This is a genomic window from Massilimicrobiota sp. An134, from assembly GCF_002160815.1.
GTDB classification, from domain to species: Bacteria; Bacillota_I; Bacilli_A; order Erysipelotrichales; family Coprobacillaceae; genus Allocoprobacillus; species Allocoprobacillus merdigallinarum.
The window spans coordinates 1-57,671 of record NZ_NFLH01000011.1; the positions used below are offsets into that span (position 1 = coordinate 1).

Sequence of the window (57,671 nt, forward strand, 5' to 3'; positions counted from 1 at the left end):
TACAAGTCAGTTGCTCTACCAATTGAGCTAAGCCGGCATAAATGGTGGAGGTTAACGGGCTCGAACCGCTGACCCTCTGCTTGTAAGGCAGATGCTCTCCCAACTGAGCTAAACCTCCACATGGCTGGGATAGCTGGATTCGAACCAGCGCAATGACAGAGTCAAAGTCTGTTGCCTTACCGCTTGGCTATATCCCAACAGTGCTTATTTAATATAACAATTTTTTAGAATATAGTCAATATTTTTTAGTGGAAAAGTTGAATTTTTTTCAAATTCAACTTGAAAAAAGATGAATCCATGGATTCATCTATAATTTTAATAATTTTTCTACACTAACAAGCTTTACACATAACACAAAAAGTTCTGTTGCTTGCTTCAATTCATTTAAAGGAGGATATGATGGGGCAATACGAATCACTGAATCATGAGGATCTTTTCCATAAGGGAAAGTTGCACCCGCATCAGTTAAAATAACACCTGCTTCTTTACATTTTTGAACAATATCTTGTGCACAATTGTCCATAGCTTCAAAAGTAATAAAATATCCACCTAATGGATGAGACCATGTTCCAATATGAAGAGGTTTTAATTCTTTATCAAAAATATCTAATACCATTTCAAATTTAGGTCTTAATAATTCAGCCTGTTGACTCATATGATGTTTTAAATCTTCGATGCTTTTAAAATATTCAGCATGTCTTAATTGATTTAACTTATCATGACCAATAGATTGAACTGTTAAATGTTTTAAAATATCTTTTTTATTATTAATTGATGTAGCCATAGCCGCTACCCCAGCTCCTGGGAAAGTAACTTTTGATGTTGAACAGAATTCAAACACAAGATCAGGATTTCCTGCTTCTTGACAAGCTTCAAGAATATTTTTGACATGATCTTGATGATGATCATAAAGGTGATGAATAATATAGGCATTATCCCAGAAAATTCTAAAATCTGGAGCGGCAGGTTTGAGATGTGCAAATCTTTCTACAACTTCATCAGAATATGTTATTCCTGATGGATTAGAATATTGAGGCACACACCATATACCTTTCACCGATTCATCATTATTCACATATTTTTCTACCAGATCCATATCAGGACCATTTTCATCCATAGGAATAGATATCATTTCAATGCCAAAACGTTCTGTAATAGCAAAATGACGATCATATCCAGGCACAGGACATAAAAATTTGACTTTATCTAAATGACACCAAGGTGTATGTCCTAAATATCCATGTGTAAAACCACGACTGATCTGATCAAACATGATTGTTAAACTTGAATTTCCATAAACAATAATATGTTCAGGTGTTGTTTCTAAAATAACTGCAAATAACTGTTTGGCTTCATCAATTCCATCTAATATACCATAATTACAATAATCTTTTTTATCTGTAAAATCATAATGACTATTAATAACATCTAATAAAGGCATAGAAAGTTGAACTTGACTAAAATCAGGTTTACCGCGAGCCATATTTAGCTGTAAATGTAAATCTTTCATGTCTTGGTATTGTTTGCTTAATTGTTGATGTAAAGTTTTTAATTCATCTTGATTCATATCTTGATATGCTTTCATTTTTAATCCCCCACTTTGAAGTCATTGTACCTTTTCATTCAATAAATTGCAATCTTTATTCGACAAGAAAAAATATTTATTCATTTGTATGTAATCTATGTAAAATCACAATAAATGTTGTTTTATCCTGGTGACTCGTAGCTAAGATTTCTCCATTATGAATTTGAATAATATTTTTAGCAATCGCTAAGCCTAAACCAGTTCCACCAGTTGAGGAAGAACGAGATGCATCACTGCGATAAAATTTATCAAAAATATATGGCAAATCAGCACTATCAATAGGATTTCCATAATTCATAATTTTGATAGTGACAGTTTCTTCATCGTTGATAACTTCAATTTTAATTTTCTTTCCATCCTGTCCATATTTTACTGCATTAGATAAAAGATTATCGAAAACTCTTGCGATTAATTGTCCATCCCCATTAATAAATAAATTATTTTGACTGATTTTCACTTCAGGCGTGATATGATGTTCCTGAAATGTTGGGTAAAACTCATCAACAATCTGTAAGATTAACTCAGTAATATTAATAGTGGCCATATGAATCTTGACATTGGCCTGATCCAAGCTTGTAAACTCAAATAAATCATCCATCATGCTTTGAAGTCTTTTTGATTTTTCATAAGCCACACTTGAATATTTTTGTATTTCCTCTTTCGTTAATTGCTGGTTATTCTTAATCAACTCTAAATAACCCACAATAGTTGTCAGAGGTGTTCTTAAATCATGAGCAACATTTGTAATTAAATCATTTTTTTGTTTTTCAGCATTTCTTTCAGCATCATAGGCCAAACGTTCATTTTCTTTAAGAATTTCACTTTCTTTTTCCTTATCTCTTAATGTTTTCGCAAGAGCATTAATATTGGCTGCTAATAACCCCAGTTCATCATCATATTTGATAGGGGCTTCGACCTCATAATCACCAGCAGTGACACGTTGAATAGTTCCACTTAAAACATCAATATATTTTAAAGTGATATTCATTAAATCAAAAAAAGTAACTAAAAAAATTAATAAGGAAATAAGAAAAGCAATGATGTATAACCATTCATAAGGTAAATGAAAAATATTGGTATGTTGTAAAATGATCATTAAAGCAACATCACATAAAAATGCAATCAGATAAGCAACAATGATATTAATAAATAAACGCCATCGAAAACTACTGATCAATAATCTTTGTATTTTCTTTATCATAATTCAAATTTATAACCAACACCCCAGACAGTTTTAATGTGTCGAGGATTTCTTGGCTGCCTTTCTATTTTTTCTCTTAATTTTCTAATATGAACCATTATTGTATTATTAGAATTATGTGATTTAACATGCCATATCTTTTCAAATATATCTTCAATAGAAAAGACAGTTCCAGGTTGACTTGCTAATAAGACGAGAATTTCATACTCAATGCGTGTTAAAGCTAAGGGCTTTCCATCTAATGTCACCAGTTTTTTTTGTGTATCAATCATTAAATCGGTTGCTTCAATAATATAAGAAGAATGATGAACCGGTTTATTTAAGACATGATAACGTCTAAGTTGTGATTTGACTCTGGCAACAAGTTCCATTGCATTAAATGGTTTACTCACATAGTCATCAGCACCAGTTAATAATCCTTCAATTTTATCATTATCAGCTGTTTTTGCAGAAACAATAATGACAGGAATATTGTATTTTTCTCGAATCATTTTCAATGCTTGAATACCATCTATTTCAGGCATCATGATATCTAAGATGACAAGATCAATATGATATCGAGGAATATCATCTATAAGGGAAGATGCGTTATATCTTTTTTCAACAGTATATCCTTCTTGGGTTAAATAAATTTCAATTAAATCAGTAATTTCTTTTTCATCATCAACAACAAGAATATGTGGATTTTCCATATAGATCGCCTCCTATGCTTATTATATAGAAAATAATCAAAACGACAATCATTTTTATAAAATAATAAGCTAAAATATATGTTATAATGATGTATAAAAATAGAAAAGGGAGTTTATCATATGAATATCATATTTGAAAAAGCAAGTAGAAAAGATGTGCCAATCATACTACAGTTTATCAAAGATCTGGCACGTTATGAAAAATTAGAAAATGAAGTCATAGCGACAGAAGAATTAATTGAAGAATGGTTATTTGATAAAGAAAAAGCAGAAGTTATTTTTGCGGTTGTCGATCATAAAAAGATAGGTTTTGCTTTATTTTTTCATAATTTTTCAACATTTTTAGGACGTGCAGATCTCTATTTAGAAGATTTATATATTATGCCAGAATATCGTGGACATGGTTATGGTAAAGCCATGATTAAAGAACTTGCAAGAATTGCAGTTGAACGAGGATGTGGAAGGCTAGAATGGTGGTGTTTGGATTGGAATCAGTCAAGCATTGATTTTTACCTTTCATTAGGTGCAAAAGCCATGGATGAGTGGACTGTTTATCGTATAACAGGTGAATCTTTAAGAAAATTATCAGAATAATAAGAAAAAATAATTGCTTTGATAAATATTTTTTGCTAGAATAAGAAAGGGCACTCTGGCTTTCCGCTAGGGTGCATTTTTATTTGTGAAAGGAGAGAATAAAATGGCTAAATTTATATTTGTAACTGGTGGAGTTGTATCAGGACTAGGAAAAGGATTGACAGCTGCATCATTAGGAAGATTATTAAAACAAAGAGGATTGAAAGTCTTTATGCAAAAACTTGATCCTTATATTAATGTGGATCCAGGAACAATGTCACCTTTTCAACATGGTGAAGTGTTTGTCACTGCTGATGGGGCGGAAACTGATTTGGATTTAGGACACTACGAACGTTTTATTGATGAAGAATTGAATCGTAGCTCATCTATTACAACAGGAAGAATATATAGTGATGTCATTTCTAAAGAACGTCGTGGAGATTATTTAGGGGCAACAGTTCAGGTTGTTCCTCATATTACCAATGAAATCAAAGCAAAAATTTATGCAGCTGCTAAAAGCAGTCAAGCAGATATTGTGATTACTGAAATAGGTGGAACTGTTGGAGATATTGAAAGTTTGCCTTTTATTGAAGCCATTAGACAAGTCCGTTTAGATATTGGATATAAAAATACTCTTTATATACATACAACATTACTACCTTATATTGGAGCAAGCCATGAGGTCAAAACCAAACCAACACAACATAGTGTTAAAGAACTAAGAGGATATGGTATTCAGCCAGATATTATTGTTTGTCGTAGTGAAAAACATATTGATCAGGAATTAAAAGAAAAAATTTCTTTATTCTGTAATGTCCCAGTAGAAGCTGTTATTTCTAATTATGATGTTGATGTTTTATATGAACTGCCAATGATGTTATTGGATCAACATATGGATGATTTGGTATTGGATCATTTAAGAATAGAAGCTCCAAAAGCTGATATGACTGAATGGCAACAGCTTATTCAACGTGTTAAAGGTCTTAATAAAGAATTAACAATCAAGATGGTTGGAAAATATGTACAATTACCAGATGCTTATTTATCAGTCAATGAAGCTTTACGCCATGCAGGTTATTATGAAAATAGTACCGTACATATTGATTGGATTAATGCTGAAGACATTAATGATGAAAATGTAGGAGACATGTTAAAGGGAGCAGATGGTATCTTGGTTCCTGGTGGCTTTGGACAACGTGGTATTGAAGGAATGATTAAGGCTATTCGCTTTGCAAGAGAAGAAAAGATTCCATTTTTAGGTATTTGTTTAGGAATGCAATTGGCTTCTATTGAGTTTGCAAGACATGTCTGTGGACTTCAAGATGTCAATTCTATTGAATTTGATGAGATGTGTGCAACACCATTAATTCACTTAATGAGTGATCAGACATTGAACGATATGGGTGGTACACAAAGACTAGGAAATTATGATTGTGAGTTATTAAAAGGAAGTCATGTTCATGAATTATATGGCAAAGACTTGATTCAACAAAGACATAGACATCGTTATGAATTCAATAATAAATATAAAGAAATTCTTGAAGAACATGGATTAATTGTATCTGGGAAAAATCCAGAAAGAGATCTTGTGGAAATTATTGAATTAGAAAATCATCCATATTTTGTAGCTTGTCAATTCCATCCAGAATTTGCTTCACGTCCAAATCGTAGTGAACCTATCTTCCAAGGATTTATCACAGCTGCATGTCATAAGAAATATCAAGAAGAGAGCACTCAAAACTGAGTGCTTTTTATGTGGGTTTCAAAGGAGAATTTATGATTGGTATTGTCAGAATAAAAGGAATAATGTTGCATTTTTATATGAAGAATATAATCTTTTTTGATTATTTATTTCTTTATATAATAAACATAGAGGGGAGGTAGAGAAAATGCGATTATATTCTATAATGAAAGATTTTTTTGAACAAGCAACCTACCTCTCAGTTGAATACTTTACAACAAAATATGGTGTATCTAAAAGAACTATTCAAAAAGATATTTCTTATTTAATGCGTATTTCTCCTCGCAAAGGTTTTAGATTACATATGAAAAGAGGAGAAGGATACTTATTAGAAGTCACGAATAAAGTGCTATTAGATGATTTTTTAGATACTTTAAATGAAGGTTTTTTTGTTCCAACAAAAGAAAGACCAGCACAGATTTTATCTTTTCTTTCTATTCAAGATGGATTTGTTTCAATGGATAAGATAGCTGAGTTTCTTCAGGTATCAAAAACAGTTATCAAAAATGATATGGAAGATGTAGAGAAACTGGCACAACGTTATCATATTCTCATTGAACGTAAACATCATTATGGAGTAAGAATTCATGGGCTTGAAAAAGATATCAAAGCTTATTTAACAGATGAATATTTGAATCAGGATTTAGTTGTTCAAACAGCTGTTAATGATGTTGTGAAAGACTTTAAGCTCGTAGAAGATGCCTTTATAGATTTATTGATACATGAGAATTTAAATGTGAATTATAATGAATTGTTAAATATTACCGAGTATTTAAAGGTGATGATTTATCGTGCAATCCTGAATCATGAAAGAAAAGAAGGAGAAATTCAGGGAAATGATACATTTCATCGTATTGTTAAAGAGATTACTCAATTACTTCAGAACATATATCAGGTTGAGTTTAGTCGAGCAAGTATTGATGACTTCATAGTCATTTTGAATAAAAATGTTAGAAAACGCATAGAAAATGTTGGTTTTAGTGATACTTTGGAAAATGACATTAATGAATTTCTAAGCAAGATAGATAAGATTTATCAGACAAATTTTTTACAAGATGCAGACTTTAAAAAGTTTTTGTTATCGCACGTGACTTTGCTAATTGACCGATTGCGAGATAAGATTTCTTATAAAAATGAATTAGCAAATAAATTAAGCATCACAAATCCTATGATTTTTAATATTGCGATTCAATTCTGTGATATGTTATCAGAAAAATATAATGTTCAATCAACTTTTGATGAGATTGGTTTTGTAGCAATGCATTTTGCTGGACATATGGAAAAAGAAAAACAATTAAAATTACAATCATATAATCGCATTGGTGTTGTCTGCTCTTCTGGTGGTGGGAGTGCCTACATGATTAAATTACAGATTGAATCTTTATTCCCTAACGCAACAGTGCAGACATTCTCTTTTTTGCAGAAAAATGATTTATTGGCTTATAAACCTGATTTGGTTTTTACCGTTTTGCCTTTGTCATTTGATGTCCAAGTTCCGGTGATTTATATTAAAGAGTTGTTAGATGATAAAGATTTGATTCGTATTAAACAGATTCTGCAAACAGATGAATATGATCCGTATACATTGATTCATGATGAACCACCTTATGCAGCTTTCTTTTCTAAAGATTTTTTCAAAATTGTGAAGGAAGATAACTATGAGCGATTAATTTATACTATGGCACAAGAACTGGAAGAGAAAAAATATGGAAAAGAAGGATTTACAGATATGGTTATGCAACGTGAATCTTTTGTGAGTACGATATATTTTAATGGTATTTGTATACCCCATCCAATTGAAACAGATGCTTTAAAAAACATGATTTCAGTCTGTGTTCTAGAAAATCCTTTTTTCTGGAATGAAAAAGAAGTTAAGATTGTTTTTATGATATGTTTGAAAAAAGATCAGATAGAAATGTATAAGGTGTTGACAACGCAGTTATATAAGTTGATGCAGGAAAAAAAGTATGTTGATCGTATTTTTCACGTAAAATCATTTGAAGAATTGATGGCCGTTATGAAGGAGTTAGGAGGTGTTAATCATGAATAGTCAATTGTTAAAAAAATTAAGTGATGCTGATAGTATTGCTTCTTGTGAAGATGAAGTTAGAGAAATACTTTATCAGGAATTAAAAGAAGTCTGTGACGATATTTCTTGTGATGCACTAGGCAGTCTTATATTTCATAAACGTGGAACGGATGAAAATGCTTTGAAGATCATGATATGTGCACATATGGATGAGGTCGGTTTTATTGTACGACATATTTCTGATATTGGATTTCTTTATGTAATGGCTGTTGGTGGTGTTTTGGATAAGAGCAAAGAAATGCAAATTGTTAGAGTCACAACGGAAGATGGTCAAAAAATAGAAGGTTTATTAAATGTTACAAAAGATGATGAAGGCCATATCAAAGAAATGTATATAGATATTGGTTGTGATACGCGTGAAGAGGTAGAGGCTTTAGGAATTGAAGTTGGAAATATGGTTTGTTTTGCCAGTCAAATGCGCTCACTCTCATCGCAGCATGTATATATGGGCAAAGCTATGGATGATCGTAGTGGATGTTATGTCGTTGCTGAAACGCTAAAGCACCTATCACATGATACAAAAAATGATCTTTATTTTGTTGCAACAAGTAGCGAAGAAGTAGGATTACGAGGAGCGCAAACAGCAACTTATCAAATTGATCCAGATGTGGTTTTTGCTGTGGATGTTGCGAATAATCCGGAGCTAGTCAAAAATTATACCAATCATCGTTTGATTGGAAAAGGTCCAATGCTTGTCCATTATGACAAGACTATGGCACCTAATCGTCAATTGATTCGTTATGTAAAAGCAGTTGCGAATAAGCATCAAATTCCTTACCAAAATGATATGCTTAGTGGTGGTGGAACGGATGCAGGACAGGCTCATTTACAAAAAGGTGGACGTTTGGCGATGGTTTTGGGTATTCCACTTCGTTATTGTCATGGAGCTTATTCAATGGTTCATGCTGATGATTTGGACCATCTGGTAGAATTGTTAGTTCATTTGCTACAGAGTGATGCAAAAGAATATAGGAATATGACAGATTATTTGGGAGGAAAGTAAAAATGACAGAAATGGAAAAAAGTATTATTGGGATGATTTCATCTGCTGGGCAAAGTAAAGCTAAAGCATTTGAAGCATTAAAGAAAGTGAAAACTGGAGAGTATGATGAAGCAAGAAAATTGCTTGAAGAAGCTAGGGAAGCTGATGTTCAAGCACATACGATCCAGACAAAGCTTATCCAGGCAGAAATGTCAGAAAATGGAGATAAGCCAGAAGTTGGGTTATTAATGGTTCATGCACAGGATCATTATATGACTTCTCAATTAGCAAGAGATCTAATTGAGGAATTAATAAATGTATTTGAAGCAAAGGAGGGGAAATAAGATGAAAATTGTATTATGTTGTGCTGGAGGTTTTTCAACAACTATGCTTATGGATAGTATGAAAAATACTGTAAAGAATAGTGCTAAATTAGATGAAAAGGATTTTGAATTTGTGGCTATTCCAGTTGATATTTTACAAAGTGAAGTTGAAACTTGTGATGTATTAGTTATTGGACCTCAAATCGCTCATAAATTGGACTATATTAAACCAATTATTGAACCATACAATATTCCATATGTTATTGTTGATCAGGATACTTATGGAAAAATGGATGGAGCAACTGTTTTGAAAAAAGCACTTGTTGAAAGAAAAAAAGCAGATATGAAAAAATAGGGAGTGGGTGAATGTATGTTTGACAAATTTGAAGCATTTATGAACAAGTATTTAACTCCACTAGCAAACAAGATGGATAAACAAGTTCATTTAAGTGCTGTAAAAAAAGCTATGGTTGCAATGACTCCGTTGTTGATTATTGGGAGTTTCTGTTTGATTCCAGAAGCTATTCCAAATATGATTGGAGAAAACAACCCAGTATCACAATGGATTTTAAACAATCTTGATATTATTTATATTCCATATAATGTTGGTATGGGATTAATGTCTTTATATGTATCAGTAATTATCGCATATCATCTTGCAAATTCTTATAAGCAGGATGTTCCTGGAAGTGTCAGCATGGGATTAATTGCCTTTTTAATGATGACAGTTCAATATACTGAAGATGGTGGAATTGATACAACTTATTTTGGAACAAAAGGTTTATTTGCAGCAATGTTTGCATCATTGATTGCAGTAGAACTTTATCGTTGGTGTAAGAAAAAGAAATTTACTATTAGAATGCCTGAATCAGTTCCAGATTTCGTATCACGTTCTTTTGAAATGATTCCTATTTCAGTTATTGTTATTGGATTTTTCTTAATTATTCGTATTTTATGTGTCAATGTATTTAATACAATGCCACCACTTATCTTTACGAATTTATTAGCACCTCTAGTTGGTTCTATGGACAATCCATTTGCTTATACATTCTTGAAGATGCTACATTGTTTATTATTCTTCTTTGGTATTCATCCATCAGTATTAAGTCCAATTACAAGTCCAATTTCAACTCAATTCTTAGCAGAAAATATTGCAAATTATCAAGCAGGAGTTGAAATGACACACTTCTTTACACCTGGACCTGAATCAGCATTTGGTAACTTTACAGGAACAGGAGTTACATTTGGATTAGTACTTTGGTGCTTATTATCTAAGAATAAAGCTTTAAAACAAATTGGTGGAGTAGCACTTATTCCAGCATTGTTTGGAATTAATGAACCAATCTTATTTGGAGCACCAATTGTATTAAATCCTGTATTCTTTATTCCATATGTTATTTGTGGAGGTATTATAGGAAGTTTAGGGGGATGGGCTCAATATCTTGGTATTATGAGTTGTTCATTCTTTACACCTCCATATGTTGGAGTTTTCCTAGAAGGTTATTTAACGAATATGGACTTTATGTCTATTGTTGTTAATGCAGTACAGATGATTCTTTCTATTATTGTATGGTATCCATTCTTTAAAATGTATGAACAACGCTATGGAAAACAAGATGAAAAGACTAATGATAATTCATTATTGACAAAAGAAGATGAAGATATCTTAAATGATTTAGATTTAGACTTTTAATGATAAGGCAAGCAAAAGCTTGCCTTTCTATCTAGGAGGTAAATAATATGGCCAAAAGAATAGAAAAAGTGCAAGATTTTCTAAAGAATCAAAAACTTGATGCTTTATTAATTCAAAGCAAAACTATGAAAAAATGGATGTCAACAATGTTAGGAAGTGGGTGTAAGGTTCTTATCACTCAACAACATGGATATTTAATTCTGGATGGACGTTATATAACTGAAGCGAAAGAAACTGAGTTTGATTTAGAAATCAGACTTCATAATCCTCATACGACAGGAAAAAGTTATTTATATGCAGTAGAGAACATATTAAAAGAAGAGCATTGTCAATCATTAGGTGTAGAGGCTAGTGAAGTATTGGTTAAAGATTATCAAAAACTACAGACATTGGATGTAGATATTCATTTATTTGATGAGGAAATTACGAATTTAAGAATTGTTAAGGATGATAGTGAAATTGTTGCTATGCAAAAAACGATTTCTTTGACAGATGATGTGTATGCAAAAGTATTACAACATATTCGAATAGGAATGGCGGAATATGAAATAAGTGCCTTGGTTCAATATTATGCAATTGCTGCTGGAGCTCAGCAAATGTCTTTTGAAACGGTTGTTACAAGTGGAGAAAGAACTGCTTTGCCACACGGACGACCAACATCACGTAAGGTCAAGGCTCATGAGCCAATTATGATTGATTTTGGAATTCAATATCAAAATTATCAGTCAGATATGACGCGTGTTTGTTTTATTGGTGAGCCATTGCCTCAATATAGAAATATTTATGATTTGGTTTTAAAGGCACAATTAACGGGGTTAGAGGCTATTCGTGCAGGCGCAAAGGCATGTGATGTAGATCGTGCAGCTCGCCAAGTCATTGAAGAAGCAGGATATGGTGAATATTTTGATCATGGTCTTGGACATGGAATAGGGGTAACAGATAGTGGTGAAGGACCCATTTTAAATAGTCAAAGTCAAACAATTCTGCAAAATGGCATGATGATGTCTTGTGAACCAGGAGTTTATGTTCCTGGTTTAGGAGGTATTCGTATTGAAGATGATGTTGTCATCATTGATGGGAAAGGTGTTCCAATGAATAAGACACCAAAAGATTATATAATATTGGAGGAAAAATAAATGAAATATGATTTTGATGAAATTCATAATCGTTTGGGAACATATTGTACACAATGGGATTACATAGAAGATCGTTTTCACAAAAAAGATTTGATTCCTTTTTCGATTTCTGATACAGATTTTATTGTTCCAAAACCTATAACAGATAAAATTCATGAAGTTGCCAATCATCAGATTTATGGATATACCAGATGGAATCATCATGATTTTAAATCATCTATCACAACTTATTTTCAAAGGCGTTTTGATACTCATATTGAGGAAGATTGGATTTTGTATAGTCCAAGTGTTATGTATTCAGTTTCACTGTTAATTCGTTTGCTGAGTCAACCACATGATAAAGTCTTGACGATGAATCCAATGTATGATGCATTCATCAATGTCATTTTAGAAAACGATAGAGAATTGGTTTCACATCATTTGATAAAAACAAATGGAACCTTTGAAATTGACTTTGAAGTATTTGAACAGCAAGCATCTCAATGTCAAATATTACTTTTATGTTCGCCACATAATCCAACGGGTAGAATCTGGCGTGATGATGAAATAAAAAAAATGATTGAAATATGTAAAAAATATCAAGTTAAGATGATTTCAGATGAAATACATATGGATATTCAAATTAAAGATCAAAAACATCAGCCGTTGTTGAAATATCTCAATGAATATGATGAAATGTATACTGCGAGTTCTTCAAGTAAAACTTTAAATACACCAGGTTTGATAGGATCTTATGTAATAATTCCTAATGAAAAAGTAAGAGATGCTTTTGTGGGTGTAACGCGAAGAAGAGATTTTTTGAACTCAGCAAGTATTTTCGGTATGTATGCAACAATGATTGGTTATACACAATGTGATGATTATATTGATCAATTAAATGAATATATTCGTGGGAATATGGAATTAGTGGAAAACTTTATTCATGATTATTTACCGGATTTCCATTTTCAAAGACCTGAAGCTACTTATTTAGCTTGGATTGATGCTCGAGATGTTCCTTTTACTAGTGATGAAATTCAGGAAGCTTTAGTAAATATCGGTGGTGTTGCTATTATGAAAGGTGAGACATATGGTGAAAATGGAACAAAATATTTGAGAATGAATTTAGGATGTCCACGTGCTAAAGTACAAGAAGGATTAAATCGCTTTAAAAAGGCAATGGATGCCTTATATCATAAGTAGGAGGATTGTTTTATGCGTCAATTATGGAAAAAATTAACATTTTGGGTTGATCGAAAGCCTTCCAAAGTCAATTTTTCAACACGTTTAATTGCTTATGCTTTAGATTGGGCAATTGGTGGAATTATTGCAGGCTTACCGGCAGTGGCTATTTATGGTTTGGTTACTGATCGTAGTGATATGTTCAGTGATTTATACGTTTTTCCCTCTTTAGGATATTCAGTCTATTGGAGTTATTTAGCTGGATTTTTGAGTATTATTTTAGCGTTGATTTATTTGGTTTATATTCCATTGAAAAAATATCCTGGACAGACTATTGGAAAACGTATTATGAAATTGCAGATTGTGAGAATGGATAATCAGCCATTAGATTTGAAAACACTATTGATAAGACATGTTATTGGTTTAATGATTTTAGAGAGTGTCTCAGTTGTAGTAGCTAGATATTATCGTCAGATGTTGACTATGGCAACAGGTATTTATTTTGAGTATTATCTAATGGCTATTGGAAGTTTTATTACTATTATTTCTGCAATTATGGTATATAATACACCCTCAAGACGTGCAATTCATGATTACCTCTCTGGCACGACTGTTGTTCATTTAGGAGATCAAGCTCCTCAAGAGAAAGGAAAAGAGAAGAAAAATAAGCGTAAGCATAAGCGCTCATAATGCATAAAACATCAAAAAAAGCTGTACAAAATCAATTATTTAAAAAGTTATTTTGTTACAGCTTTTTTATACAATTTATAAATAACGAAGAATATCTTTTTCACTATGAATATCAAAAATATGTACTGTAAGTAAATCAAGTTGTTCTTGATTGCATGATTGGATTTTTGTAAGGGTGTCTTTTGAAAGAAATCCTAACTTTGATTGAAGTAGCTTAATTAAAGTTTGAATGATACCTTCATTTCTTCCAATAACAATACCCTCATTCCTTCCGATATCAATACCTTCATTTCTTCCAATATCAATACCTTCTTTTTTTTCTATTCTTAGATTTTCTTTTCCATAATCTCTGATAGCTTGACACATATCAATCTTCTCCTCCTTTACCTTTTTATAAATGTGTGTATTTTTTGTAAGTGCTGCAAGTGTGATTGCTATTTCATGACTGAGGGTTATATCATGAGCTTTGTCATATTGATGATTATATAAATATTTCAATCCAATGATCAGCTCTTTAAGTTCTTGAGTGTGAAATCTCTCTGGATTTAGAGATCTCATTTCAATGAGTGGATAGGATGCAATATTTATATAGTTTTTTAAAACGGAAGGTAGGGGCTTCATCATGTCCTCATAAGTTCTTGGAGCTTTCCATTTCCTTTGTCCGTAATAAACAACCAATGTCATGACACCCATAATCATCTGATGATTGCATTTCCATAAAAAAGGATACCATTGATAAAATCGACCACGATATGATGATTTTTAAATAATGTTCTGATACGAATATCAAAAATCTTTTGAAGCTTGTACTTTTTTTGAGACATGAATCATACCTCCTATTATTCATATACGCAAAAAAAGTTCATTTTTCTTCTTTTTTAGATTAATTTGAAAATATTTTTTTCATACAGATATATGATACCATAAAAATTGCTTAAAGCATATATTTTTAAATTTCATATTCAACAAACTGTTATAGCTCATAAATAGTGATTTTTTGAATATTGAATATTTGTTAATGGAAAGTCTTGGAAAATATGTTAGAATAGTGATATGCATAGGAGGAATGTATATGTCTATTCATCTTATTTATTTTAGTGGTACAGGAAGTACTCAAGAAGTTGTACGATTTATAGGAAAACAATGGGATAAACCTATACAGGAATATGATTTATCAAGAACGGATTTTTCAACACATGAATTTTCACATGAAGATTTATGTATTGTAGGTGTCCCATCATATGGTGGAAGAGTTCCATCTATTGCTATAGAGCGATTAAAATTATTGAAAGGAAATCAGACACCGGTTATTCTCGTTGTGACTTATGGAAATAGACATTATGATGATACATTTATAGAATTAAAAGATACTTTAGATGAATTAGGATTTATTTGTGAAGGTGCAGTGGCTGTTGTTTGTGAACATTCTATTGTCCATGATTATGCGAAAGGAAGACCTAATCAGGAAGATTATCAACATATTCAAAAGTTAGTAGAAACTTTAAAAAACAATCTTCACCCTATTGAAGTTCCAGGACATAGACCTTATAAGGAATTTCATGGAGGACTCAAACCAAAAGCAACTTCTCAGTGTACAAAATGTGGATTATGTGCTAAACTTTGTCCTGTAGAAGCCATTGATTGTCATCATTTACAAGTCACTGATGAAACAAAATGCATTTCATGTATGCGTTGTGTTTCAATTTGTCCAACACATGCAAGGGTTTGTGATTTACAGCAAGTTGAAGCAACACGTCAAAAAATTCAAAAAGTTTGTACTTTGTATAAGCAAAGTGAATTGATAGGAGGTTAATCATGTTAAAGGCGATATTCATTGATCATATGGGAACATTGGTATATGACACAAGTGAATGGTTAACAAAATTATTAGATGAATGTGTAGAGAATTCAAATGAAAAAGATCCACAAAAACTAGGAGAAATGTGGTATCAGAAACATGATGAATTAGTTATGCATTATAATGGAAAAGATTATAAAAATGAGTATGAAATAGCTTTTGAAGCATTTGAAAGCATTAAAGATCAAATAGGTTTACAGGGAGATAGTCAGCATTATTGTGATTTACTTGTTCAACATTGGATTCATACACCAGCATATGATGATTCTTATGATTTTTTTGAACAATGTCCTTTACCTATATATATTATTACGAATAATGATTTACAGTATGTAGAAGAAAATATGAAAAATTTGGAATTAAAACCAAAAGGTATTATTTCCAGTGAAACAACACATTATTATAAACCTGCCAAAGAAATGTTTGAAAAAGCGTTAGAAATAACAAAATTAAAAGCAAGCGAAGCGGTTTATATAGGAGATAGTTACAACAAAGATATGCAATCAGCGAAAAGTGTTGGAATGCGTGCTTTCCTGATTGGACATAAAGACATTGAAGATCCAGATATTACATGTATTGATTCTTTGTTAGATGTTTTTGAGTATTTATAGTCCTTTTTAAGGACTTTTTTCTTTATTCTCACTTTGTGTCGTGTCCTTTTTTTTATTAAAAATGTTGTGAAAGCAAGTCATGTTGAAATTGGTGAATATACTTACTATGATGATGAAGATGCAATTCATTTTGAAAAAAAAGAATATCTTATTTAATTATCCTGAATTTGGCGATCGTTTGATTATTGGAAAGTTTTGTTCGATTGCTTCTGGAACACAATTTATTATGGGTTCAGCTAATCATCGTATCAATAGTGTGTCGACATATCCATTTGCTGTGATGGGTGGTGAATGGGCAAAACGAGTTCCTGATCATTTAGCCCAGTTGCCATTTAAAGGAGATACAGTCATTGCCAATGATGTCTGGTTTGGGCGACATTGTGTCATTATGCCAGGTGTACATATTGGTGATGGCGCTATTATTGGAGCACATAGTATTGTGACAAAAGATGTCAAGCCTTATACTATTGTTGGTGGTAATCCTGCGCGATTCATTAGAAAAAGATTTGATGATGAATTGATTGAACTTTTATTACAGTGGAAATGGTGGGATCTCCCTCCAGAACAATTAGTAGATGCTTTGCCGATTTTATGCAATTCAGACTTAGAGGAAGTTAAGAAGCAGATTCAATCATTTTAAAAAGATATGGGGAGAAGATAAGTCATTAAGCGTATGTGAAAAACATATGCTTTTTTTCATGGATATGCTAAGATAAAAGGGAAAGAAGGTTATTTATGAAAGAGAATAAATATGATGATGAAGTCTTTTTTGAAAAATATAGTCAAATGTATCGTTCTATTTACGGACTTCAAGGATCTGGTGAGTGGCATGAATTTGAAAAGCTACTGCCAGATTTTCAAGGAAAAAGAGTTTTAGATTTAGGCTGTGGATATGGGTGGCATTGTCAATATGCGATGGAACATCATGCGCAATATGTTTTGGGTGTTGATATTTCTAAACGTATGCTAGAAACGGCCAAACAAAAGCATGCACATCCTCAAATAGAATATCGTCAAATCGCTATGGAAGATTTAACATTAGAACCTGATAGTTTTGATGTGGTTTTCAGTTCATTGGCACTACATTATGTCAAAGATTATGAACAACTGGTGCAACATATTGCCAATTGGTTGACAAAGGGTGGAAATTTTGTGTTTTCAGTCGAGCATCCTGTTTTCACATCTTATGGAAATCAGGATTGGTATTACGATGAAAATGGGAATATTTTACATTTTCCAGTTGATCGTTATTTTTATGAAGGACAACGTGAAGCTGTCTTTTTACAAGAAAAAGTAGTGAAATATCATCGTACTTTGACAACGTATCTTGAAACGCTCATGAAACATGGCTTCATGATTCAACATGTTGTTGAACCTCAACCACCTTTAGAAATGATGAATATGGAGGGTATGAAAGATGAAATGCGTAGACCTATGATGTTGTTGATTGCGGTACAAAAGGTGTAAATAATGAAACTAGGAATTGTAGGAAGTGGTATGATTGTGGGTGAATTTCTTTCCTTTATTCATGAAATCAAAGATATTCAGCTCATTCATATTTCAGGAACTCAAAGAAGTGAGGAAAAGCTAAAACAGATTGTAGAACAATATGGTTTTGAACGTTATTCTACAAATTATGAACAATTATTAAATGATCGGCATGTCGATACTATCTATATCGCATTACCCAATCATTTGCATTTTGAATTTGCTAAAAGGGCTTTGCAACATCATAAACATGTTATTATAGAAAAACCAATGACATCGACTTATCAGGAAGCATTATTTCTTCAAAAAATCGCCATGGAAAACCATTTGTTTTTATGGGAAGCTATTACAAATCAATATTTACCTCATTATCAATATATAAAAGATCATCTTCATGAAATAGGAAATATCAAGATTGTACAATGTCATTTCTGTCAGTACTCATCACGCTATCAAAAATTTCTTGAAGGAGATATTTTGCCGGTATTTGATTATACCAAATCAGGTGGCGCATTGATGGATATCAATATTTATAATATTCATTTTGTTGTGGGATTATTTGGTGAACCACAGGATATCCATTATTATCCTTGTATTGAACATCATATTGATACATCGGGTGTTCTTGTCTTACAATATCCACATTTTCAATGTGTATGTATTGGGGCGAAAGATTGTCAATCGCCTTCATTCAATACCATTCAAGGAGAAAAAGGATATTTTTATGTGGATACACCATCAAGTTTTATCAAGACTGTTGAATGGGTTAATCATGATGGAACAAGCATACAAACAGATCATCAACATCAACATGTTATGTATGCTGAAATGCAAGCATTTGTAGATATGTATCAAAATCAAGATTATCAAAGATGTTATGAGATGTTGAAACATAGCTTAACAGTTTGTAAAGTTCAAACTATAGCCAGAAGAAAAGCTGGAATTCTTTTTCCAGCTGATCAAGTGTCATCATTATGAAAGACTGGCAAGTGCTTCTTCTAAAACTTTCTTTGCATTGAATTGAACAAAATCTTCATCACTGATCAAAATAACAGGAGTTCCAGCTTTGGCAAGATCCTCAAATTTAGATACGGAGCTTTTTAGCTGTGGTGTAACAAGTATCAAATCTGCTTGTTCAATAGAATATTCAATCATTGTTTCTGCAGTTGCCCAAATGATAACTTCCATATCTTTTTTAGAAGCTTCATCTTTTAAGGCAGAGGCAAACATATTAGAAGTCACACCTGCTTTACAACATAATAAAATTTTCATAAGTTTTTCTCCTTTCTATGTTTCTTTATAATTCTATTTTATCATATTGTTATAAAAAGTGAAAAAACTTCAATCAAATCAAAAAAACTCTTGACTGTAGAGTGACTCCATAGTGTTCAATATAAGTAGAAAGAAGGGAAATAATATGAAAACAAGTGATTTAGAAAGAGAATTAGGGCTAAGTAAACATACCATTCGTTATTATGAAAAAGAAGGTTTTATTACTCCTCAAAGAGATGATAATGGTTATCGTAACTATAGTGATGAAGATTTACAGGTCTTAAAATTAATTAAATTTTTAAGAGGATTAAATATTTCTATTGATGATGTTAAAGCTATTGTTAATGGACATTTAGATTTTCATGAATGTTTAAGAGTCAATCAGATTCATTTGGATCATCAAATAGAAAATATGAAAGAAATTAAAAAAACGATTGATAACTATCATGATAAAGATTTACCATTAATTCCAGCTTTACAGGATATTGAAGAAACCTCACATCATTGGAAGTTAGGTATTCAAAAAACAACCAATACTGTATCGTTAGGAAGAAAACTAACAAAGGCATGGGCTAAAAGACAAATTATTTATGAAGTATTAGATTCATTATTTTTGACAGGAACAGTCATGATCTGGTTAAGGCTTGTTATAGAACAGTCTTGGATATGGTGGACTCTTTTTGCTTTGATGTTTATCACTTTAACCATTGTGTCGATTGGAGTGGCTAATCGTGCAACAGGTCCATCCATGATGTTAGATAACTCTTTAGACCAGTCTGTAGAATTTTTAAGAGATGGTATTCGCTATTATGAATTTAAAGGAATGATGGATAATTTAAAATATTTCTTTGCAGTGTTAGTGGGTAAAGATGAAAAGATTATGCATTATTATCGTTATGAAGATATTGAAAAAGTCAATGTTTATGCAAATCGTAAATATATGAATGTCATGGGAGCAAGTCCTATTGCCTATGAAGTCTATGTTCCTGATTTTGAGTTTTTCTTTAAAGATGGGACAAGATTCTACTTTTTCTGGCCGATGATTTTAGATGATGATGCCAGATATATTGCGACAATCCTAGAAGCAAAAGTGGCTCATATCAATGATAAAAATCATGTTCTATATGCCATGAAACATGGTATTAATTTAACAGATTATATGATAAAGCAGAGTTAATTCTCTGTTTTATTTTTTCACATATTTATATGATAATCCTTTTTATAATCTGACATACAATGATGATTGGGTGATGTTATGGACTTGAAAGATGAATTGAATGATCATAAGACTTTTTGGAAAATAATGCAGCCTTATCGACAGGCTATTAAAGTCATGAAAATGAAGTTAGAAAGTATTGATGGTGAATTGAAGTGTGAAAATGGATATAGTCCAATTCATAATATTCAATCACGTATTAAATCTCCTGAAAGCATCATAGACAAACTGCAACGAAAGCAATATCCTTTAGAAAGGCAATCTTTAGAAAAGTTAAATGATATTGCTGGTTTAAGAGTTATTTGTCATTATATCAATGATATTCAATATATTTCTCAATTATTAATCATGCATGATGATATTATATTAGTAAAGAAAATGAATTATATTGATTATCCTAAAGATACAGGTTATCGCTCTTTGCATCTTGTGTTAGAGGTGCCTGTTTATTTGAAATCTGGAAAAATGAAGCTTCCAGTCGAAATTCAAATGCGAACAATTGCAATGGATTTTTGGGCCAGTTTAGAACATGAAATTTTATATAAAAACAAAGATCAGGTATCACAGGATATTTGTGAAGAACTCCAACAATGTGCCAGTCGTATGGCATTAACAGATTTACAAATGCAAAAAATATATCAGAAAGTACATAAAAAAGATGGGTAGCCCCCATCTTATTTCTTTGGTAATTTAAATGAACTTTTTAAAGAGACAATTCTATTAAAGACAAGATGATCATCAGTAGAATCTTTTGTGTCAACACAGAAATATCCATTTCTTACAAACTGGAATGAATCTCCAGGTTTTGCCTCTTCAATAGCTGGTTCAATATAACAGTTTTCAACAACTGTTAATGAATTTGGATTTAAATTGACACTTCCATCTTCATTGTAAACACCTTTTTCTTCATCCACAAGATTTTCATATAATCTGGCAGTGACTTTCTTTGCGAAAGGTACTGGTACCCAATGAATTGTTCCTTTGACTTTACGACCTGTAAATCCAGTTCCATTTTTTGTGATTGGATCATAAGTACAATGTACAACAGTCACTTTTCCATTTTCATCTTTTTCATAACTTACACATTTAACAAAGTAAGCATTCATTAAACGGACTTCATTACCTGGGAATAAACGGAAATATTTTTTAGGTGGTTCTTCCATAAAGTCATCTCTATCTATCCATAACTCCTTGCAGAATGGAATTTGTTTTACACCTAATTCAGGATTTTCCATATTCACTTGCGCATCTAAGTATTCAACCTGATCTTCTGGGTAGTTGTCAATCACAAGCTTAATAGGATCTAAAACAGCCATAACACGAGGTGCTTTTGGTTTTAAATCATCACGAATACAATATTCAAGCATTGCATAATCAACTGATGAATTGCTTTTTGCGACACCAACTAAATCCATGAAATTCTTTAATGATTCAGGTGTAAATCCTCTTCTTCTTAAAGCAGCAATGGTAACTAATCGTGGATCATCCCATCCATCAACAATACCCTGATCAACTAAACGCTTAATATAACGTTTTCCAGTAATGACATTTGTTAAATAAAGTTTTGCAAATTCAATCTGTTTTGGTGGTTCAGGATATTCAAGTTCTTGGACAACCCAATCATATAAAGGACGGTGATCTTCAAATTCAAGTGTACAGATAGAATGAGTGATATGTTCAATCGCATCTTCAATAGGATGAGCAAAATCATACATTGGATAAATACACCATTGATCACCAGTGTTATGATGTGTCATTCTGGCAATTCTATAAATAATCGGATCACGCATATTGATATTTGGTGAAGCCATATCAATTTTAGCGCGTAAGACTTTGCTTCCATCTTCAAATTCACCATTTTTCATTCTTTCAAACAAATCAAGGTTTTCTTCAATACTACGATCACGATAAGGTGAATTTTTTCCTGGTTCTGTTAATGTTCCACGGTATTCTTTGATTTGTTCAGCTGTTAAATCACAAACATAGGCTTTTCCTTTTTTGATTAACTTTACTGCAGCTTCATACATATCTTCAAAATAATCAGAAGCAAACTTGATTTCACCATCATAATGAGCACCTAACCATTCCACATCTTTAACAATAGAGTCAACGAATTCAGTCTTTTCTTTTGTTGGATTTGTATCATCGAAGCGAAGATTAAAAGTTCCGTTATATTTTTTAGCGAGTCCATAATTTAATAAGATAGACTTCGCATGTCCAATATGTAAATATCCATTAGGTTCAGGTGGAAAACGTGTAGCAACTTTTGTGTATGTGCCTTCCTCTAAATCTTTATCTATAATTCTTTCAATAAAATTTTTACTTATAACTTCTTTATTATCCATGTGTCCAACCTTCCTTGTTTCAATATATGCTTTAGTTTACCATATTTTTTGAAAATATAAAACAGTTTCATAAGATATAGTTTTGTATATTCATCTTATTTGTGCTAGAATAGGGCAGAAAGGATGATGTGTATGATGAGAATTGGACAATCTATTGATATTCATCAGTTAGTAGAAGGTAGACCACTTATCTTAGGTGGGGTGGAAATTCCTTACGAAAAAGGTTTAAAAGGACATAGCGATGCGGATGTTTTGCTTCATGCGATTATTGAAAGTATTATTGGTGCTATGGGACTTGGTGATATTGGAAAGCATTTTCCAGATACAGACCCTAAATACAAAGGGATTTCATCCATGTTATTATTAGAATATACGTATCAGATGATGAAAAAAGAAGGTTACCAGATTGGAAATATTGATAGCTTAATTTTGTGTGAAGAACCTAAAATGGCTCCACATATTGCCAAGATGAAAGACAATGTTGCTCGTGTTCTTCATTGTGACATCACACAAGTTAATATTAAAGCCACAAGAGGCGAAAAGATGGGCTTTGTTGGAAGAAAAGAAGGTATTGTTGCCCAGAGTGTTGTATTATTAAATAAGGAAGGATAGAGAAAATGAGTAAAGTACGTACAAGATTTGCCCCAAGTCCAACAGGTTATATGCATATTGGGAATTTAAGAACAGCTTTGTATGAATATTTGATTGCAAAACATGATGGTGGGGATTTCATTTTAAGAATTGAAGATACAGACCAGCAAAGAGAAGTTGCTGGGGCAGTTGATATGATTTATGATGTTCTTGATAAGACAGGTTTACATTATGATGAAGGACCAGATAAACCAGGAGATGTAGGACCTTATATTCAATCACAAAGATTAGCTATTTATAAAGAATATGCTGATAAATTAGTAGAATTAGGTGGCGCACATTATTGTTTCTGTGATGAAGAAACAATTGAAGAAGCGAAAAAGGAAAATGCTGATCATGAAGAATTAGGATATATTGATCCATGTAAATCATTATCTTTAGAAGAAGCAAAACAAAGAATTGCTAATGGTGAAAAATATGTTGTCAGACAAACAATTCCAAGTACAGGAGTCACTTCTTTTGATGATGAAGTTTATGGACATATTGAAGTTGAAAATGCAGGATTATCTGAAGGTGTATTGTTAAAGAGTGATGGATATCCAACATATAATTTTGCTAATATTGTTGATGATCATTTAATGAATATTACACATGTTGTTAGAGGAAATGAATATTTGTCTTCTACACCTAAATATAATTTGATATATCAGGCATTTGGATGGGAACCACCAGTTTATATTCACTGTCCACCTGTGATGAAAGATGAAACACATAAATTAAGTAAGCGTAATGGGGATGCTTCTTATCAGGATTTAATTTCAAAAGGATATTTAAGTGAAGCTATTTTGAATTATATTGCATTGTTAGGATGGTCACCAAAAGAAGAAAAAGAATTATTTACATTGGATGAATTGATTCAATCATTTAGTGTTGATCGTATCTCTAAATCAGGGGCTATTTTTGATAACGATAAATTAAAATGGATGAATAGCCAATATTTAAAAGAAAAAACTTTAGATGAATTGGTTGATTTGTGTCTACCATTCTTACAAAAGGCTTATGATTTATCTGATAAGAGTGATGAATGGATCAGACAGTTAATTGATGTTCATCGTGATCATATCAGTTATGGTGAAGAAATTGTTGAACAGGTTGCATTATTCTTTGAAGATGACATGCAGATCAGTGAAGAAGCTCAAGAATTTATGCAGGATGAATCTATTCCAAATACATTAGCAGTGTTTAAATCACATTTAGAACAATTGTCAGATGAAGAATTTGATGCAGATCATATCTTTGCATGTATCAAGGCAACACAAAAAGGAGCAAAAGCAAAAGGAAAGATGTTATATATGCCAATTCGTATTGCAACGACTGGTATTATGCATGGACCAGATTTAACAAAATCAATTGCTTTGCTTGGAAAAACAAAAGTTTTATCAAGATTAGAAGGGTAATCCCTTCTTTTTTCAAAAGAAAAAGCATTAGACACAAAAATTTCATATTTTAGTGATATAATATTTAATAGGGGGTGTATACTATGCAGAATAAAATTATTGTTTCAATTTTAACCTTTTTTATTCTTGTTGATACAATATTAATTTATTTAGCATTAACAATTTCCCCAATTAAATTAAAAAGAAATGTTTTTACATTTCAATATGGACAAGTTATTCCTACAGATGTTAGTGAATATGTCAATGCGAATCATTCAGTCTTAGAAAATGTGAAATTAGATTTATCACATGTTTCAAAGGAAGTTGGAACATATCAGGCATCTATTACTTATTTTAATGAAACACAATATTTTGAGATTGTGGTAGAAGATACAATTAAACCTAAGTTTCAATTAAAGAAAGTAGAATGGCATGTTCAGTTAGGTGAAACACTTCAAGCTGAAGACTTGATTGAAAATGTTGAAGACCATTCACTTACAAAGGTTTATTTCTATGATGAAAAAAGTGGTAAAAAGAGTGAAACAAAATCTTTTGAAATTGAAGGAACACAGATTGAACGTATCATTGTAGAAGATCAGCATGGCAACCAGTCAAGTTCTTTAAGAGTCAAGGTTGTTGTAGAAAAAAATGCTATTGCACCAACAATTAAAGGTATTGAAAACCTTGAAATTCATGTTGGAGAGAGTGTGGATTTATATGATGGTGTTTATGCGACAGATGATATTGAAGGAGATATTACATCACGTCTGATTGTCGATGGACATGTTGATAATCAAGTACCAGGAATCTATGAGATTATGTATACGGTTAGTGATAAAGATGGAAATACGACACAAGTCGTAAGAACAATTACAGTTATAGAGGTAGAAGATGATAACTAATATTTATGTATTAATTTGTGCAGTTATATTTATATATATTCAGTTTATACAACATGATGATAAATGGAGTTGTGCATTAAAATTAGGAGGATTTTATCCTCCTTATATTCAAGAACGTCATCAATATTGGCGTTTTATAACATGTCACTTTATACATGTAGAATTCTTTCACTTTTTAATGAATGCATATGCATTATATCAGGTAGGACATTTTCTAGAGGCTTGTCTAGGAACAGTTCCTTACTTGTATCTGGTTATTATATCCATGATATTAAGTTCATTATTAAGTTATAGTGCATCACAAATTTCATCACGTTATTATCAGACTTTAACGATTGGAGCCAGTGGTGTTGTTTTTGGATTTTTTGGAGCCATCATTGCTTTAGGATATATTTTAGGTGGTCCATTTATGAGTGTGTTAAATGATTTTGCATTTGTGATTATTATCAATCTGATTTATACATTCATGGATAGACGTATTTCTAAAACAGGTCATATTGGTGGACTCATTGGTGGTATTGTCGCTATGGTTTTGATTTTGGCACTACATATTGTATGAGAGTGATTGTTGATGGCGATGCTGCCATGTATAAAAATGACATTTATCAATTGACATTAGACTATCAAATAGAGATGTTTGTGTATTTAGATTATGCCCATTTATTAAAGGATGCTCCTTATCCTGTTATAGAATGTGAAATTGGTAAAGATAGTGTTGATATGCGTATTTTATCTGATTTGAAAAAAGGGGATTTACTCATTACTCAAGACTATGGGTTGGCAGCCCTGGCATTAGGAAAAGGCGCTTATGTTTTACATATCTCAGGGCTAAAAATCACATCACAGAATATTGATGAGCTTTTATTAAGACGTTATATTGGGGCTCATCAAAGAAAAAGTCATAAGCATATCAAAGGTCCATCTAAACCAACAAAAGAGAATAAGGATTATTTTTTAAAACAGTTAGAAACTATTTTGAGTATTTCGTTAAAAAGGTGATAATGTTTCATTCATTTGATGATAAAACATAGTCACTATAGATTGATTATTAATGACGTAGTTGATTAAGTATTTTGATTTAAGTGATGATTCGCTTTGATATAATGAACTCACTATATAGTATTTAATTGTAGAGAGGTATCGAAGATGTGTAAGTAATAAATCATTTCTTTGTATTGAAATAAAAAATATTTTTATTGAATGATTCATTTTTTGAATACGACTTAAAAGCGTCCATTTGGACGCTTTTTGGTCTTCTTATAGGAATTTGTTTTCGTCTGCGTTTATTGCATAAAGAACTCTATTTAATAGAACATTTAAAAGATCCAGTTCAAGTTATACCCCATTTAACAGAAGAGATTTTATTATCTTCGTTTTATAATGATATAAAGGAAAATTTTAAACTCAAGCTTGTTGGTGCTAATCGTAAGATTAGGGCTGATTTACCAAACAACTTGGAAGTCGAATACTTAAAATGTACACCAACAACACCTATGCTTGAAGTACAACAAGTAACGTATTTAAATAATGGACTCCTTTTGAATATGTTCGTTCACGTCATACGTATGGTAAAAGGTCTGTCCTTGTTCATAGTCTTTATAATGTTGATTAAATGAATTGTGTTTTGTTTTCTGCCCATTCAAAAATTGTTTTGATTTGAGGTGGAAGATTATTATGAGATGATAGTATTTGTTTTTTGAGTTGAAGAACTTCTTCAGGTTGATTATGAATATAAGCGACATAAAGAGAAACAATCAAGGTTAATGTTTTGATATTTTCTCTTTGGTGTAAACGAGGATGACTTTGATAAAGAGTTTGAAACTTTGTATAAGCATCCTCAAACTTTTCAAGATCCTGTAGCATTGCTAAGTGAGAAATACAATGTTCATAGTAATAAAGTTTTGTGAGGGCAGGAAGTCTTTTGGCATTTTGTTTCCATATAAGTAAAAAATCATAAGCTTCCTGAGGATAACCCAATCTTCCCAATGCTGATGAAACATTCATAAGTGTATTGTAACTCAAGATTGCTTTTTGAAAGACAGGGATACAACAAAGATGATAAGTCATTTGAATATAGAGTTGACAATCCTGATATAAATAGGACTGATAATATGTTTTTTCAATATGCGTATAGATGTATGCATATACAAATACAATTATCAACAAACAGACTATAAACAACAAGAAAATCATACTTATAGGCTGATCAAAGATAATACGCATAATAATATAATAAGAAAAAACAATAGCCATGATATTTAAACAGAAATAATAGACTAATAAGGCGAAGATACGTTTTTGAGCGTATATTGTAGCGTAAGATAAAGATTGCAAATGTTGAATATCTGGATGTTTGGCAAGAAAGTTTTCTAACCAGTCATGAATAGCTGGTATTTTTTTATTTTGAGAAAAATACATGATCCATTGTATCAATATGATACTTATAAAAACGATTGTATAGATTATACGAAAGATAGGTGTATAAGTATAAACATTAATACGCAAGAAGAAAAAGAGAAATATAAAGAATGATAGTATTGTGAGAATAATCATCTGATTTCTTAATTTGTTTTTGAGATTCATTTTTATCCCCCCTGATAGTCATTATACCATAAATATGCTTATAAAATATGTGATTATCTTGGAAAATAGAATATAGACAAATGATACAAAATTTTATAAGATAGTAAAAAAACAGGAGGTTATGATGAAATATAAATTAATCGCATTAGATTTAGATGGGACTTTAAAGAATTCTGATAATCAAATCACTGCTAAAACAAAAGAAGCTTTAATCGAAGTTCAAAAACAGGGAGTTAAGATTGTTTTGGCTTCAGGTAGACCAACAGCAGGACTTAGACATGAAGCTAAAGAATTATTGTTGGATGAATTTGGTGGATATTTACTTTCTTTTAATGGTGCCAGAGTGGGAACTGTACCGAATCAGGAAACAGTATATGAACAAACATTATCTATTGAAGAAGCTAAAAAGGTGTATACACAAGCTAAACAATACAACTTAGCTTGTATGACATATAAAAATGATAGTATCTATACAGAAGATATTGACGATGAGTATGTTTGCATTGAAGCAAAAATTAATGATATAAGAAAATATCAGGTTTCATCTTTTATTGATATATTAGAAAATCCTATACATAAAGTTTTATTAACGGGAACACCAGAATATATTGCTTCTATTGAAGAAGGATTTAAAAAGCCTTTTGGAAATGAATTAAGTATTTATCGTAGTGCACCATTCTTTTTAGAAGTGATGGCCAAAAATATAGATAAAGCAGCTTCTCTTGATCGTTTAGCTAAGAGTTTAGGCATTAAACAAGAGGAGGTCATAGCTTTTGGAGATGGCTATAACGATTTAAGTATGATTGAATATGCAGGACTTGGCGTTGCGATGGAAAATGCAGTTGAAGAAGTGAAACAACGTGCAAAAGTCGTAACGAAATCAAATAATGAAGATGGTATTGCATATGTTTTATCACAAATCTATGAAGGAGTTGAATACTAATGTTACCTAAAGATCCAGCCATGCTTTTAAGTCTTATCAATATGAAACTGAGAGATCAATATGATTCATTAGAATCATTATGTGATGATTTGGATGTTTCACAGGATGAAGTTATCCAAACATTAAAAAAGATTGATTACATCTACGATGAACAATTAAATCAATTTAAATAAAAAAGCCTCTACAAATATGAGAAGAATTTTGTTATTTGAGTGTTCTAATAACGAGATTCATTTCATATTATAGAGGTTTATTTTTTTAAAAGAATACTCTTTTTATAACAAAAGTCATTTGAAATACATTTGTTATTATAAGGTTTATTGATAATTGTGTTTTTTTATGGGAATTAAACTAATTTTAGATTGGAAATAAGTATAGTATCTTATTCATATGACTTTTTATATCAGAAAAATCTTTATAAAATATTAACATGTCATGAAAGGTGTGTTATCGTAAAGGTATGGTTTATCAACTATACCTTTTATTGTCATGGAGGTGATCAAATGATTTATTTTACAAGTGATTTACATTTAGGACATCAAAATGCTCTGCGTTTATGCAATAGACCATTTCAAGATGTTGATGAGATGAATAGAACATTGATACAAAACTGGAATCAGTTTGTAAAAAAGAATGATTTTATCTATATCTTAGGAGATTTAACAATGAAATTGTCTTTAGATGAAGCTAATCAGATCATTTCAAAGTTAAATGGAAGAAAAATATTAGTAAAAGGGAATCATGATAAAAAGTATGATGAATGTTTGTTTGAAGAAGTCTGTGATTATAAAGAACTAAAGTATCAAAAGAAATTTCTTGTTTTATCACATTATCCTTTTTTAGAGTGGAATCATTCTTTTAGAGGTTCTATTCATTTACATGGACATCAACATAATGATAGGAGTTATAATTTAAAAATGAGAGAAGAAGGTATTTATAGATATGATGTTGGTGTGGATGCGCATGAATATAGACCTGTAAGTATTGATGAAATTTATAATTTCTTTCATATATAAATTTGTATTTAACTAAATCATAAGTATAGTATTTATGAATATGAAAAAAATCAATTCAAATCTATAATGAGTTATGTTATAATGTTGAAAATATATGAAAGAGAGGGAGATTCAATATGTTAGATTTAAAGCATTTTCAAGAAGCCAAAAAGAGAGTTGATGAAGTCATTATTCCTACTCCCTTAATATATAGTGAAGCTTTTTCAAAGGAATGTAAAAATCAGGTTTATATTAAACCTGAGAACTTACAGAGAACAGGTGCTTTTAAAATAAGAGGGGCTTATAATAAGATTGTCAAAATGGATGATGAAGCGAAAGCTAAAGGTTTAATTGCTTCTTCAGCTGGTAATCATGCACAAGGGGTGGCATACGCAGCTTCTAAATTAGGTGTCAAGGCCACAATTGTAATGCCTCAACATACACCATTAATTAAAGTAGAAGCAACAGAAGCACATGGGGCTGAGGTTGTTTTGGCTGGTGAAGTTTATGATGAAGCCTATCAGAAAGCTTGTGATTTACAAAAGGAACATGGATATACATTTGTGCATCCATTTAATGATGAAGATGTTATTGAAGGGCAAGGAACAATTGCGTTAGAAATACTTGAAGAATTGCCTGAAGCAGATATTATCTTAGTGCCAATTGGTGGTGGTGGATTGATTTCAGGTATTGCCTGTGCTGCCAAACAAATCAAGCCAACAATCAAGATTATTGGAGTAGAACCAGAAGGTGCTGCCAGTGCTTTAGCAGCTATTAATGAAGATCAGGTTGTGGCTTTAAAAGAAGCCAATACAATTGCTGATGGGACAGCCGTTAAAGAAATTGGTGATATGACTTTTGATTATATTAAAGAATATGTGGATGGTATTATTACGGTTTCTGATTATGAATTGATGGATGCGTTCTTATTGCTTGTGGAAAAACATAAACTGATCGCTGAAAATTCAGGTATTTTATCTCTTGCAGCATTAAAGAAATTAAATGAAAAGAATAAAAAAGTGGTATCATTGATTAGTGGTGGAAATATTGATGTTTTAACAATTTCTTCAATGATTAATAAGGGATTGATTGCTAGAGGTCGTGTCTTTACATTTACTGTACAGTTATTAGATAAACCTGGTGAACTTGAATATGTATCTCATGTTTTAGCTCAATGTAATGCGAATGTTATTGGTGTGGAACATAACCAGTTTAAGAACTTTGCACGTTTTTCTGAAGTGGAATTACGTGTCACTTGTGAAACCAATGGAGAAAAGCATATACAAAGAATTATAGATACATTTGCCAAAGAGGGATATGAAATCACAAGAATAAATTGATAATATATTATCTTTTTGATTATTATTTATCATTTTCTTGAATGTATAAATACAAAAATATATACTTATTAAGGATAAGGAAAGGAATGAGAAAAATGATGGATTTTGGTTTAAAAACAACGAATCAAATAGCTGTTTCTCCAGAGTCTTCTTTTTCTTATTTTTTATATTTGTTATAGGACATATCATTTGATTTGATATGTCTTTTTTATGGATAAGGAGGAAAAGATATGCCAAAAAGAGAAGATGTAAACACAGTATTAGTTATTGGTTCAGGACCTATTATTATTGGTCAGGCTTGTGAATTTGACTATTCAGGAACACAGGCATGTAAAGCATTGAGAAGTTTAGGATACAAGATTGTCTTAGTCAATTCTAATCCAGCGACAATCATGACAGATCCAGAAACTGCTGATGTGACTTATATTGAACCATTGAATTTGAAAAGATTAACACAAATTATTGAAAAAGAAAGACCAGATGCCTTATTGCCTAACTTAGGTGGACAATCAGCATTAAACTTATGTGCTGAATTACATAATGCTGGAGTTTTAGATAAATACAATGTCAAAGTTCTAGGTGTGCAGGTTGATGCAATTGAACGTGGTGAAGACCGTTTGGAATTCAAAAAAGCCATGAATGAACTTGGTATTGATATGGCAAGAAGTGAAATTGCGAATACAGTTGAGGAAGCTTTAGCGATTGCTGATAAATTAGGTTATCCTGTTGTTGTGAGACCTGCTTATACAATGGGTGGTGCCGGAGGAGGACTTGTTTATAATGTTGAAGAATTAAAAACAGTTGTTTCTCGTGGTTTACAGGCAAGTCTTGTTCATGAATGTTTGATTGAAGAATCTATTCTTGGATGGGAAGAATTAGAAGTAGAAGTTGTCAGAGATGCTAAAAACAATATGATTACTGTATGTTTTATTGAAAACATTGATCCATTAGGTGTTCATACTGGAGATTCTTTCTGTAGTGCGCCAATGTTGACAATTTCTCAAGATGTTCAAGATCGTTTAAAAGATCAGGCTTTTAGAATTGTAGAATCAATTGGTGTTATTGGTGGAACAAACGTTCAGTTTGCACATGATCCAAAAACAGATAGAATTGTTGTTATTGAAATTAACCCAAGAACTTCACGTTCTAGTGCTTTGGCTTCAAAAGCAACAGGTTTCCCTATTGCCCTTGTTTCAGCTATGTTAGCTGCTGGTTTAACTTTAGATGAAATTCCATGTGGAAAATATGGGACTTTAGATAAATATGTACCAGATGGTGACTATGTTGTTATTAAATTTGCAAGATGGGCTTTTGAAAAATTCAAAGGTGCACAAGATAAACTAGGAACACAGATGAAAGCTGTTGGGGAAGTTATGAGTATTGGTAAGACTTATAAAGAAGCTTTCCAAAAAGCGATTCGTTCTCTTGAAATTGGTCAATATGGTTTAGGATATGCAAAGAATTTCAATGAATTAACAAAAGAACAATTATTAGAAAAATTAACAGTTCCTACAAGTCAAAGACAATTCATCATGTATGAAGCTTTAAGAAAAGGAGCAACTGTTGAAGAATTATATGAATTAACAAGTATTAAACATTATTTCATTGAACAAATGAAAGAATTAGTTGATGAAGAAGAAATGTTAAAATCATATGCAGGGAAAGAGTTGCCAGTAGATGTTTTAAGACAAGCAAAACAAGATGGTTTCTCAGATAAATATTTAAGTCAGATTTTAAATGTTTCTGAAGATAGTATCAGAAATGAAAGAATTGAAAATGGTATTACTCAAGCTTGGGAACCAGTTCATGTCAGTGGTACAAAAGATAGTGCATATTACTATTCTACATATAATGCCAAAGATCATAGTGATATTCATCATGATAAGAAAAAGATTATGATTTTAGGTGGAGGACCAAACAGAATTGGTCAGGGTATTGAATTTGACTATTGCTGTGTTCATGCTTCACTTGCTTTAAAGAAATTAGGATTTGAAACAATTATTGTCAACTGTAATCCAGAAACAGTCTCTACTGATTATGATACTTCTGATAAATTATATTTTGAACCATTAACATTAGAAGATGTTTTAAGTATTCATGATAAGGAAAAACCAGTTGGTGTGATTGCTCAATTTGGTGGACAGACACCATTAAACTTAGCTTCTCAATTAAAAGCCAATGGTGTGCATATTTTAGGAACAACACCTGAAACAATTGATATGGCAGAAGATAGAGATTTATTCAATGAAATGATGGAAAAATTAGAAATTCCTATGCCAGAATCAGGAATGGCTGTCAATGTTGAAGAAGCTTTAGAAATCGCTAAAAGAATTGGTTATCCATTAATGGTAAGACCTTCTTATGTCTTAGGTGGACGTGGAATGGAAGTTGTTTATGATGATGACAGCTTAAAACAATATATGGCTGCGGCCGTTGGTGTGACACCAGATCGTCCAATCTTAATTGACAGATTCTTAAATAATGCAATGGAATGTGAAGCAGATGCTATTAGTGATGGAACAAATGTTTTCGTTCCAGCTGTTATGGAACATATTGAATTAGCAGGTATTCACTCTGGAGATTCAGCATGTATCTTACCTTCTAAACATATTCCAATGAGACATTTAGAAACAATCAAAGAATATACAAAGAAAATCGCGAAAGAAATGAATGTTCGTGGACTTATGAACATGCAATATGCGATTGCTGATGATAAAGTTTATGTTCTTGAAGCCAACCCAAGAGCTTCACGTACAGTACCTTTAGTATCAAAAGTATGTAATGTTAATATGGTGAAAATTGCAACTGATATTGTGACAATGGAATTAACTGGTAGAGAATCACCAGTACCAAAATTAACTGAAAAGAAAATCCCACATGTTGGTGTTAAACAAGCTGTATTCCCATTCAATATGTTCCCAGAAGTTGACCCAATCTTAGGACCAGAAATGAGATCAACAGGAGAAGTGTTAGGATTAGGAAGTTCATTTGGAGCAGCTATCTATAAAGCTGAAGAAGCGACACAAACAATCTTACCAACTGAAGGAAAAGTATTAATCAGTGTTAACGATATGGACAAACCACAAGTTGTCTCTCTTGCAAAAGGATACTATGATGCAGGATTTACAATTGTAGCAACAGGAAATACATACGCTTTAATTCAAGAAGCAGGTGTACCAGTTGAAAAAATTAAGAAATTAAATGAAGGACGTCCAAACATTACAGATGCCCTTACAAATGGTGAACTTGCTATGGTGATCAATACACCTCATGGTAAACAAAGTGCTCATGATGATAGCTATATCAGAAAAACAGCTATTAAGATGAGAATTCCATATATGACAAACATCGCTGCTGCTAAAGCTGCATTAGAAGGAATTATGGAAATGAAGATTCATGGTAGCCATGCAGTCAAATCTTTACAAGAATACCATAGTGAAATTCAATAAAATCAATGAGAGAATGGAGTTATCTATTCTCTTTTTTTTGGTTAAAAATAGTTGAATAGAAGGATATCGTTGTTGTGGATAATAGTTACTGGTATAATAAACATACAGAAGTAGACAAATTGGAATTTATTGAGGAGAGCTAAAAAATGAACTTGAAAGATTTGAAAAAAGATTGTGCCCAAAAGCAAAAGAAAGGTATTCATTTTATCATTGCATCAGTAGTAATATGGATTATGGTTTTAATCGTACAATTAACAGATTTACCTATATTAACAAAAAATCTATTGACATTTTGTTGCACTGCACCATTATTACCTATAGCTTTTTTAATTTCTAAAATATTAAAAATACAATTTCAAGATAAAAGTAATCCATTAAACTACTTAGGAATACTATTTTCTGCAAATCAAATGATATACCTTTTAATAGCAATGTGGATTTATCCTACATTGCCGGATAAAATGCTAATGGTTATTGCTATGATATTCGGAGCACATTTATTGCCATACAGTTGGTTATATAATTCAAAAACATATATGGTATTGTCAATAATTATTCCAATATTATCTTTGATAGTTGGTTTAAATTTTGCTAATTATACTCTTGCAATAATGATGATACTGATAGAAATAATATTTAGTGTCCTGTTATCATTTGAAAATAAGAGAATAGTAAATGATTATGTCCAATAAATTAGAATTTGAAAGTGAGAATATCTATGAATAAATTTTTAAAAATTAGTATAATTATAATTGAAGTTATTATTTTCCTTATAGTATTGTTGATGATAATAAGTTTCGTTAATCATAAAATAAAATTAAAAAAAGAAGATAAATTTTTTAAAACAACTGGTAAAATTGTTGAAGTTAATAATCATAATATAAATGTTTATGTAAGTGGAAATTCCAATAGTGATACAACATTAGTATTTATGTCTGGAGGAGGAACTTGTTCACCTACACTTGATTTTAAAACACTATATTCATTATTTGAAAATGATTATCAAATAGCAGTAGTAGAAAAAGCAGGTTATGGTTTTAGTGATATAAGTGATATTGATAGAGATATAGATACAATTTTATTTGAAACAAGAGAATCATTGAATAAAGCAGGTATAAAAAACAATAGATATATTTTATTTCCTCATTCTATGTCTGGAATTGAAGCATTATATTGGGCAAATAAATATCCAGATGAAATAAAAGGAATAGTGGGATTAGATCCATCAGTCCCTAAAGCATACGAGAATATGAAAATAAATAATATGCTCCTTTCTTTAGCTAAATTTGGAGCAGATATAGGACTTACTAGATTTATACCATCTATTGTTAATTCTTCTTCTGCAATTAAAGATGGAAATTTAACAGATGAAGAAAAAAAGTTGTATAGAATTGTTTTTTATAGAAGAACAGCAACAACTTCGATGCTAAATGAAACAAAACAAATAAAAGAAAATGCTAAAAAATTAGAAAGTATTGATATTACTAATGTACCTATGTTATTTTTTATATCTAATGGAGATGGGACAGGATATGCAAAAGAACAATGGAGAAACTTTATTATTGATTATATAAATAGTAAGCAAAATGGAGAATATAAAATTTTGGAATGTTCTCATTATGTTCATAATATTGAATATCAAAAAATATATGATGAAAGTATAAAATTTATAAACAATTTACAATAACAAATTGAAATTTGGAGTGAAACAGAATGATTATAATAATCGAAACCGTAATTTTATGTATTGCGTTTTTTCTAATATGTTTTTGGGGAACAGGTACAGATAACAAAAATTTAAAAAGCTATTCATCTTATCCAGATGAAGTGCAAAATCGAATAAAGAGTATTGCAGAATATCAAGGAAAATTTAAGGAAAGCAATAAAGTGGTTACATTTATATCCAATTTTCTGTTATTTCTGTTCGTACTATTTATATTAGGGTTGTTTATCAAAGAAAATGGCTTCACACATAATTTTCTTTGTTTATGTATTATAGGACAGGGATTGAATATCTTTGACTTATTTATTGTAGACCTTTTATGGTGGCGGAATACAAAGCGTGTTCGTTTAAGAAAAATACCAGAAAAGGAATTGTATCAAAATCCGAAAAAGCATATAGAAGCGTTTATCAGAGCCTTTATTATGTATCTGCTAATTGCTCTGATAGACGGATATATATTGACACTTTTATAGGAATAGATATAAGTAAATCCTAATTTATGGAGGTGTTTCATTATGGATAAACGTAAAAAAATAAAAGTAATTACAACAATAATTTGCCTGTTATTAAGTATATTTGCTTTATATACTTTTATTTTTATTGCAGAAGTTTCTAAAGGATGGAGAATTGTCTTAATTATAATAGCGATATTTTGGATAATTTCAGGAATATCTAACTTATTAGAATATTTTGGAAAACAAAAATGATAAAAAACCTAATTTAGAAAAGAAAGGGTGATTCTTTATTCATGATATATTTAAGAAGTTTTCAATTGAGTGATTCACAAATATCTAATCCTCATATCTATCCTTATAATGTTTTTAGAAATAAAGATATAGAGCCTTTCGTATTTACTCCAATAACAGTTTTTTATGGAAATAATGGTTCTGGTAAATCGACATTACTTAATATCATCGCTAATAAATTGAGGTTAAAAGGTAAAGAAAATGCTACGAGTAATTCATATGGTATAAAAGATTACTACAATGAATTTTGCTTTAAATGTTCTTATTGTCTGGGTGAAGATGAACTTGGTCATAAGATTAAATGTTTGCCAGAGAATAGTTGCTATATCAAAAGTTAAGATATTTTATATAAGGTGAAGAAAATTCAACAAAAACAAGTATTATCAGATGGAATGTTATATGACTATGTAAAAAAGGGGATGACGAAAGAAGAAGCAAGAAAATATTTGGAGTCAAAAGAAGGTGCTAGACAGATGGAATATATCATGTTTGCCCAAGAAAAATATTCTAATGGGGAAACATCTATGCAATATTTTGATGATTTTTTGCAACCTGATGCGTTATATTTATTAGATGAACCAGAAGTATCTCTTTCTCCTGCTAATCAAGTCGCATTAGCAAAAGAAATTAATAATATGGCAAGATGGTTTCAGTGTCAATTTATTATCGCAACACATTCACCTTTTATGTTAGGAACTCTGGATGCGAAAATATATAATCTTGATTCAAAAGAATATGCCATTATGAAATGGAGTGATTTAGAAAATATGAGATATTTTTACAATTTTTTTAAAGAACATGAAAAAGAATTTGAATAAATCTTTTTCTATACGAAATATTGATTTCTAAGTTGATAAATAGTAATTTAAGGAGAAGTGATATTGTGATTAGAATTGAAAAAATAAATGCGAAAAATATATGGGATATACTAAAGCTACATGTGAGTAAGGAACAAGAATCGTTTGTTGCACCTAATGATTTGAGTATCATAGAAGCATATATATCGATAACAGGAAATGGACACGCTTTTCCATTTGGTATTTTTGAAGATGAAATTCCTGTTGGTTTCTTGATGATAGGTTATGATGTAGATGAATCTTTTGATAACCCACCACAGATAGCTTATGGTAACTATAGTATCTGGCGATTGATGATTGATGAAAAATATCAAGGCAATGGATATGGAAAAGAAGCCATTCGTTTAGCTTTAGAGTTTATTAGGACATTTCCGTGTGGTAAGGCAGAATATTGCTATTTATCTTATGAACCTGAAAATATAAATGCAAAAAGACTTTATTCAAAATTTGACTTTATAGAGAATGGTGAAATGGATGGCGAAGAAATAGTTGCAGTTTTAAAATTATGATAATAAGTAAGACTTGAGAATGAGGTACATGATTGATTTCAATTCTGGTTTTAAATGGTTTATTAGCATTTCAAATCCTAAGTTTTTCATGAAATAGTATTTCGCATTAATATTTTCATAAGATTTGTTTATTTTGAATGTTATTATCAACATTGGTATAATGATAATAGATAAAGAAAGGATGAGTCTTATGAAAAAAGTTCTATTATTTGTTGTATGTGTTTTTGTGTTGATTGGGTGTACAAGTTCAAAGAAATCAAACAATAATAATGCTGAAAATGAATCTACAACATCAGGTGTAATCAATTATATTTCTGAAACAGCTTTAACTCAAAGTGTTGTTGGTGATACAGAAGATGATTATCCTGTCTATGAATATGAATTAAGTCAGCCTTTGAAATCTGCAAGTATTTGTGTATATGAAAAAGAAAATGAATGGGAAAAACAGATAATATCTTACGAAGATGATATATATTCTCATGGACAAATAGCTATTGTTTTAGGTGATGAAACATACGATATTTATTTGATCCATTCAGAAACTGAAAATAATATAATCAAATATAATTTTTCTCAACATTATTTAGAATCATTAAATAGCAATAAAGTCATGTTTGCAAATACATTAGATAATAAAAAAATCGAAGCAAATGAAGAAATTGTCCTTTTTACAGTACTTGGAAAAAAAGATAATCCAATTGATCCACCTAACCCTGAAAATTTTACTAAAGAAAATTGTGATTATGGTATTGAAGTAACTATTACTTTTCATGACACAAAACAAGCACCAAGAAGTGAATAATAATCAATAAAAAGTATATATAATTTTTAAAGGTTATTTCAGATAACACTTTAAGAGAAAAACTTATTGAAGAACTTATAGGAGTTCTTCTTTGTTATAATATAACTACAGATTCTGTTGTTATTATTTCATTTTTATTAGCCTTACCTAATGAAAAGATAAACATAAGCATGAAAATATAAATTTAATCTTTATATAAGTAACATGTATTAATGGTTCTATCTCAATAAAGAGATAGTATTGTTTTGAAAGATATTATTGATGGCGTAGAAAAAAGGATTTAAGGAAAAGAATTATTGAAAGAGTTTAATAATGAATATTATGGTTATACTTTTTGAATAGTTACTTTTTCGTTTCATATGATTTGAAACGATTTTTTTCTTTCATTGCAATAAAAATGCAACGATAATATTTTTCGTTGCAAAACGAATGGAACAATAATATATTCAGGGAGGAGACTGTTATGAAAGAATCTAGAAATTTAGAGTTTAAAGAAATGATACAATCCAACACATTTCTCAAGACAGTCAGTGCTTTCGCAAACTATGGAACAGGAAGAATCGTTTTTGGAATTGACGATGATGGTCTGGTTAAAGGAATAAAAAATGCAATAGATTTTTGTTTAAGTATTGAAAACAAAATGAACGATAATATGAATCCTGTACCATTATATGATTTAAATATTAATGATGATTCAACAATAACTCTTACTGTTTATGAAAGTGATTTGAAACCTTATTTATATAAAGGTAAAGCATATAAAAGACATGATACTTCAACTATTGAAGTAGATAGACTGGAATTGAACAGACTTGTATTAGAAGGAAGTCATCAATCATATGAAGAACTTGTTTCTCGAAAACAGGATTTAACATTTCAATGTTTAGAAAAAGCTTTAAAAGATAAATTGGCTATACAAGAATTAAATGAAGATATTTTGAAAACATTAGATTTATATACAAAAAATCATCAATATAATAATGCAGCAGCATTACTTGCTGATCAAAATAATTATAAGGGTGTTGATATTATAAAATTTGGGCAAGATATTGATGAAATTATGGATAGAATTATTTTAGAAAATAAATCTATTTTATTGTTATTGGAAGAAAGTGTTGAAATGTATAAAAAATATTATCAATATGAAAAGATTGATGGAACTTCTAGAAAGATTGTCAATCGTATCCCAGAAAATGCGTTTCGTGAAGCTATAGCCAATGCTATGATTCATCGCTTTTGGGACATCAATGCATTTATAAGAGTAAGTATGTTTGATGATAGAATCGAAATAAGTTCTCCAGGAGGTCTTCCTTCAGGAATGAGTGAAGCAGAATATCTCGATGGACAGATTTCAATGCTTAGAAATCCAATTATAGGAAATGTATTCTATAGATTAAGATATATAGAAATGTTTGGCACAGGAATCAAAAGAATCAATAAATCATACTATGATTCAATAACGAAGCCAGAATTTAAAGTCTATGAGAACTCCATAATAATCATATTACCAACTGTATTAGATATTACTAATTTAACAAGTGAAGAACAACAGATTATACAGCTTTTTCATGGAAATTTAAAATTATCAAGAGCAGAAATAGAAAAAAAGTCATTATAATAAGGCAAAGCTTATTAGAATACTGAATTCATTATCTGATAAAAATATTATTGATAAGTCGGGGAAAGGACGAGCTACTAAATATCAGTTACGATAGAGAAAAAAGTTTATTTACAAAATACAGATAATAGTAATGAGGATATTTTTCAAAAGTTAACTATCGTACAAGAAGAACGAATAAATATATTATAGGAACTTTAGCCTATGCAAATGGATGTTTGTATAGGCTTTTTACATATATGAATTATATATGTTTAGTAAATATCTAGTAGGCAATTGCGATAATACTTTGTTTTAATAAAATCTTAACTTAAAATAAAGACTATGAATATATCATTAATATCTTGCTTTGTTATACTGAAATCAAGATAAGAAAATGGAGGGGGAGAAAATCATATGTTGTATATGACAATGCCAGAATTTGCTTTCTTTATGGGACTTACATCTTATGTCATAAGAGATGTTTTTTCTAAGAGACATGTTTTTAATGGCTCAAAAAGATTACATATAATAGGAAGTATAGTTATAGGGTTATTGTTGTTTTTATTATATTTACATGATGAAATGAATTTAAATGATTTAAAGATTTTAATGATATATGTTCTATTTGTAGGTATGGATTTTTATAAAATGCAAAATCATCATTCTATTACGGAACATTTTTCATGGCTTTCATCAAGACAAGAAAATATGATTTTAAAGGTTTGTGGAACTTCTATAGTCATTGCACTATTAGCTTTGTTGGTCATGATTAAGTTTATATAAAAAAGAAATAGCCTTATTTTGCTATTTCATTGAGAATATATCGTTTCTAATTGATTGTCCAAGTTTTTTTGTTTGATTTCTTTGATTTGATTTTGACTATTATCAATTGTTATTTCTAAAGGGTATTTCTTTCCTGAAAGCATAGAGCCATAACCCTGAATTTGATAAACACCATCTTCTATTTGATTTAGCTTATATTTTTTATAGTAATAATGACCTGAACCATAAGGAATATGAATAATAATCTGGGATTGTTGTTCATGGACTTGATCAATATATAAATAGATAGGAACAGTTGTGAAAGTGTCTATGATAATCCATGCTATGAGAAGGGATATAAGCCCTCCAATAATGAGACGTATTTTCTTTTTATTCATGATGTCCACTCCTCTTTTTCATTATATAACAGAAAACGATGTTATCTAAACAAAAAAGTGAATACACAAAAATTTCATATTATTTTGATATATATAAGATGGTGATCAAAATGGAAGAAATCATTCGAGAAATTGTTTATATATGTGTTATGTTTATTGGGATTATATTATATGAAGTGATGAGTGATAAATGTCTGGTTTGTATTCTAGATAAGCCTTTGTTTCCAGATTTATTTAAGAAAGAATGGAAAAGAGAAGTTATACAGGATTGGCTGGCAGTCTTATTCTTATTTGTATTTCCAGGTCTTTTTTTATCTTTTGGAATAGCATATATCAAAATAGCAATACTAGGTATTATTGTAGTTTTTGAAAGCAAAACTTTACGTAGACTGAAAATCAGCCAATATGTTGCTGATAAGCACTTTTTTAAGAGGGAAGAAGAGTAAAATGTTATATATGACTTCAGCAGACTATTTGTTCTTTGTAGTTGCTTCGACATTGATTATTAAAGATGTGCTCTGTCGAGATTATCAGGCATATGGCTATTGGAATACCTATAGTTATTCTAAAGGAATTTATTTTACTGGTTTGGTTATTGTTGTTTTGCTTTGGGCATATGTTTGTGATTTGTTTTCAGGGTTTGATGTGAACTCTTTAAAATTGTATATCATATTTTTAATTTTCTTAGGCGTTGAAATTTATAAATCTATGACACAGCAGTTAATAAGTGAAAAATTTTCATGGCTATCTTCTAAGCAGGAAAATAAAGTATTAAGGATTTGTGGGACGGTTCTTGTTATTGGGATGTTGGCTTTGATTATTGCGATAAAAATATAAAAGGTTTGTCGTTTTGACAAACCTTTAATCGTCCTGAAAATCATTATCATATAGTGGTGTGACATATTTTCTATTGAAACAAGCCATACATAAATCACAGGTATGTTCTTTTTTAAAATGAATAGATTTTTGAAGTCCTTCTTCACTGATGAAGGCTAAGGAATCAGCACCAATATATGTGCAGAGTTCCTGAGTTGTCATTTTATGAGAAATTAATTCATCAAGAGTAGACGTGTCTACACCATAAAAACAAGGATATTTGATTGCAGGTGAAGCAATTCTGACATGAACTTCTGTAGCGCCTGCTTCTTTTAATAAAGTCACAATACGTTTGGATGTCGTTCCTCTGACAATAGAGTCGTCAATCATGATGACTCTTTTTTGATTCACAATTGAAGAAACAGCCGAAAGCTTCATACGAACACCCTGATTTCTTAATTCTTGCGTAGGCTGAATAAATGTTCTTCCGACATATTTGTTTTTAATTAGTCCCATTTCATAAGGAATGTGGGAAGCTTCTGAATATCCAATTGCAGCAGATATAGATGAATCTGGTACTCCAATCACAATATCAGCATCTACTGGACTTTCTAAATAAAGTTGTTTTCCAGCATTTTTACGTGTTGTATGAACATTGATACCATCAAGGATACTGTCGGGACGAGAAAAATATACATATTCCATAGCACAGATCTTATCATGTATAGGCTGTTTTGTATAAAGACGAGATAACAATTGATTGCCTTTGACTCTGACTATTTCTCCTGGCTCGACATCTCTTAGAAATTTAGCGCCTACAATATCTAATGCACATGTTTCTGAAGCAAAGACATACGCTCCATTAGGGAGCTGTCCAATAGCTAGTGGTCTTAATCCATAACGATCTCTGACAGCATAGAGACGATCTTCTAAAAGAATGAGGAAAGCAAAAGCTCCATCTAATTTTTCTAAAGAAGCACAGATACGATCTATCATATGTCCTTTTTGACGTTTGATTAAATGTCCTAAAATTTCAGTATCAGATGAAGATGAAAAGATACTGCCTTGTTCTTCAAGTTCAGCTTTCAATACATTAGCATTCACAATATTTCCATTATGACAAATTCCCATATCACCCACCATGGTTCTAAAAAGTAATGGCTGTACATTCATAATACCTCCACCACCAGCAGTTGAATAACGCACATGACCAATAGCGTGAATACCATTCATCTGATGAATCTTTTCACTGTTAAAAACTTCAGTGACCAAACCTTCTCCTTTATGAATAGAAAGTTTATGATCATTTGCAACTAAAATACCGGCTCCTTCCTGCCCACGATGCTGAAGGGCATGTAAACCATAATAACAGAGGTTAGCTGCATTTGGATGCTGAAACACACCGAACACACCACACTCCTCATGAATTTCTTTTAAATCATTTATCATTGTTGTTCTCCTTATATTTTATAGAAGAATAGGAGATACATATATCAAAATTTGTTGTATAAGATGTTACATAAAAATAAATATTACGGGATTCAATATCTCCTATTCGTCTTTATTATAACGGAATAATTGTATTTTTTCAATCAAATATAATAATAATTTATTAAAATGATAAAAAAACATTGACAAAAACACGAAGCTGTATCATAATGCAAAATAAGTAAACGGATAGGTTTACATAAAGGAGTGATAGATATGGAAAAGAAAATAACAGATATTTTTGGAACTTTGGTATTTGATGAAGAAGTCATGGAAGAAAGACTTGCGAAGGATACTTTCAGAGAACTTCAAAAAACAATTAAAGAGGGGAAATCTTTAAATATCAAGATTGCAAATGCTGTGGCGAATGCGATGAAAGATTGGGCTGTGGAACATGGAGCTACACATTATACGCACTGGTTTCAACCGATGACAGGTGTAACAGCTGAAAAGCATGATGGTTTTATTGGTACAAACAAAAATGGGAAAGTTATTTTAGAATTTTCTGGCAAGGAATTAATTAAAGGAGAACCTGATGCGTCATCTTTCCCGAATGGGGGATTACGTGCAACATTTGAAGCCAGAGGATATACAGCTTGGGATCCGACATCTTATGCTTTTATTAAAAATGGCGTTTTATGTATTCCTACAGCATTCTGTTCTTATTCAGGGCATGCTTTAGATAAAAAGACACCATTATTAAGAAGTATGCAGGCTATCAACAAACAGGCATTACGTATCTTAAAATTATTTGGTAACGAAAATGTTAAGAATGTCAAAACAACAGTGGGACCTGAACAGGAATATTTCTTAGTCGATAAAAAATATTATGAACAAAGAAAAGACTTGATTTATACAGGACGTACTTTATTTGGTGCACCATCTCCAAAAGGACAGGAAATGGAAGATCATTATTTTGGAACAATCAAGAGTAGAGTTCAAGAATTTATGAATGATTTAAATGAAGAATTATGGAAATTAGGTGTCTTAGTGAAAACTGAACACAATGAAGTTGCACCAGCTCAACATGAGTTAGCACCTATTTTCTCTACTACCAATATTGCGACTGATCATAACCAATTAACAATGGAATTGATTCAAAGAATTGCGAAAAAACATGGTTTGGTAGCTTTATTACATGAAAAGCCATTTGATGGTATCAATGGAAGTGGAAAGCATAATAACTGGTCATTATCAACAGATACAGGTGTGAATTTATTAGAACCTGGAGATACACCACATGAAAATGCTCAATTCTTATTATTCTTATGCGCTGTGATTAAAGCGGCTGATGAACATCAGGATTTGTTGAGATTATCTGTTGCGACTGCAGGTAACGATCATCGTTTGGGAGCTAACGAAGCACCGCCAGCTATTATTTCTGTTTTCTTAGGTGATGAATTAGCTGAAATCTTAAAAGCTATTGAAGAAGATCGACCATATGATTCTAAGGAAAAAGAAGTCATGAAGATTGGGGCTCATGTCTTACCTAAATTTCCTAAAGATACAACAGATCGTAACCGTACTTCACCATTTGCTTTTACAGGTAATAAATTTGAATTCCGTATGCCAGGATCAAGTTCATCTATTGCAGGATGTAATATTGTTTTAAATACAGTGATTGCAGATGAATTAAAAGAATTTGCGGATATTCTAGAAAAAGCACCGGATTTTTCTTCAGCATTACATGCATTGATTCAAGGAACAATCAAAGAACATAAACGTATTATTTTCAATGGTAATGGTTATGATGATTCATGGGTAGAGGAAGCCAAGAAACGTGGACTATTAAACTTACGTACAACACCCGATGCTTTACCATATTTTATCAAGGAAAACAATATTGAATTATTTAAAAGACATAAAGTCTTTGATGAAGAAGAAGTGCATTCTCGTTATGAAATTATGATGGAAGAATATGTCAAGATTTTGCATATTGAAGCTTTAACAATGGTCAATATGGCTCAAAAAGAAATCTTACCAGCTGTTAGTCAATATTCATATGACTTAGCACAAACTTGTGCAATGAAAACAGAAGTTGCCAAGTTAGAAAATGTTTATGAAAAAGAAACTTTAAAAGATGTTTCAACATTATTAGATAAAGCTTTCAAAGCTACAAAACATTTAGACAAAGTCTTAAAAGAAGCTGAAGCGATTGAAGACTTTGAAAAGGCAGCTTTCTATTATCGAGATGAAGTCATTCCAGCTATGAGTGCTTTACGTACACCATGTGATGAATTGGAAACATTAACTGCCGAAAATGTATGGCCATTCCCAACATATGGCAAACTGTTATTTGGTATTTTATAAAAATATATAAGAGAGGGGTTATGACAATGTGTTCGATTATGGCGTATTGCGACAGCAATGTAGAAAAAGAGATTTTTTTAAAAGGTTTTGAAAGAACACATACCAGGGGACCTGATGCTATGCGTATTATTGATACAGGTAAAGGGCTATTGGGATTTCAACGTTTATCCATCATGGGATTAAATGAGTATGGTATGCAACCATTTCAAAGAGGGAAGCATTATGTTGTCTGTAACGGTGAAATCTATGGTTTTAGACCAATGAAAGAAGAATTGATGAAGCAGGGCTTTGACTTTCAAGGGGAGAGTGATTGTGAAATCCTGCTTCCTCTTTATCAAAAAATGGGTGTAGACATGTTTAAAGAATTAGATGGAGAATTTGCATTGATTCTTTTTGATGGTGATACAAAAGAATTTATTGCTGCTAGAGATCCGATTGGAATTCGCCCATTATTTTATGGTTATGATGATCATCAACACATTGTCTTTGCTTCAGAAGCCAAAAATTTAGTTGGCATCTGTGATAAGATTGTACCTTTTCCACCAGGACATTATTATCAAAATGGGGAGTTTGTTTGTTATAGAGATATGAGCCTGGTGGAAAACTATCATCATGATGATTTCAATACAATCTATACAAATATACATGATTTATTAGTCAAAGGTATTGAAAAAAGATTGGATGCAGATGCACCACTTGGTTTCTTATTAAGTGGAGGATTAGATTCATCACTTGTCTGTGCTGTGGCTTCTCGTCTATTGAAAAAGCCTATTCGTACTTTTGCAATTGGTATGGATAAAGATGCCATTGATTTAAAATATGCCAAAGAAGTGGCTGAGTTTATTGGCAGTGAACATACCGAAGTGATTATCACAAAAGATGATGTTCTAAGTGCTTTAGAACCTGTTATTGCCACTTTAGGAACATATGATATTACAACAATTCGTGCATCTATTGGTATGTATCTTGTCTGTCAGTATATTCATCAGCATACAGATATCAGAGTTTTATTAACGGGTGAGATTTCAGATGAATTATTTGGTTATAAATATACCGATTTTGCGCCAAATGCAAAAGAATTCCAAAAGGAAGCTGAAAAACGTATTCGAGAAATTTATATGTATGATGTCTTACGTGCTGATCGTTGTATTAGTGTTCATTCCTTAGAAGCACGTGTGCCTTTTGGAGATTTGGCTTTTGTGGATTATGTTATGCATATTGATCCTGCTTTAAAAATGAATAATTATGGAAAAGGAAAATATTTATTGCGTAAAGCGTTTGACAGAGGATATTTACCTCAAGATATCTTAATGCGTGAAAAAGCAGCTTTTTCAGATGCGGTAGGACATTCATTAAGTGATGAAATCAAAGCTTATGCGAATAATTATTATAGTGATCAGGAATTTGAAGAAAAAAGAAAGAAATATGATTTCGCCCAACCATTTACAAAAGAGTCATTATTATATCGTGAAATCTTTGAAAAATATTATCCACATCAGGCACAAATGGTGAAAGGATTCTGGATGCCAAATCCAAATTGGGAAGGCTGTCAGGTCAACGATCCTTCTGCCAGGTTTTTAGAAAATTATGGAGATAGTGGAAAGTAGAAAGGATGATTTGATGAAAGAGTATAATCAGGGATTGCATCATGTCAGAGAACATGATGCCTGTGGTATTGGAGCTGTCGTTCATATTGATGGACGACAGGATTATCAGGTTATTGATCAGGCACTTACAATTGTCGAAAAACTAGAACATCGTGCTGGAAAAGATGCCAGTGGAGAAGTCGGTGATGGGGTTGGAATCTTATTACAGATTTCACATCGTTTCTTTAATAAAGTTGCACATAATCTCCATATCACTTTGCCTCAACCTTATGATTATGCTGTGGGAATGTTCTTTTTACCACAGGATACACTGACAAGACAAAAAGCTATGAAAACTTTAGAACGCATTGTCATGAAACATCAGGCCACATTTCTAGGGTGGCGAGAAGTGCCATGTCATGAAGATATCTTAGGTCAAAAGGCCAAGGATTGTATGCCTTATATTATGCAATGCTTTATTGAAAAACCTAAAACTTGTCAACAAAGAATGGACTTTGAAAGAGTATTATATGTGATTCGTCGTGAATTTGAAAAATCTTCACCACAGACATATGTGGTTTCATTATCTTCATCAACAATTGTCTATAAAGGGATGTTTCTTGTTCATCAATTAAGACAATTCTATGATGATTTACAAGATCATGATTATCATAGTGCCATAGCATTGGTTCATTCACGCTTTTCTACCAATACCAATCCAAGCTGGCAAAGAGCACATCCTAATCGTATGATTGCTCATAATGGAGAAATTAATACAATTAGAGGTAATGCGAATCGTATGCTGGCCAGAGAAGAAACATTAGATTCAAAGTATTTTTCATCAGATATGACAAAGGTTTTCCCAATTGTTGATGTACATGGTTCAGATTCAGCCATGCTGGATAATACGTTAGAGTTCCTATATATGAATGGGATGCCATTAGCTAAAGCTATGATGCTATTGATTCCAGAACCATGGAAAAATACAGCCATGTCACAAGAGAAAAAAGATTTTTATCATTATTATGCCACAATGATGGAACCATGGGATGGACCTGCTGCTATTTTGTTTTCTGATGGTATTTCCATGGGAGCTACTTTAGATAGAAATGGTTTAAGGCCATCACGTTATTATATTTTAGATGATCAGACTTTGATTTTATCATCAGAAGTTGGCGTTTTAGATATTGATGAAAGTCATATTGTCAAAAAATCACGTCTTCAACCAGGAAAAATGTTATTAGTAGATACACAAAAACAGCAGCTGATTGAAGATGATATATGTAAAATGAGCTATGCTAAAGAACATCCTTATGGAGAATGGTTGGATTATTATTTATTACATTTAAAAGATTTACCGGCGCCAGATAAAAAATCTCATATTCATAGTCAAAGTGATCGTGATATCTTATATAAGATTTTTAGTTATACATATGAAGATGTCAAAGATATGATTTTACCTATGGCCAAAAATGGTGTAGAACCTACAGCATCCATGGGAACAGATATTCCACTTGCTATGTTGAGTCAAAAACATCCAACATTATTTCATTATTTTAAACAACAGTTTGCTCAAGTGACCAATCCACCTATTGATTCTTTAAGAGAAGAAGTGGTTGTAGATACAACGGTATATTTAGGATCTAATGGAAACTTATTACAGGATCAATCTGATAATTGTCAGGTCTTAGAAATTAATAATCCGATTTTAGACAGTCGTGATATGGATAAACTCAAACAGTTAAATCGTGATGGTTTCCATAGTCAAGTCATTTCTTTATTATATTACAAAGGGATTTCCTTAACAGAAGCTTTAGATCAGTTATTTCTTGATTGTGATAAAGCTTATCGTCAAGGTGTCAATATCTTAATTCTTTCTGATAAAGGTGTCGATGATAATCATTTGGTGATTCCTTCATTACTGGCTGTTTCAGCTGTAGAAAGTCATTTGGTCAAAACTAAAAGAAAAACAGCGATGTCCATTGTTTTAGAAAGTGGTGAACCACGTGATGTTCATCAATTTGCCTGTTTATTAGGTTTTGGTGCTACAGCTATTTATCCATATCTGGCCCATGAATGTATCATGGAAATGATTCAGCTTAATATGTTGGATAAAGAGGAAAATAAGGCTATTGAAGATTATAATCATGCCATTTTAAAAGGTATTGTTAAGATTGCCGCGAAGATGGGTATTTCTGCTTTACAGTCATATCAGTCAGCACAAATCTTTGAAGTTGTTGGTTTAAAAGAAGATATTATGGAAAACTATTTCCCTCATACAGTTTATCGTGTGGGAGAAAAAGGTTTGACAGATATTGAAAATGATATTCGTTACTATCATGATCATGCCTTTGACCCATTAGGATTAAAGACAGATACATCATTAAAAAGTTTAGGTTTCCATAAATTGAGACGTGGACCACAAAGTGAAGTGCATATGTATAGTCCTGAAACAATCGTTTTACTTCAAAGAGCAACTCAAAGTGGTGATTATGCATTATTTAAAGAATACTCTCATCAATTAGAAAGTCAACCCTTTGCTTTACGTCATTTATTAGAATTTGATACAACACAAAGACATTCTATTCCTCTTAATGAAGTAGAAAGTGTTGAAGAGATTGTCAAACGTTTTAAAACAGGAGCAATGTCTTATGGCTCTATTTCTAAGGAAGCTCATGAATGTTTAGCAATTGCAATGAATCGCTTAGGAGGAAAATCAAATTCTGGAGAAGGTGGAGAAAATCCAGAAAGATTATATACAGAAGCCAATAGTGCCATTAAACAGGTGGCCAGTGGTCGTTTTGGAGTCACAAGTGAATATCTGGTCAGTGCCAAAGAAATTCAAATTAAAATGGCACAAGGTGCAAAACCGGGTGAAGGAGGCCATTTACCAGGACAGAAAGTTTATCCTTGGATTGCCAAAACACGTTATTCAACACCTGGAGTCACTTTGATTTCACCACCACCACATCATGATATTTATTCTATTGAAGATTTGGCACAATTGATTTATGACTTAAAAAATGCCAATCGTGATGCGCGTATTTCTGTCAAACTTGTTTCAGAATCAGGTGTAGGAACAATCGCATCGGGGGTGGCCAAAGCTGGGGCTGAAGTTATCTTGATTTCTGGTTATGATGGAGGAACTGGAGCAGCTCCGCAAAGTTCGATTCATTATGCGGGATTGCCTTGGGAATTAGGACTAGCTGAAGCTCATCAGAGTCTTATCGAAAATGATTTAAGAACACGTGTTGTTTTAGAAACAGATGGAAAATTAATGACAGGAAGAGATGTAGCTGTGGCAGCATTATTAGGTGCAGAAGAATTTGGTTTTGCGACAGCACCATTAGTGACAATGGGTTGTGTGATGATGCGTGTCTGCAATCTTGATACTTGTCCAGTCGGTATCGCAACACAAAATGCTGAGCTTAGAAAACGTTTTAAAGGGAAACCAGAATATGTTATGAATTTTATGATTTTTATTGCTCAGGAATTACGTGAAATCATGGCACAGCTGGGATTCCATAGCATAGATGAAATGATAGGACATATGGAAGTTTTGAAAGTCAAACCAGAATATCAGGAATTAGAATCATTCTTTACAAAAAAGGATCTCAATGTGCATTTCCAAAAAGAAAATGTTTTTGATTTCCACTTAGAAGATAGTCAGGATTTAAAAGTCTTGTTACCAAGATTCCTTTCTTATCTGGAAACAAAACAGCCACATCAGGAGACAATACATATTTCCAGCCTTGATCGTAGTTTAGGAACATTGCTGGGAAGTGAAATCACAAAACGTTTCCAAAACAATCTGCAAGATGATACTTATCAGATTGAATGTATTGGTGGAGCCGGACAATCATTTGGAGCCTTTATACCAAAAGGTCTCACAATGCAAGTTGAAGGAGATGCCAATGATTATTTTGGAAAAGGATTATCTGGTGGAAAACTGATTATTCATCCTTCTTCAAATGCTCAATTTGTGGCTCAAGATAATGTCATTGTTGGAAACGTTGCCTTATATGGAGCAACATCAGGAGAAGCCTATATCAGTGGTCGTGCTGGTGAACGTTTTGCGGTCCGTAATTCTGGTGCGATTGCTGTGGTAGAAGGCTGTGGTGATCATGGACTTGAATATATGACTGGTGGAAAAGTGGTTGTTTTAGGAAAAACAGGAAAGAACTTTGCGGCAGGAATGAGCGGGGGTATCGCTTATGTCTTAGATAAAGATCATGATTTATATTTACGTTTAAATAAAGAATTAGTCACAATGCAGGAAGTCAAACAGCATAAGGATATAGAAGATTTAAAATTGTTATTACAAAAACATGTGCAATATACAGGGTCATTACTGGCTAAAGATATCTTGGAAAGTTTTGAAGCATGGATACCACATTTTAAAAAAATTGTGCCAGTTAATTATGCGTGTATGTTAGATAATATTGAAAGCTTTGAAAAACAAGGCTATTCACATGATGAGGCTGCATTAATGGCCTTTAAAGAAGTTCATCAATAGGAGGGTAATGTATGGGAAAAGCTACAGGATTTTTAGAGTTTGATAGAGAAGATAATTTCACTGAATCACCAGAAACAAGAATCGCTGATTTTCAGGAATTCCACATCCCTCTTTCTGATGAAAAACGTCGTCAGCAAGGAGCTCGCTGTATGAATTGTGGTGTTCCGTTTTGTCAGTCAGCCATTGAAATCAATCATATGGTTACAGGTTGTCCTTTACATAACCTCATTCCTGAGTGGAATGATGAAATCTTTCACCATAATGATGAACGTGCACTTTCACGTCTATTAAAAACAAATCCCTTCCCAGAGTTTACAGGACGTGTGTGCCCCGCATTATGTGAAAAGGCATGTGTATGTGGATTGCATGGAGATGCCGTGACTATTAAAGATAATGAATTATTTATTATTGAAAAGGCTTATCAGAATCAATTGATGAAAGCTGAACAGTCGCCAATATGTTCATTTAAAAAAGTAGCTGTTATTGGCAGTGGTCCTACAGGATTAACGGTAGCCTATAAATTAAATCAACGTGGACATCAGGTCAGTGTTTTTGAAAAAGATGATCGTTTAGGAGGATTATTGATGTATGGTATTCCTCAAATGAAACTTGAAAAACAGATTATTGAACGTCGTATTCAATTAATGAAAGAAGAAGGGGTTCAGTTTTATACCAATGTTCATGTTGGACAAGATATAACGAAAGAAGAATTATTAAAAGAATATGATGCAGTTGTGTTATGTTGTGGAGCGAAAAAAGCACGTGATTTAAATGTACCAGGGAGACAAGCTAAAGGAATTTACTTTGCAGTGGATTTTCTCAAAAGCGTAACACAAGATTTATTAAATCAAAGTCCTTTACGTATTGATGCTAAAGGAAAACATGTGGTTGTTGTAGGAGGTGGAGATACGGGTAATGACTGTGTTGGAACATGTATTAGACAAGGATGTGCATCAGTTACACAGCTGGAAATGATGCCATCTCCGCCTCATCAAAATACACGTCCATGGCCAATGTGGCCTGATGAATTAAAAACAGATTATGGACAGGAAGAAAGTCTGGCTGTTTTTAAGCAGGATCCACGTGTTTATGCAACAACAATTAAAGAATGTATTGAAGAAGATGGGCAACTCAAAGCTGTCAAAACGATTCAGGGGAGAATAGTTGATGGTCAATGGGTTGAAAAAGAAGATAGCGAAAAAATGCTGAAGGCAGATTTGTTGCTGATTGCAGCAGGATTTGTAGGTATTGAAGATGATATTAAAGAGCAGTTTGATTTATCTGTGAATCAACGTCAGGTTGTCATGACAATGCCAAAGAGCTATGCGACAAAGGAAGAGAAGATTTTCGTTGCAGGGGATATGCATCGCGGTCAATCTCTTGTTGTCTGGGCTATTGCGGAAGGAAATGAATGCGCCAAAGAAGTGGATCGATATTTAATGGGATATAGTTATATGAATGAATAATGAATAGAGTTAGGGGGTCTATGATATGAATTCAGGGGATATTGGTTTTATGTTAATATGTAGTGCTCTGGTGTTATTAATGACACCAGGCCTGGCTTTCTTTTATGGGGGACTTGTTCGCCGTAAAAATGTTGTCAATACAATGATGACATCTGTTTTTGTCATTGGTATTGCAGCTATTATGTGGGCATTATTTGGATACTCACTGGCTTTTGGAAATGATCATTTTGGAATTATTGGAGATTTCAGCTGGTTAGGTTTACAGGGCATTGAAGGAAGTACAACAGATTATGTTTCTACAATTCCTCATTTAGAGTTTGCTATTTTCCAAATGATGTTTGCAATCATTACACCTGCTTTAATAACGGGGGCAGTTGCTGGTCGTATGAAATTTAAAGCTTTGTTTTTGTTTATTATTCTTTGGTCAGTCATTGTTTATTATCCAATGGCTCATATGGTCTGGGGACTTGGTGGCTTTCTGGCTAAAATTGGTTCGGTAGACTTTGCTGGTGGAAATGTTGTTCATATCAGTTCTGGTGTCAGTGCATTAGTTTTATGTATTGTCCTAGGAAAACGCAAAGACTATTTACGCGTACAATATCATGTTCATAATATTCCATTTGTTGTCTTGGGAGCCAGTTTACTGTTGTTTGGATGGTTTGGTTTTAATGCAGGCAGTGCCTTACAGGCCAATGAACTGGCTGTTCATGCCTTTATAACAACTGGTTTATCAGCAGCAGCTGGAATGCTGTCATGGATGGGTATGGATGTATGGATGAGTGGAAAACCAACACTGGTAGGAAGTGTAACAGGTATGGTTGTCGGTCTTGTTGCCATTACCCCGGGAGCAGGATATGTGCCTATCTGGGCATCAATCATTATTGGGCTTGTTGGAAGTCCTATTTGTTATCTGATGATTTCTAAAGTGAAACAGAAATTGGGCTATGATGATGCTTTGGATGCTTTTGGATGTCATGGTATTGGCGGTATCTGGGGTGGTATTGCGACTGGATTGTTTACACAAACGTCTATTAACGATGTTGCCAGATGGAATGGTTTGTTCTTTGGAGATACACAATTATTCATAGCACAAATCATCAGTATCGTTGTTACGATTGCTGTGGCTATTATTGGAACGCTTATTTGTATAGCCATTGTCAGATGTTTCACAACACTTCGTGTTTCTAAACAGGAAGAACAAAAAGGATTGGATATTTCTGAACATCAGGAAAATGCATATCCATCTTTTAATGGATTGGATTAGGAGGACAGTGAATATGATCAAAATTGAAGCGATTGTGAGAGAAGAAAAATATGAAGAAGTGAAAGAAGCGCTTGCTCGTATTCATGTGAATGGTATGACAGTTTCTCAGGTAATGGGATGTGGCACACAGCATGGCTATACAGAATATGTTCGTGGTCAGGAAGTTGAAGTCAATATGTTGCCAAAGATTAAATTTGAAATTGTTGTCAGCAGTGAAGAATGGGCTGAAAAAACAATTGAAGCCATTTGTCAGGCGGCTTATACTGGAGAAGTAGGAGATGGTAAGATTTTTACTTATAAGCTTGATAATGCTATGAAAATTCGTACACGTGAAACGGGCGAAAAAGCAATTAATGAGTAATGATTAATAATTTAAAATTATGATAATAAAAAATTATGAAAAAATATCTTGATAATTATGTTAAATTTGACTATACTATACAAGAATAAATAGAAAGGAATGAGAAATATGGTGGGAAAACGAGTTATGGATACAACGATTGTTAGAACATCTTTTTCTCATTTTTTATATTTCTAAAAACATATCTTTTATGGATATGTTTTTTTATGATATAAGGAGGTAACAATGAAAGCATATTTGATATTAGAAGATGGACATGTCTTTGAAGGTGAACATTTTGGTGGTCATAAGGAAGTCATTAGTGAGTTTGTCTTTAATACATCTATGACAGGATATCTGGAAGTCTTGACAGATCCTTCATATGCTGGACAAAGTGTTGTGATGACATATCCATTGATTGGAAATTACGGTGTTTGTTTGGAAGATCAAGAATCAAGACAACCATATGTAGAAGGTTTTGTTGTGAATGAATTGGCAAGATTTGGAAGTCATTTTAGAAAAAATATTGAATTAGAAGATTATTTAAAACAACATGATATTATAGGTATTCAAGGTGTTGATACACGTTTTATCACAAAATTAATTAGAAATGAAGGTTGTATGAATGGTTTAATTACAACACATCATTATGAAGACCTTGAAGAAGTCTTAAAACGTATTCGTGAATATAAAGTTAGCGGTGTTGTTGATCAGACAACATGCTCAAAACCTTATGTTTTGGGTCAAGGAAAATATAAAGTTGCCTTATATGATTTTGGTGCCAAGAAAAATATTGCGAGAGAATTGGTGAAAAGAGATTGTGAAGTGACAGTTTTCCCTGCACATACACCTGCTCAAATTATTCTTGATGGACATTTTGATGGGATTATGCTTTCTAATGGACCTGGGGATCCAGCAGAATGTCATGAAATCATTGAAAATGTGAAGATACTAAGTCAAAGTGGCATTCCTATTTTTGCTATCTGCTTAGGGCATCAGCTGATGGCATTGGCGCACGGATTTGAAACAGAAAAGATGACATATGGTCATCATGGCGCCAATCATCCAGTTAAAGACTTAAGTACAAATCGTGTTTATATTTCAACACAAAATCATAATTATGTTGTCAAAGAAGAATCATTGGATAATCAAGTAGCAAAAATGTGGTTCCAAAATGTCAATGATGGCACATTAGAAGGTATTGAATATTTACAAAAACCAATTAAAACAGTGCAGTTTCATCCAGAAGCATGTGCTGGACCATTAGATACATCATATTTATTTGACGAATTTATCAAAATGATGGGAGGAAATCAAAATGCCTAGAAATCATGATATTCAAAAAGTATTAGTGATTGGGTCTGGACCAATTATTATTGGACAAGCTGCTGAATTTGATTATGCAGGAACACAAGCTTGTCGTGCTTTAAAAGAAGAAGGAATAGAAGTTGTACTCATTAATTCCAATCCAGCCACAATCATGACAGATAAAGATATTGCTGATAAGGTTTATATAGAACCTTTAACTGTACCGGTTGTCAAACATTTAATTGAAGTTGAAAAACCAGATAGTATCTTACCAACGCTTGGAGG

Annotated in this window: 57 protein-coding genes, 2 tRNA genes and 2 pseudogenes (1 of these 61 running past the window's edge); 48 read left to right on the forward strand and 13 right to left on the reverse strand. The window is 31.9% G+C overall.

Translation table 11 applies throughout. The features are described from left to right. Positions 1-42 precede the first annotated feature (42 nt). From B5E79_RS06115 to B5E79_RS06135, 5 genes are all read right to left on the reverse strand, one after another. Positions 43-118 (reverse strand) — tRNA-Val (locus tag B5E79_RS06115). Between the two features lie 3 nt (positions 119-121). Beyond that, positions 122-197 (reverse strand) — tRNA-Gln (locus B5E79_RS06120). A 110-nt stretch (positions 198-307) separates the two neighbouring features. Then, complete coding sequence (locus B5E79_RS06125) at positions 308-1,585, reverse strand: aspartate aminotransferase type Ic (protein WP_087297353.1); 1,278 nt, start codon at positions 1,583-1,585, stop codon at positions 308-310. Between the two features lie 76 nt (positions 1,586-1,661). Beyond that, complete coding sequence (locus B5E79_RS06130; RefSeq protein ID WP_087297354.1) at positions 1,662-2,786, reverse strand: sensor histidine kinase; 1,125 nt, start codon at positions 2,784-2,786, stop codon at positions 1,662-1,664. Beyond that, positions 2,783-3,478, reverse strand: coding sequence for a response regulator transcription factor (locus B5E79_RS06135; RefSeq protein WP_087297355.1), 696 nt, complete (start codon positions 3,476-3,478; stop codon positions 2,783-2,785). Before B5E79_RS06135 ends, B5E79_RS06130 begins: the two co-directional genes overlap by 4 nt. 120 nt (positions 3,479-3,598) lie before the next feature. Here B5E79_RS06135 and B5E79_RS06140 point away from each other — a divergent pair, with 120 nt between their 5' ends. From B5E79_RS06140 to B5E79_RS06185, 10 genes are all read left to right on the forward strand, one after another. Then, on the forward strand, positions 3,599-4,072 hold the full coding sequence (locus tag B5E79_RS06140; RefSeq protein WP_087297356.1) for a GNAT family N-acetyltransferase: 474 nt from the start codon (positions 3,599-3,601) through the stop codon (positions 4,070-4,072). A gap of 103 nt (positions 4,073-4,175) precedes the next feature. Next, complete coding sequence (locus tag B5E79_RS06145; protein ID WP_087297357.1) at positions 4,176-5,795, forward strand: CTP synthase; 1,620 nt, start codon at positions 4,176-4,178, stop codon at positions 5,793-5,795. A gap of 145 nt (positions 5,796-5,940) precedes the next feature. Continuing rightward, positions 5,941-7,842, forward strand: coding sequence for a BglG family transcription antiterminator (locus B5E79_RS06150; RefSeq protein ID WP_087245296.1), 1,902 nt, complete (start codon positions 5,941-5,943; stop codon positions 7,840-7,842). Further along, positions 7,835-8,884 carry an aminopeptidase gene (gene ypdE, locus B5E79_RS06155; protein ID WP_087245298.1) on the forward strand — a complete coding sequence of 350 codons (1,050 nt, stop codon included), beginning with the start codon at positions 7,835-7,837 and terminating at the stop codon, positions 8,882-8,884. The genes B5E79_RS06150 and ypdE overlap by 8 nt, the downstream gene beginning before the upstream one ends. 2 nt (positions 8,885-8,886) lie before the next feature. Then, complete coding sequence (locus B5E79_RS06160; protein WP_087245300.1) at positions 8,887-9,207, forward strand: PTS lactose/cellobiose transporter subunit IIA; 321 nt, start codon at positions 8,887-8,889, stop codon at positions 9,205-9,207. A gap of 1 nt (position 9,208) precedes the next feature. Next, on the forward strand, positions 9,209-9,541 hold the full coding sequence (locus B5E79_RS06165; RefSeq protein WP_087245302.1) for a PTS sugar transporter subunit IIB: 333 nt from the start codon (positions 9,209-9,211) through the stop codon (positions 9,539-9,541). A gap of 15 nt (positions 9,542-9,556) precedes the next feature. Further along, complete coding sequence (locus B5E79_RS06170) at positions 9,557-10,879, forward strand: PTS sugar transporter subunit IIC (protein ID WP_087245304.1); 1,323 nt, start codon at positions 9,557-9,559, stop codon at positions 10,877-10,879. 47 nt (positions 10,880-10,926) lie between these two features. Beyond that, positions 10,927-12,015: a M24 family metallopeptidase gene (locus B5E79_RS06175; protein WP_087297358.1), complete on the forward strand. Its 1,089-nt coding sequence runs from the start codon at positions 10,927-10,929 to the stop codon at positions 12,013-12,015. Beyond that, positions 12,016-13,197: a MalY/PatB family protein gene (locus B5E79_RS06180; RefSeq protein WP_087245308.1), complete on the forward strand. Its 1,182-nt coding sequence runs from the start codon at positions 12,016-12,018 to the stop codon at positions 13,195-13,197. Positions 13,198-13,209: 12 nt separating this feature from the next. Beyond that, positions 13,210-13,866: an RDD family protein gene (locus B5E79_RS06185; RefSeq protein ID WP_087297359.1), complete on the forward strand. Its 657-nt coding sequence runs from the start codon at positions 13,210-13,212 to the stop codon at positions 13,864-13,866. 75 nt (positions 13,867-13,941) lie between these two features. Here the strand turns inward: B5E79_RS06185 and B5E79_RS13815 are convergent, their stop codons facing one another. The 3 genes and pseudogenes from B5E79_RS13815 to B5E79_RS13920 all read right to left on the reverse strand — a co-directional run bounded on the left by B5E79_RS13815 (position 13,942) and on the right by B5E79_RS13920 (position 14,690). After that, entirely contained in the window at positions 13,942-14,232 is a 291-nt protein-coding gene (locus tag B5E79_RS13815) for a DUF4351 domain-containing protein (protein WP_241147461.1), read from the reverse strand. A 171-nt stretch (positions 14,233-14,403) separates the two neighbouring features. Next, a pseudogene (locus B5E79_RS14020) lies at positions 14,404-14,565 on the reverse strand (Rpn family recombination-promoting nuclease/putative transposase); the annotation flags it as partial. Next, complete coding sequence (locus B5E79_RS13920; protein WP_255376347.1) at positions 14,562-14,690, reverse strand: hypothetical protein; 129 nt, start codon at positions 14,688-14,690, stop codon at positions 14,562-14,564. The pseudogene B5E79_RS14020 and the gene B5E79_RS13920, both read right to left, overlap by 4 nt. Before the next feature lie 248 nt (positions 14,691-14,938). On the opposite strand from B5E79_RS13920, the gene B5E79_RS06195 reads away from it, so the two are divergent. The 5 genes and pseudogenes from B5E79_RS06195 (at position 14,939) to B5E79_RS06215 (ending at position 18,801) form a co-directional block, all read left to right on the forward strand. After that, positions 14,939-15,679 carry an EFR1 family ferrodoxin gene (locus B5E79_RS06195; RefSeq protein ID WP_087297361.1) on the forward strand — a complete coding sequence of 247 codons (741 nt, stop codon included), beginning with the start codon at positions 14,939-14,941 and terminating at the stop codon, positions 15,677-15,679. Positions 15,680-15,681: 2 nt separating this feature from the next. Continuing rightward, a complete protein-coding gene (locus B5E79_RS06200) occupies positions 15,682-16,335 on the forward strand; it encodes an HAD family hydrolase (protein WP_087245316.1) in 654 nt (217 codons plus the stop codon). Positions 16,336-16,359: 24 nt separating this feature from the next. Further along, positions 16,360-16,975: pseudogene (locus B5E79_RS06205) on the forward strand (CatB-related O-acetyltransferase). Between the two features lie 95 nt (positions 16,976-17,070). Continuing rightward, complete coding sequence (locus B5E79_RS06210) at positions 17,071-17,802, forward strand: class I SAM-dependent methyltransferase (protein ID WP_087297362.1); 732 nt, start codon at positions 17,071-17,073, stop codon at positions 17,800-17,802. A 3-nt stretch (positions 17,803-17,805) separates the two neighbouring features. Beyond that, entirely contained in the window at positions 17,806-18,801 is a 996-nt protein-coding gene (locus B5E79_RS06215) for a Gfo/Idh/MocA family protein (protein WP_087297363.1), read from the forward strand. Here B5E79_RS06215 and B5E79_RS06220 read toward each other — a convergent pair. Beyond that, positions 18,796-19,095, reverse strand: a complete 300-nt coding sequence (locus tag B5E79_RS06220) for a PTS sugar transporter subunit IIB (RefSeq protein ID WP_087245342.1) — start codon at positions 19,093-19,095, stop codon at positions 18,796-18,798. The genes B5E79_RS06215 and B5E79_RS06220 overlap by 6 nt on opposite strands. A gap of 145 nt (positions 19,096-19,240) precedes the next feature. On the opposite strand from B5E79_RS06220, the gene B5E79_RS06225 reads away from it, so the two are divergent. Next, positions 19,241-20,272, forward strand: a complete 1,032-nt coding sequence (locus B5E79_RS06225; RefSeq protein WP_087297364.1) for a MerR family transcriptional regulator — start codon at positions 19,241-19,243, stop codon at positions 20,270-20,272. 78 nt (positions 20,273-20,350) lie between these two features. Continuing rightward, positions 20,351-20,977 carry a GTP pyrophosphokinase gene (locus tag B5E79_RS06230; protein ID WP_087297365.1) on the forward strand — a complete coding sequence of 209 codons (627 nt, stop codon included), beginning with the start codon at positions 20,351-20,353 and terminating at the stop codon, positions 20,975-20,977. Between the two features lie 8 nt (positions 20,978-20,985). Here B5E79_RS06230 and B5E79_RS06235 read toward each other — a convergent pair whose 3' ends face one another. Further along, complete coding sequence (locus B5E79_RS06235; RefSeq protein WP_087244781.1) at positions 20,986-22,656, reverse strand: glutamine--tRNA ligase/YqeY domain fusion protein; 1,671 nt, start codon at positions 22,654-22,656, stop codon at positions 20,986-20,988. Positions 22,657-22,788: 132 nt separating this feature from the next. Between B5E79_RS06235 and ispF the strand changes: the two genes are divergently transcribed. The 6 genes from ispF to B5E79_RS14025 all read left to right on the forward strand — a co-directional run bounded on the left by ispF (position 22,789) and on the right by B5E79_RS14025 (position 27,201). Further along, on the forward strand, positions 22,789-23,268 hold the full coding sequence (gene ispF, locus B5E79_RS06240; protein ID WP_087244780.1) for a 2-C-methyl-D-erythritol 2,4-cyclodiphosphate synthase: 480 nt from the start codon (positions 22,789-22,791) through the stop codon (positions 23,266-23,268). A gap of 5 nt (positions 23,269-23,273) precedes the next feature. After that, complete coding sequence (gene gltX, locus B5E79_RS06245; protein ID WP_087297366.1) at positions 23,274-24,704, forward strand: glutamate--tRNA ligase; 1,431 nt, start codon at positions 23,274-23,276, stop codon at positions 24,702-24,704. Between the two features lie 83 nt (positions 24,705-24,787). After that, positions 24,788-25,585: a DUF5011 domain-containing protein gene (locus B5E79_RS06250; protein WP_087244778.1), complete on the forward strand. Its 798-nt coding sequence runs from the start codon at positions 24,788-24,790 to the stop codon at positions 25,583-25,585. Continuing rightward, a complete protein-coding gene (locus B5E79_RS06255; protein ID WP_087244777.1) occupies positions 25,575-26,144 on the forward strand; it encodes a rhomboid family intramembrane serine protease in 570 nt (189 codons plus the stop codon). Before B5E79_RS06250 ends, B5E79_RS06255 begins: the two co-directional genes overlap by 11 nt. Then, positions 26,141-26,584 carry a DUF188 domain-containing protein gene (locus B5E79_RS06260; protein ID WP_087297367.1) on the forward strand — a complete coding sequence of 148 codons (444 nt, stop codon included), beginning with the start codon at positions 26,141-26,143 and terminating at the stop codon, positions 26,582-26,584. Before B5E79_RS06255 ends, B5E79_RS06260 begins: the two co-directional genes overlap by 4 nt. Before the next feature lie 287 nt (positions 26,585-26,871). Continuing rightward, the gene (locus tag B5E79_RS14025) at positions 26,872-27,201 is read left to right on the forward strand and encodes a UTRA domain-containing protein (RefSeq protein WP_479684568.1); all 330 of its coding nucleotides are present in this window, start codon (positions 26,872-26,874) and stop codon (positions 27,199-27,201) included. Here B5E79_RS14025 and B5E79_RS06270 read toward each other — a convergent pair. After that, the gene (locus tag B5E79_RS06270) at positions 27,194-28,168 is read right to left on the reverse strand and encodes a hypothetical protein (RefSeq protein WP_087297369.1); all 975 of its coding nucleotides are present in this window, start codon (positions 28,166-28,168) and stop codon (positions 27,194-27,196) included. The genes B5E79_RS14025 and B5E79_RS06270 overlap by 8 nt on opposite strands. A gap of 124 nt (positions 28,169-28,292) precedes the next feature. Here B5E79_RS06270 and B5E79_RS06275 point away from each other — a divergent pair, with 124 nt between their 5' ends. The 15 genes from B5E79_RS06275 (at position 28,293) to B5E79_RS06340 (ending at position 41,915) form a co-directional block, all read left to right on the forward strand. Further along, on the forward strand, positions 28,293-29,111 hold the full coding sequence (locus B5E79_RS06275) for a Cof-type HAD-IIB family hydrolase (protein ID WP_087297370.1): 819 nt from the start codon (positions 28,293-28,295) through the stop codon (positions 29,109-29,111). Beyond that, positions 29,111-29,284, forward strand: coding sequence for a DUF4250 domain-containing protein (locus tag B5E79_RS06280; protein WP_087297371.1), 174 nt, complete (start codon positions 29,111-29,113; stop codon positions 29,282-29,284). The genes B5E79_RS06275 and B5E79_RS06280 overlap by 1 nt, the downstream gene beginning before the upstream one ends. A 330-nt stretch (positions 29,285-29,614) precedes the next feature. Further along, the gene (locus B5E79_RS06285) at positions 29,615-30,127 is read left to right on the forward strand and encodes a metallophosphoesterase (protein ID WP_087297372.1); all 513 of its coding nucleotides are present in this window, start codon (positions 29,615-29,617) and stop codon (positions 30,125-30,127) included. A gap of 116 nt (positions 30,128-30,243) precedes the next feature. Next, the gene (ilvA, locus tag B5E79_RS06290; protein ID WP_087297373.1) at positions 30,244-31,446 is read left to right on the forward strand and encodes a threonine ammonia-lyase; all 1,203 of its coding nucleotides are present in this window, start codon (positions 30,244-30,246) and stop codon (positions 31,444-31,446) included. 230 nt (positions 31,447-31,676) lie between these two features. Beyond that, positions 31,677-34,895: a carbamoyl-phosphate synthase large subunit gene (carB, locus tag B5E79_RS06295; RefSeq protein WP_087297374.1), complete on the forward strand. Its 3,219-nt coding sequence runs from the start codon at positions 31,677-31,679 to the stop codon at positions 34,893-34,895. Between the two features lie 146 nt (positions 34,896-35,041). Further along, complete coding sequence (locus B5E79_RS06300) at positions 35,042-35,587, forward strand: DUF7010 family protein (protein WP_022356404.1); 546 nt, start codon at positions 35,042-35,044, stop codon at positions 35,585-35,587. A gap of 26 nt (positions 35,588-35,613) precedes the next feature. Further along, on the forward strand, positions 35,614-36,582 hold the full coding sequence (locus B5E79_RS06305; RefSeq protein WP_087297375.1) for an alpha/beta hydrolase: 969 nt from the start codon (positions 35,614-35,616) through the stop codon (positions 36,580-36,582). A gap of 26 nt (positions 36,583-36,608) precedes the next feature. Continuing rightward, positions 36,609-37,091, forward strand: a complete 483-nt coding sequence (locus B5E79_RS06310; protein ID WP_087297376.1) for an ABC transporter permease — start codon at positions 36,609-36,611, stop codon at positions 37,089-37,091. Positions 37,092-37,133: 42 nt separating this feature from the next. Next, positions 37,134-37,325, forward strand: coding sequence for a hypothetical protein (locus B5E79_RS06315; RefSeq protein WP_087297377.1), 192 nt, complete (start codon positions 37,134-37,136; stop codon positions 37,323-37,325). Between the two features lie 41 nt (positions 37,326-37,366). Then, the gene (locus B5E79_RS13655; protein ID WP_206393138.1) at positions 37,367-37,702 is read left to right on the forward strand and encodes an AAA family ATPase; all 336 of its coding nucleotides are present in this window, start codon (positions 37,367-37,369) and stop codon (positions 37,700-37,702) included. A gap of 15 nt (positions 37,703-37,717) precedes the next feature. After that, positions 37,718-38,182 carry an AAA family ATPase gene (locus B5E79_RS13660; RefSeq protein WP_206393139.1) on the forward strand — a complete coding sequence of 155 codons (465 nt, stop codon included), beginning with the start codon at positions 37,718-37,720 and terminating at the stop codon, positions 38,180-38,182. A 65-nt stretch (positions 38,183-38,247) separates the two neighbouring features. After that, positions 38,248-38,730, forward strand: a complete 483-nt coding sequence (locus B5E79_RS06325; protein WP_087297378.1) for a GNAT family N-acetyltransferase — start codon at positions 38,248-38,250, stop codon at positions 38,728-38,730. Positions 38,731-38,920: 190 nt separating this feature from the next. Beyond that, positions 38,921-39,532, forward strand: a complete 612-nt coding sequence (locus tag B5E79_RS06330) for a hypothetical protein (protein WP_087297379.1) — start codon at positions 38,921-38,923, stop codon at positions 39,530-39,532. 463 nt (positions 39,533-39,995) lie between these two features. Next, positions 39,996-41,150, forward strand: coding sequence for an ATP-binding protein (locus B5E79_RS06335; RefSeq protein ID WP_241147463.1), 1,155 nt, complete (start codon positions 39,996-39,998; stop codon positions 41,148-41,150). Positions 41,151-41,546: 396 nt separating this feature from the next. Continuing rightward, positions 41,547-41,915 carry a hypothetical protein gene (locus B5E79_RS06340; RefSeq protein WP_087297380.1) on the forward strand — a complete coding sequence of 123 codons (369 nt, stop codon included), beginning with the start codon at positions 41,547-41,549 and terminating at the stop codon, positions 41,913-41,915. A gap of 26 nt (positions 41,916-41,941) precedes the next feature. On the opposite strand, the gene B5E79_RS06345 is transcribed toward B5E79_RS06340, so the two are convergent. Further along, positions 41,942-42,292, reverse strand: coding sequence for a hypothetical protein (locus B5E79_RS06345; RefSeq protein WP_087244762.1), 351 nt, complete (start codon positions 42,290-42,292; stop codon positions 41,942-41,944). Between the two features lie 110 nt (positions 42,293-42,402). On the opposite strand from B5E79_RS06345, the gene B5E79_RS06350 reads away from it, so the two are divergent. Together B5E79_RS06350 and B5E79_RS06355 are read left to right on the forward strand one after the other, a co-directional pair. Further along, a complete protein-coding gene (locus tag B5E79_RS06350) occupies positions 42,403-42,738 on the forward strand; it encodes a hypothetical protein (protein ID WP_087297381.1) in 336 nt (111 codons plus the stop codon). 1 nt (position 42,739) lies between these two features. Continuing rightward, positions 42,740-43,129 (forward strand): hypothetical protein, encoded by a 390-nt coding sequence (locus B5E79_RS06355; protein WP_087297382.1) that lies wholly within the window; start codon positions 42,740-42,742, stop codon positions 43,127-43,129. A gap of 24 nt (positions 43,130-43,153) precedes the next feature. On the opposite strand, the gene purF is transcribed toward B5E79_RS06355, so the two are convergent. Continuing rightward, positions 43,154-44,557, reverse strand: a complete 1,404-nt coding sequence (gene purF / locus B5E79_RS06360) for an amidophosphoribosyltransferase (RefSeq protein ID WP_087297383.1) — start codon at positions 44,555-44,557, stop codon at positions 43,154-43,156. Between the two features lie 255 nt (positions 44,558-44,812). Here purF and B5E79_RS06365 point away from each other — a divergent pair, with 255 nt between their 5' ends. From B5E79_RS06365 to carB (B5E79_RS06400), 8 genes are all read left to right on the forward strand, one after another. Beyond that, positions 44,813-46,906: a glutamine synthetase III family protein gene (locus tag B5E79_RS06365; protein ID WP_087297384.1), complete on the forward strand. Its 2,094-nt coding sequence runs from the start codon at positions 44,813-44,815 to the stop codon at positions 46,904-46,906. 26 nt (positions 46,907-46,932) lie between these two features. Further along, positions 46,933-48,513 carry an asparagine synthase B gene (asnB, locus tag B5E79_RS06370; protein ID WP_087297385.1) on the forward strand — a complete coding sequence of 527 codons (1,581 nt, stop codon included), beginning with the start codon at positions 46,933-46,935 and terminating at the stop codon, positions 48,511-48,513. Positions 48,514-48,526: 13 nt separating this feature from the next. Next, the gene (gene gltB / locus B5E79_RS06375) at positions 48,527-53,008 is read left to right on the forward strand and encodes a glutamate synthase large subunit (protein ID WP_206393140.1); all 4,482 of its coding nucleotides are present in this window, start codon (positions 48,527-48,529) and stop codon (positions 53,006-53,008) included. Positions 53,009-53,019: 11 nt separating this feature from the next. Then, positions 53,020-54,474, forward strand: a complete 1,455-nt coding sequence (locus B5E79_RS06380; protein WP_087297387.1) for a glutamate synthase subunit beta — start codon at positions 53,020-53,022, stop codon at positions 54,472-54,474. A gap of 25 nt (positions 54,475-54,499) precedes the next feature. Continuing rightward, positions 54,500-55,738, forward strand: a complete 1,239-nt coding sequence (locus B5E79_RS06385) for an ammonium transporter (protein WP_087244754.1) — start codon at positions 54,500-54,502, stop codon at positions 55,736-55,738. 13 nt (positions 55,739-55,751) lie between these two features. Further along, complete coding sequence (locus B5E79_RS06390) at positions 55,752-56,099, forward strand: P-II family nitrogen regulator (RefSeq protein ID WP_191492689.1); 348 nt, start codon at positions 55,752-55,754, stop codon at positions 56,097-56,099. Between the two features lie 225 nt (positions 56,100-56,324). Beyond that, entirely contained in the window at positions 56,325-57,404 is a 1,080-nt protein-coding gene (locus B5E79_RS06395) for a carbamoyl phosphate synthase small subunit (protein ID WP_087297389.1), read from the forward strand. Continuing rightward, a protein-coding gene (gene carB, locus B5E79_RS06400) for a carbamoyl-phosphate synthase large subunit (RefSeq protein ID WP_087297390.1) crosses the window boundary here: on the forward strand, positions 57,397-57,671 show its 5' portion. It continues 2,920 nt past the right edge of the window; 275 of the gene's 3,195 nt are visible here — the first part of the coding sequence; it begins with the start codon at positions 57,397-57,399; its stop codon lies off the right edge, out of view. The genes B5E79_RS06395 and carB (B5E79_RS06400) overlap by 8 nt, the downstream gene beginning before the upstream one ends.

Coding starts and splice junctions, on each gene's coding strand:
- B5E79_RS06125 (WP_087297353.1), bottom strand. CDS start 1,585: ATGAAAGCATATCAAGATATGAATCAAGATGAATTAAAAACTTTACAT.
- B5E79_RS06130 (WP_087297354.1), bottom strand. CDS start 2,786: ATGATAAAGAAAATACAAAGATTATTGATCAGTAGTTTTCGATGGCGT.
- B5E79_RS06135 (WP_087297355.1), bottom strand. CDS start 3,478: ATGGAAAATCCACATATTCTTGTTGTTGATGATGAAAAAGAAATTACT.
- B5E79_RS06140 (WP_087297356.1), top strand. CDS start 3,599: ATGAATATCATATTTGAAAAAGCAAGTAGAAAAGATGTGCCAATCATA.
- B5E79_RS06145 (WP_087297357.1), top strand. CDS start 4,176: ATGGCTAAATTTATATTTGTAACTGGTGGAGTTGTATCAGGACTAGGA.
- B5E79_RS06150 (WP_087245296.1), top strand. CDS start 5,941: ATGCGATTATATTCTATAATGAAAGATTTTTTTGAACAAGCAACCTAC.
- ypdE (WP_087245298.1), top strand. CDS start 7,835: ATGAATAGTCAATTGTTAAAAAAATTAAGTGATGCTGATAGTATTGCT.
- B5E79_RS06160 (WP_087245300.1), top strand. CDS start 8,887: ATGACAGAAATGGAAAAAAGTATTATTGGGATGATTTCATCTGCTGGG.
- B5E79_RS06165 (WP_087245302.1), top strand. CDS start 9,209: ATGAAAATTGTATTATGTTGTGCTGGAGGTTTTTCAACAACTATGCTT.
- B5E79_RS06170 (WP_087245304.1), top strand. CDS start 9,557: ATGTTTGACAAATTTGAAGCATTTATGAACAAGTATTTAACTCCACTA.
- B5E79_RS06175 (WP_087297358.1), top strand. CDS start 10,927: ATGGCCAAAAGAATAGAAAAAGTGCAAGATTTTCTAAAGAATCAAAAA.
- B5E79_RS06180 (WP_087245308.1), top strand. CDS start 12,016: ATGAAATATGATTTTGATGAAATTCATAATCGTTTGGGAACATATTGT.
- B5E79_RS06185 (WP_087297359.1), top strand. CDS start 13,210: ATGCGTCAATTATGGAAAAAATTAACATTTTGGGTTGATCGAAAGCCT.
- B5E79_RS13815 (WP_241147461.1), bottom strand. CDS start 14,232: ATGTGTCAAGCTATCAGAGATTATGGAAAAGAAAATCTAAGAATAGAA.
- B5E79_RS13920 (WP_255376347.1), bottom strand. CDS start 14,690: ATGTCTCAAAAAAAGTACAAGCTTCAAAAGATTTTTGATATTCGTATC.
- B5E79_RS06195 (WP_087297361.1), top strand. CDS start 14,939: ATGTCTATTCATCTTATTTATTTTAGTGGTACAGGAAGTACTCAAGAA.
- B5E79_RS06200 (WP_087245316.1), top strand. CDS start 15,682: ATGTTAAAGGCGATATTCATTGATCATATGGGAACATTGGTATATGAC.
- B5E79_RS06210 (WP_087297362.1), top strand. CDS start 17,071: ATGAAAGAGAATAAATATGATGATGAAGTCTTTTTTGAAAAATATAGT.
- B5E79_RS06215 (WP_087297363.1), top strand. CDS start 17,806: ATGAAACTAGGAATTGTAGGAAGTGGTATGATTGTGGGTGAATTTCTT.
- B5E79_RS06220 (WP_087245342.1), bottom strand. CDS start 19,095: ATGAAAATTTTATTATGTTGTAAAGCAGGTGTGACTTCTAATATGTTT.
- B5E79_RS06225 (WP_087297364.1), top strand. CDS start 19,241: ATGAAAACAAGTGATTTAGAAAGAGAATTAGGGCTAAGTAAACATACC.
- B5E79_RS06230 (WP_087297365.1), top strand. CDS start 20,351: ATGGACTTGAAAGATGAATTGAATGATCATAAGACTTTTTGGAAAATA.
- B5E79_RS06235 (WP_087244781.1), bottom strand. CDS start 22,656: ATGGATAATAAAGAAGTTATAAGTAAAAATTTTATTGAAAGAATTATA.
- ispF (WP_087244780.1), top strand. CDS start 22,789: ATGATGAGAATTGGACAATCTATTGATATTCATCAGTTAGTAGAAGGT.
- gltX (WP_087297366.1), top strand. CDS start 23,274: ATGAGTAAAGTACGTACAAGATTTGCCCCAAGTCCAACAGGTTATATG.
- B5E79_RS06250 (WP_087244778.1), top strand. CDS start 24,788: ATGCAGAATAAAATTATTGTTTCAATTTTAACCTTTTTTATTCTTGTT.
- B5E79_RS06255 (WP_087244777.1), top strand. CDS start 25,575: ATGATAACTAATATTTATGTATTAATTTGTGCAGTTATATTTATATAT.
- B5E79_RS06260 (WP_087297367.1), top strand. CDS start 26,141: ATGAGAGTGATTGTTGATGGCGATGCTGCCATGTATAAAAATGACATT.
- B5E79_RS06270 (WP_087297369.1), bottom strand. CDS start 28,168: ATGAATCTCAAAAACAAATTAAGAAATCAGATGATTATTCTCACAATA.
- B5E79_RS06275 (WP_087297370.1), top strand. CDS start 28,293: ATGAAATATAAATTAATCGCATTAGATTTAGATGGGACTTTAAAGAAT.
- B5E79_RS06280 (WP_087297371.1), top strand. CDS start 29,111: ATGTTACCTAAAGATCCAGCCATGCTTTTAAGTCTTATCAATATGAAA.
- B5E79_RS06285 (WP_087297372.1), top strand. CDS start 29,615: ATGATTTATTTTACAAGTGATTTACATTTAGGACATCAAAATGCTCTG.
- ilvA (WP_087297373.1), top strand. CDS start 30,244: ATGTTAGATTTAAAGCATTTTCAAGAAGCCAAAAAGAGAGTTGATGAA.
- carB (WP_087297374.1), top strand. CDS start 31,677: ATGCCAAAAAGAGAAGATGTAAACACAGTATTAGTTATTGGTTCAGGA.
- B5E79_RS06300 (WP_022356404.1), top strand. CDS start 35,042: ATGAACTTGAAAGATTTGAAAAAAGATTGTGCCCAAAAGCAAAAGAAA.
- B5E79_RS06305 (WP_087297375.1), top strand. CDS start 35,614: ATGAATAAATTTTTAAAAATTAGTATAATTATAATTGAAGTTATTATT.
- B5E79_RS06310 (WP_087297376.1), top strand. CDS start 36,609: ATGATTATAATAATCGAAACCGTAATTTTATGTATTGCGTTTTTTCTA.
- B5E79_RS06315 (WP_087297377.1), top strand. CDS start 37,134: ATGGATAAACGTAAAAAAATAAAAGTAATTACAACAATAATTTGCCTG.
- B5E79_RS13655 (WP_206393138.1), top strand. CDS start 37,367: ATGATATATTTAAGAAGTTTTCAATTGAGTGATTCACAAATATCTAAT.
- B5E79_RS06330 (WP_087297379.1), top strand. CDS start 38,921: ATGAAAAAAGTTCTATTATTTGTTGTATGTGTTTTTGTGTTGATTGGG.
- B5E79_RS06335 (WP_241147463.1), top strand. CDS start 39,996: ATGAAAGAATCTAGAAATTTAGAGTTTAAAGAAATGATACAATCCAAC.
- B5E79_RS06340 (WP_087297380.1), top strand. CDS start 41,547: ATGTTGTATATGACAATGCCAGAATTTGCTTTCTTTATGGGACTTACA.
- B5E79_RS06345 (WP_087244762.1), bottom strand. CDS start 42,292: ATGAATAAAAAGAAAATACGTCTCATTATTGGAGGGCTTATATCCCTT.
- B5E79_RS06350 (WP_087297381.1), top strand. CDS start 42,403: ATGGAAGAAATCATTCGAGAAATTGTTTATATATGTGTTATGTTTATT.
- B5E79_RS06355 (WP_087297382.1), top strand. CDS start 42,740: ATGTTATATATGACTTCAGCAGACTATTTGTTCTTTGTAGTTGCTTCG.
- purF (WP_087297383.1), bottom strand. CDS start 44,557: ATGATAAATGATTTAAAAGAAATTCATGAGGAGTGTGGTGTGTTCGGT.
- B5E79_RS06365 (WP_087297384.1), top strand. CDS start 44,813: ATGGAAAAGAAAATAACAGATATTTTTGGAACTTTGGTATTTGATGAA.
- asnB (WP_087297385.1), top strand. CDS start 46,933: ATGTGTTCGATTATGGCGTATTGCGACAGCAATGTAGAAAAAGAGATT.
- gltB (WP_206393140.1), top strand. CDS start 48,527: ATGAAAGAGTATAATCAGGGATTGCATCATGTCAGAGAACATGATGCC.
- B5E79_RS06380 (WP_087297387.1), top strand. CDS start 53,020: ATGGGAAAAGCTACAGGATTTTTAGAGTTTGATAGAGAAGATAATTTC.
- B5E79_RS06385 (WP_087244754.1), top strand. CDS start 54,500: ATGAATTCAGGGGATATTGGTTTTATGTTAATATGTAGTGCTCTGGTG.
- B5E79_RS06390 (WP_191492689.1), top strand. CDS start 55,752: ATGATCAAAATTGAAGCGATTGTGAGAGAAGAAAAATATGAAGAAGTG.
- B5E79_RS06395 (WP_087297389.1), top strand. CDS start 56,325: ATGAAAGCATATTTGATATTAGAAGATGGACATGTCTTTGAAGGTGAA.